This window comes from Psychrosphaera sp. B3R10, assembly GCF_018861025.1.
GTDB lineage: Bacteria > Pseudomonadota > Gammaproteobacteria > Enterobacterales > Alteromonadaceae > Psychrosphaera > Psychrosphaera algicola.
Genome location: NZ_JAHKQH010000024.1, coordinates 147,009 through 199,314 on the forward strand (window position 1 = coordinate 147,009; position 52,306 = coordinate 199,314).

Here is a 52,306-nt window from a genome sequence, read left to right on the forward strand (position 1 = left end):
TTATCAGGACACCCACCCAAGCAAGTTAGCAGGACACCCACCCAAGTTATCAGGACAAGTTAGCAAGACACCCACCCAAGTTAGCAAGACACCCACCCAAGTGTTTACTTTAAATATCGACCATCGGTATGACTTTTATTGAATTTTCATACATACGTATTCAGCAGAATCTAGCTTCAAATATTCATATAGTGTACGAAAGAAATTATAAAAATAAGCAGGGTTCAACAAATGAAGAGCAGGCATCAACTGACAAGGTCAGCAATATGTTTAGGCATTATAAGCGTTATTTCGGCATGCAGTGGGGGCAGCGATTCATCAGATCCTGAAGATTTGACTTGTCGCGCACCATTAGTTTTAAATTCAGATAAAACGGCTTGTATAAGTGAAGCGGTTAATACTGCGCCAACAATTAACTCGGCTTCGACGCTGACGTTGAACGAAGGAACCGTAAATGGAACTAGTGTTTACACTGCATCAGCTTCAGATGCCGAAGGTGATGCAATTTCCTGGGAGTTATCCGACAACGAAGGCATCTTCTCGATCGATGCAAGTACCGGTCAAATTACCGTTCAAAATGCCGCTAAACTTATCGCAGCAGACTTAACGGCGTATCAAATAACTATTACCGCAACAGACAGTGCGACTTCGCCACTTAGTTCGAGTTTAACTATAAGCGTTAATGTGAATTCTATCGTGCTAAACCAAGCGCCAGTGATAACTTCTAGTGCTGGTTTTTCTGTAATTGAAGCAACAAGTAATGGGACCACCGTTTACTCTGCAGTGGGTAATGATCCAGATGGGGATACTATCAATTGGAGCCTTGTCGATCCTCAAAGTATTTTCGCAATTGACCAGACAACGGGCGAAATTACCATCACGGATAGCACCAAACTGATATTTGAAAATCTTACTAATTACAAGATCACGCTTGTCGCTCAAGACGACGCATTAGTTACTGAGCAATCAGAGTTAGAAATTACAGTTACAGTTGTTAAAAATTCAAATTCTGTTGCACCAAGTATTGTTCCGACAGACAGCCAAGCTGTATTTTATTATAAACGTGACGATGGCGATTATTCCGCTTGGAAAATCCATGCATGGAATAACGAAACTTGTGATGGCTATTTCGATTTTGATGCTACTTCTGGAACTGAGTGGGATGCTGGGCTTTCTCATGACGGTGTAGATGATAATTATGGTGCTTATTGGATTGTTGATACAAAAGATGGTGCGACATGTTTAAATTACATTTTACACAGTGGCAATGATAAGGACCCAGATGATGTTGACCACAAATTAACGCTAGCAGATTCTCGTTGGGCATTTATCGTTTCAGGTAATGGAATTTTTCATGATCCTAATGACGTGACAACAGAAGTGCCATTTAAAATTGAGAATGCGTCAGCGCATTGGATTGACGAAAATACTGTACTTTGGAACGGAGAGGGCGATGACCTACGTATTGTGTTTGACGACGAAGGTAAACTCGATAATACGTTCTCAGCCGTTAATAGTTTTGCTCTAACATTAACTACATTAACGGATGCGCAGAAATTAAGAGTTCCACATTTAGTTGCAGGTTGGAAAGCATATAGTTTCGACGCTACTTTAGCTGAGCAAAAATCGATGCTAAAACAGCAATTGGTTTTAGCTTCTTTCAGTGGAGACGAACCTATTTCAGCGACTTACGTTCAAAGTGCAAAAGCGTTAGATGCGATTTATACATTTGGTGCAGATGATGCAGATGAAGTTACTGATTTAGGGGTAACTTATAACGGTGATGTGATTAGCGTTAAAGCATGGGCGCCTACAGCAAAAGTATTAAAACTCAAAGTTTATGCAGCCAACAAATCTTTAATTGCAACTCATGATATGAACTACGACGATAAGACAGGTGTTTGGTCGTATTCAACAACAGAGAACGAAAGTTACGACAGACATTTTTATCGATTTTCTGTTGAAGTTTATCACCCGGTTTCGAAAGCGGTTGTAACAACAGAAGCCACAGACCCATATTCAGTGAATACCTCTACAAATGGTCGCTATTCGCAGTTTGTAAACTTATCAGACGATGACTTAAAGCCTACAAATTGGGATAGCCATACAATACCTACTGTGAAAAACATTGAAGATGCAACGATATTAGAAACGCATATTCGTGATTTTAGTATATTTGACACAACGACTTCTGTGAGCAATCGCGGTAAATACATGGCGTTTACAGAAGCCGGTACGGATGCGACTACATACCTTTCAACATTAGCGTCATCGGGCTTAACACATTTTCATATGTTGCCAGCAAATGATATTGCAAGTATTGAAGAAGATGAAGCTAAGCGCATTGAATTAACTAGCACAGTTGGTGAATTATGTGCACGTAATGGCTCAGCACCAGTTTGTGGGGTGGCATCAAATTCAGCTCTTATTATTGACGTTTTAGACGGTTACGATCCGGCGACCAATGAAGCGAAAGATTTAGTTAACTCACTTCGTGGTATGGATGGTTTTAACTGGGGGTATGACCCGCATCACTTTAATGTTGTAGAAGGCAGCTACTCTTCTGACCCAGACGGTGTTGTTCGCGTAAAAGAATTTAGAGAAATGGTGCAAGCTCTGCATGAAAAAGGTTTAAGAGTTGTGTTAGATGTAGTCTATAACCACACTGCATCGTCGGGTCTATATGACAATTCTGTTTTTGACAAATTAGTCCCTGGTTATTATCACCGTTACAGTGAAGTTACAGGTGATATCGAGCGTTCAACATGTTGTGAAAACACGGCAACAGAGCATCGTATGATGGGTAAATTTGTTATCGATTCGTTGGTACATTGGGCCCAATATTATGGCTTAGATGGATTCCGATTTGATATTATGGGGCATATGCCGTTGGACGTTCTTTTAGATGGTCGCACAGCGGTTGCAGCAATTGATCCAGATACGTATTTCTACGGCGAAGGCTGGGACTGGGGCGAAGTTGCTGGTAATCGATTATTCAAGCAGGCGACTCAAGCAAACATTGCAAATACCGAGATAGGGTCATTTAATGACCGTCCTCGCGATACGATACGAAGTGCAGCACTAAGTAAATCGTCATCTAGTCTGTCAGATATTGATCATATTCGATTAGGTATGGCTGGAACATTGAAAAACTTTGAATTAGTAGACCAAAATGGCGCTAAGAAACTAGGTAAAAACTTTGCCCAATCATCATATGCTTTAGACCCTGCTGATATAATTAACTATGTGTCTAAGCATGATAACGAGTCATTATGGGATAATTTACAATATGAAGGCAATTTAGCGCCTGAAATAGATAGTGATACTCGTGTTCGTATACACAGCTTGTCTGCCGCAATTCCATTAGTTAGCCAAGGAATACCTTTCTTCCAGTTGGCTATTGATAAGTTACGATCTAAATCGATGGACCGCAATACCTATGATGCTGGTGATTGGTACAACCGTATTGACTACACTAATATGTCTAATAATTGGAATGTAGGCTTACCAATTGAGCTTGGTGGTGACTTTAAAGCTGCGATTTCTGCAAACGCAAACATAGCGGTTTCATCACAGCAAATAGAGCGAAGCAGTGCGGTATTTAATGAGTTTTTACAAATTCGTAAATCGAGCCCGCTATTTAGATTGACAGATGAAAGCCAAGTTATCCGCCGCGTTGGTTTCCACAATACCGGTCCTAATCAAACAAAAGGTTTGATTATGATGAGTATTGATGACGGAACAGGTTTAACTGATTTGGATGAAAATAATGATGCATTGGTTATCGCTGTCAATGGCACTGCAAATACTGTCAGTCACGCTATTTCATCAGCGTCTGGATTTACCTTACATCCTGTTCAACTGAGCAGCGCGGATACGATAGTTCAAACGGCATCTTTTGTTGAATCCGGCGGTGTGGGAACGTTTAGTATCCCAGCTCATACTATTGCTGTATTTGTTAAGGCACAGGGGAATGCGCAGTCTGTTGGATTAGCAGTTGACCCAGATTATGTTAATTCACCTTACGGCGACACGCCGATTTTTGGAAGCGGCTTTGCGTCTGATAAATTGGCATTTGAATATGACGGGCGTGGTGTTTATACAGCGGCGGCAACGCTTAGTGCGGCAAGTATTATTTTTGATATTGCCGACATGAATAGCACAGATGTGGACTTGTCATTTTCTGATGTAGTGGTCGCAGGTGATTCCAATGTTATTACCGATGGAGGCAACAATGACTTCGGCACTGACATTACTCAAGCCGGGACCTATGCAATCACCATAGATGTGTCGGGCGTTACGCCGATACTGTCTATAAAACTGCAAAATGCATTAGTGAGTTGTGAAGCACCTATATCAGCGGGTGATGCACCATTTGCAATTACAGGGGGCAAGTTGTTTGTTCGCGGCGAACACAGCGGGTGGGACCCAAAACCAGAATTTGAACTCGTTTATATTGGAAGTAATCAATATAAAGCGGTAGCGAACTTCAATGGTAGTTTCCCGTTTAAGCTAGCATCAAATGATGGTTCGTGGACTACACAGTTGTGGGCTCAAAATTCATCGGGCGAAATTGAGACTGGCGATCTAATTGTAGGTGTCAGCTATGATGTAGCCTATAAAGGCGCGGGAACGACTAATAACCAAACTACGTTAAGTGATGGTAAGTATAGTTTCTTATTAACTCTAAACGAAGAAAATCCTGCGCAAGGGAATAATGTTGGAACTCTATTGATTGAGCAATGCTCAAATTAAAGTTTGATACATTTAAAAAATCCGGCCTGAGTGCCGGATTTTTTATGCCTGCAATAGCTAAGACACCCATTTAAATTTTTGAGCGAACTTATCAATTTCAGGGCCGCTGTTATCAAGACACCCATCTAAGCTTTAGAGTGAACTTATTGATTCTTAAAATGTTGTTATTAAGTTATTTGCATTGAATTGTAGAGTCTGCGGCTATCATTGAATAATTGCTATCATAGTAAAAATGAGAATAGGACTAAATCGTCTGGCGGATATAATCTTAGGCACAATATATTGACTTACAATTTCCATCTATTATCGTTGCGGAGATATCCAAATTTGGTAGATTTTTGGATGCGGATCAGCTTTCGAAGTACAATTGGTATATAAAAACTGTGAATGAAGGTAAATAAATGACAACTAGTGAAAATGAAAAAACAGCACTCAAAGTATGCGTATTAACCGTATCAGACAGTCGCAACGAATCGAATGATACCAGTGGTCACTATTTAGTTACTGCTTTGCAAGACGATGGTCACGAATGTTATGCAAAAGAAATAGTTAAAGATGATGTTTATCAAATGAGAGCAACGGTTTCCAACTGGATAGCCGACAACAACGTTGATGTTATATTGACGACTGGCGGCACTGGTTTTACTAGTAGAGATTCTACTCCAGAGGCTTTGAAACTCCTTTTTGACAAGCAAATTGAAGGCTTTGGTGAAATATTCAGACATATTTCGTACACAGAAATTGGCACTTCAACAATTCAATCAAGAGCGTTGGCTGGCATTGCAAATAGAACGGTAATTTTTTGTATGCCAGGTTCAACAGGAGCATGTAAAACAGCCTGGAGTATTATTTCGTCACAACTTGATTCGACCTATAAACCATGTAATTTTGTTGGTCAGGTAACAAATTCGTTTTGCACTACAAGGGGGTAAAATGGCAAAGTTATCCCATGTTAATGAACAAGGCCAAGCATCGATGGTGGATGTTGGCGATAAAAAAATTACAAATAGGATCGCTACTGCTGAGGGTTTTATCTATATAAATGACGAAGCGATGAAGCAAGTCATTGAACATACCAATAAAAAAGGCGATGTGATTTCTACCGCCCGAATTGCAGGCATTATGGGAGCAAAAAGATGCGCCGATCTTATCCCTCTTTGCCATACTTTATTATTGACTAAAATTGATGTTGATTTTGAGGTAGAAGAAGATAAAGGCCGCATAAAAATAGTGTCATTATGTAAAGTAAAGGGCAATACTGGTGTAGAAATGGAAGCGTTGACGGCTATTAATGTTGCTGCATTGACCCTGTTTGATATGTGCAAAGCTGTTGACCAAAACATGAGAATTGACGGTATCCGAGTGACATCTAAATCAGGTGGGAAATCTCCAGATTGGTCTGTTAAATAAATAACATAAAATCAAAGTGTTACATAACCCTTCCCAATTTATTTCATTTTAAGCATAAAAACTGTACCTAGGTACAGGTGACTTCTTTACAAAATTAGGCCATCTTAATTGTGCAGGGAGCGAAAGCCATATGGAAATGGCAATTTTGTCTATCGAAGTTAGATTGTGAGGAAAAGCATGGCGTTAGCAAGGAAACGACAGATTAATATCGAGGCAACTCGATTTTATCACTGCGTATCCCGTTGTGTTCGTCGGGCGTATTTGTGTGGGCTTGATCCAGTTTCAGGACGAAACTACGAGCATCGCCGAAGTTGGGTTCAAAATAAACTATTAGAATTACCTAACTCATTCGCTATCGATGTGTACGCTTTTGCAGTCATGAATAATCACACGCATAGCGTGTTATATGTCAACCACCAAAAAGCGCAAAATTGGTGTGCACAGGAAGTGCTTAGTAGATGGCATCGATTATTTAAGGGAACAATTTTAACTCAACGGTATACAAAAAATGCAGGACGAGGCATGTCGGAGGCTGAACTAAGGATGGTTGAGGACACAGTGGAAGTGTACCGGTCTCGTTTAATGGATATTAGCTGGTTCATGCGAAGTTTAAATGAATTTGTGGCGCGTAAGGCGAATAAGGAAGACAATTGTACCGGTCGCTTTTGGGAAGGGCGATTTAAGTCACAAGCCCTTCTAGATGAGCAAGCCGTTTTATGCTGCATGGTTTATGTCGATTTAAACCCACATCGAGTCGGCATAGCGAGTTCAATTAAAACATCACATTACACAAGTATTAAATTGCGAGAAAACGCAAATCGAAGTGGTTCAATAATAACTAAACTACAGTACTTGACTGAAAAAAATATAAGCGGGCTAGCAATAAGTGAAAGTTCTTATATCCAACTTGTTAGTGACCGAATACACGATTTCAGCTCTGAAAAATCGAGTGAAACGTCTTCTATGGCAAACGTAATTAGAGATAAGTGGTATTCATCAACAACTTATTTTGAAGACTTATTTCATGGTGCTGTTGGAAATACCGAATCGTTAACCCGTTTTTGCAAATGCTTTGGCTCTAAACGCCGAAGTAACTTGTCAAATAATCGAAAATATTTTGGGGATGGCTCGACTAGTTTTAAGAATCCGCTTCATTTAGCTAGAACGGAGCTGGTTCTTCAAACTTAATTAAATCGTCGGTCAAAGGGTGGTGTACTGTCAACATTTGAGCATGTAAATTAAGTCGACTTGCAGCTGCTATTATAAGTGGAGGAGCATAAAGTCGGTCCCCCAAAATAGGATGTCCTAACTCTTTTAAATGTACTCTTAATTGATGACTTCTGCCTGTAATTGGTATCAATTTTACTCGAGTCCATTCAATATCACTTGTTTGTCCTCTTTCTAAAACGATATATTTTGTCAGAGAAGCCTTACCTGTGTCGTAACATACCTTCTGTTTTGGTCTATTAGGCCAGTCACAAATTAGTGGCAGATCAATTTCTCCAGAATCATTTTCAACATGACCACTAACATTCGCAATATATTCTTTCTGCGTTTGTCGTTCTTGGAACTGCCTATTTAAATTCCTCAATGCATCTTTATGCATTGCCATGATCATAATACCGGAAGTCATCATATCTAATCGATGTACAACACCAGAATTTGGCCAAACTGCCTGCACGCGCGACATCAAAGAATCGAAATGGGATAACTTGCGCCCTGGAACAGATAGCAACCCACTAGGCTTATTTAACGCGATAATGTGCTCATCCCGATAAAGTATCTGTAAATATGGATCCATCGGAGGAGAATAATTCAAGATTGCCATTTAAAGTTTCTATTTATTGGTGGGTGTCTTTGTTAGGTGGATTATAAATCACCAAACGAATTTGCCCAATGCTTAAGTGAGATGTTTTTATTTAATTAAACGAGTGCGTGAGGAATAAGCGGGTTTACAGCTAATTAGTGCTTATTATTCCGTCAGTTTAGTTAGTTTGAATGGGTGTCCTGATAACACGCTCTAGTTAAGTTTTAATGGGTGTCACAATAAGCTTTTGGACAGACTGTTAGAAAAATACAGATGGGTGTCTAAATAATTGAATGTAATCATTAGACACCCATTTTTTTACTTACCTTGAGTAGCGACGATTAGTCGAATTGAATCTAATTGGACACGAGCCGATTCGATTTCTGTTAATGAACTGTCAATTTGCGTTTGCAAAAAACTAATTTCTTCGTCGCGTATTGCCGGATTTACGGCTTGTAACGCTTCTAATCTTTCAAGTTCAGATTGTCTAGATCCGATTAGCTTCGCTTTAGCATTTTGTTTAATGGCTACGGCTGAGTTGTTAGCAATAACTTCACCCTGTGTTAGGAGAGAAGATACATCATCTTTTAATGCTTTAACCAGTTGTAAGGCAACTTGTTTTTTTGCATTTTTTAAAGTTTGATCAAGTGCTCCTTGTTTAACTTTATCAGCCAAGTCGTTGCCATTTTTATCTAGCAAAACACGGATCAACGTATTTGGTAAATATCTATGTAATTGCAATTTTTTTGGGGCTGTTGTCGTCAATAAATAGCCAACTTCTAATAAAACCGTACCCGGTGGTAATTGTTTGTGCGGTAAAAGGCAAATAGAGACATTACCTAAATCACTGGAGGTGAGCATCTCTAACGCACCAGTAACCATTGGATGTTCCCACGATAAAAAGTGTTGGTCCTCCTTTGATAATGCGGTATCACGGTCAAAACATACTGTCATACCATCTTCCATTAGTTCCGGGAAGTGGTCATTAAGCATATGCTCGCCAGGAGTCAAAATACTACTAAAAGTAGATATCTCTTCTTGTTGAACACCAAACTGATCCCAAACGGTATTCATAAAGTTCATAAGATCCGTCGAATCGTCTGCTTCTTCTAAATTGTCTGATATGTGCTTGGCAGCATCGCCGCCACCCGAATTGATCTCTAGTAATCTATCGCGACCTTGCTCGATATCTTTACGTAATTCAGAATTGCGTTTCTGACAAGTTGTTACCAATTGTTCAAAGTCTTCCGCATTTAATTTTCCGTTGATAAGTTGGTCAATTAGATCTGAGTTTTCTTCAAATACAATTCGAGCCGTTGATGATGTTTGCTCAAAGGCATTAAATGCATCGTGATAAAAATTGAACAAATTTTGCTGTGCACTATTGATTAAAAACGGTACATGAATTTGAATCGTTTCGGTTTGGCCTATGCGATCAAGTCGACCAATTCGTTGCTCTAATAAGTCTGGGTTGGCCGGTAAATCAAATAATACTAGCTGGTGAGCGAATTGAAAATTTCTCCCCTCTGAACCAATCTCTGAACAAACTAACGCTTGAGCGCTGTTTTCTTCATCGGCAAAGTAAGCCGCAGCTTTATCACGTTCGACAATCGTCATACCTTCATGGAATACAGTGGTACGTAAGCCTTCTTTTTCAAACATAGCTTCATCTAATGCAAGAGCTGTTTCAGCTCGGGCACAAATTATAAGCACTTTTTTGTCTTTGTTCTCTTTTAAGAAGTCACACAACCAGTCAACTCTAGCGTCGAGTTCCCACCAACGTTTCTCATGCAATGTTGAGTGGTGACATTCTGGTAATAATCCAATAAATTCAACGTCGTCTAAATAGCTTTCAGTGCGCTGTAGGCCATAAGAGGTTACTTGTCTTGATGGAAAACCTTTGACACCAACACGAGAGTTCCTAAACATGATTCGGCCAGTGCCGTGGCGGTCAAGTAAACTTGAAATAAGTTTTTCAGATGTTTCAACTCGATTTGGATTCGCGCAATACTCTGCAATTAATTCAATGCTTAATGGATCGGCAAGTAATTTTGATAGCTCAAGATTTGAAGCTTTGTCTAAATCCGCTTGATTTAGTAGGGTTGTGGCAATTTCTGCAACCTGTTTATATTGCTCTTCTTCTTTTAAGAAGGTTTCATAACTATGGAAGCGACTTGGATCTAAAAGTTGCAAACGCAGGAAATGCCCGTAATGACCGAGTTGATCAGGAGTCGCGGTCAATAAAACGAGCCCCTCAGTATTGCTACCGATATCGGTCACTGCAGCAAATAATTGATCCAAGTCATTATGCGTAGAATCTTCCGCGTGCGGTGTCACATGGTGAGCTTCGTCGACAACAACTAAATCCCAATTGGCAGCGCGTAAGGACTTTTGCCATTTTTCGTCACGTGCTAACCACTCTTGAGATACTAAAATCTGCTGTTCATTGTCGAACGGGTTAACCCCTTCATTTTGTCCAGATTCAGCTTCACAACGCTCGTCGTCAAAAATCGAAAATTTCAAATTGAAACGACGTAACATTTCGACCAACCATTGGTGTTGCAAACTTTCAGGTAAAACTAATAATACTCTTTGTGAACGGCCACTGATAAGTTGCTGGTGGATGATTAAGCCAGCTTCTATTGTTTTTCCTAAACCGACTTCATCGGCGAGTAAAACTCTAGGAGCGAAACGCTTGCCGACAGTATCAGCAATATATAGCTGATGAGGGATTAAACTTACTCGTGCGCCTTGTAGGCCTAATAAAGAGGAACGTTCCAAATTTGCTTTGTATTGGTGCGCTTTAAGTCGAAGGTTAAACCAATTTGGACGGTCAAAATTCGCGGTGAATAGTCGAGCTTCGGGGGTATTTAAACTCACATGGTGGTCAAGCATGATCTCTTTAACCAATACATCTTCATTGTTATCTGTTCGACTGCCAGCATAGACTAAAGTTTGACCTGTTTGCTGAACTTCGGTCACAACAAACTTAAATTCTTCAAGGCTAGTTAACGTATCGCCAATTGAAAATTCAACACGCATTAAAGGTGCTTGATCAATTGCGTACTGGCGAGATTCTTCTGCGGCCGGAAACATAACGTGGACAAATCGATTGTCGAGTTGAATGATAGTCCCTAGCCCTAATTCGTTTTCGGCTTGGCTAACCCATCGTTGTCCAACAGCAAAATTCATTCATGTACTCCTAAAAAGTCTGGATAGTAAAAAAGTCGCGTATTCTACTGGTCTCGGCCTGTTTTTCATATCGTTTTACTAAAAATAGGACAATTAATCCGGTTTGGAAATGCGGTGTCATCAATAAGGGTTAATGTTGGCCCTAAAATATTTTTCATCTATTCATCAAATTTTCATAAATTGTCCGGATTATTGGCTACAGTTATAATAGAACACAAGGGTTCTCATCCCCCTTTAAAGCAATAATATAAGGAAGTGCCTATGCCCAGAACATTAGAAAGCACACAAAAAAAATTATTTGTATTAGACACCAACATTCTACTCCATGATCCACACGCCTTTTTTAATTTTCAAGAACATGATGTTTTAGTGCCCATGACAGTTCTCGAAGAGCTAGACCATATCAAAGACCGAAATAAAGATGTTTCGCGGGATGCCCGAGTTGCCATTCGGTCGTTAGAAAATATCCTTCAAGATGTTACACCTGAACAGATGATTGAAGGGGTTCCACTAAATCGTAATGAACTCAAAGACAGTAGTGTCACGGGCCATCTGATTATTTTAAACGATCATGTAATTGCTACGGAGGTTTCGGGCTTACCTGGAGGGGTAAACGATAATAAAATAATTAATGCGGCGCTTCATCTCCAAAAAGAACGTTCAAATGTAACAGTTGTGCTAGTCACAAAAGACATTAACATGCGACTGAAAGCCAAAGGAGCGGGCTTAAAGTTTGTTGAAGATTATACAACAGACCAATTAATCGATGATGTAAACCTCTTAACTAAAGGATTTGAAGTTGTTGAAGGGGATTTTTGGCAACAAGTTGAAAATGTAGAAAGTGAAAAAGACGGTAGAGAAACGACTCATAAAGTAACGTTTAAAAAAACAATACCAACATTTATTAACGAATATATATTAGATGAAGGTGAAGAGTTTGCTGCGCGTGTAACAGGTCATTATGAAGATAAAGTGGAGTTGCTTGACTTAGGAAGGCAACGCTTATTATCTAGAAAAGCTTGGGGGATTACTCCGAAGAATATTTATCAGGGCATGGCGTTAAACGCATTAATGGACCCTAACATCGAATTGGTCATTTTAACTGGCCCAGCTGGGTGCGGGAAAACACTTTTAGCATTAGCATCAGCATTGGAAATGGTTATTGAACTTGGCATTTATGACAAAGTATTGGTTACCAGAAATACGCCTGAAATAGCAGAGTCAATCGGTTTCCTACCAGGTACAGAAGAGGAAAAAATGGCGCCATGGCTAGCCGCAATTACAGACTCCCTGGAAGTTCTCCACAAGAATGATGAAAACCCAAGCTCAAGTTTGAGTTACATAATGGAGAAAGCGAATGTGCAATTTAAATCTGTTAACTTTATGCGAGGGCGGAGCATTCAGAATGCAGTTGTAATATTACAACCCCGAATTGAAAATAATTTAAAATTTTTACTCCTTTATTTTTACTGGCCTGTAGCAAAAGTAAAAAGAATTTCCCAAAATATGGATTCTAGTAACGACTTTAAGCATTTCCACAACAGCCAACCTTTACAGAGTAGTTGTTATTTGAGAGGTGAGTACAACACAAAGCCTAGCAACGATTCAATCTTATGGGAGGCTGCGTAATGAAAAGCTCTATTGATAATCGAAATCCTCGTGTACTTGATACATCTGCATTGGTCCATGATCCTAAATCGCTTCTTTCCTATCGTGATGATGTATATATTTGTTTAACCGTGTTGGAAGAATTGGACAATCTTAAAGAGAGAACTAATAAATCTGTAAGTGCAGATGCACGGATGTGTATAAGAATGTTGGAAGACATCATAAATGGACATACAGCCGAGGAAATGGAAATAGGTATTCCTTTACCATCTACCGAAACAGCCCAGAGAGGAAAGCTTTTCATTGGAATTGACACTCAATTGGATATAACTAAGGAGTTAAAGCACGGGATAGGAAGTGATGCTGATAACAGAATAATTAATTATGCTTTATATCTTCAAAAAGAACTCAATAAAGACGTAACAATTGTTAGCCGTGATATTAATATGCGATTGAAAGCTCGAACAGTTGGGGTTAGGGCTGAGGACGTTGCCGAAGATAATCAAATATCAGATATTGATCTTTTATACACAGGGGTACAAGCCTTTAAAGGAGATCTTTTTGATCGAATTAAATCAGACAAAGACTTCAAGGTTTCAGGAGAAGTTTATACATTCCCAGTAAGTCTCTTTAATGATGAAGTTCAGCCCAACATGTATTGGTATGATGAGGCTGGACATATCGGGCGGATTTCAGAAGTAACTGATACTGAAGTTTACACAAAGTTATTGCCGCGTAAGCATGAAAAAGTATGGGGCATTTTGCCTAAAAACCAGCGTCAAGCAATAGCGTTAAATCAACTAACAGACCCTTACAATGATTTAAATATTATACTTGGCCCAGCAGGTTCTGGGAAAACTTTTTTAGCCGTTGCGGCAGCTTTACATCAAGTATTAGAGTTGAAAAAATATAAGAAAATAGTAGTTGTTAGGTCTCGGGACTTCATGGACGATGATCCCGGATTCCTTCCGGGTGATTTAACTGAGAAATCTATGCCTTTGCTTGCAGGTATTACGGATGCACTTATTTCGATGCACTCCAGTGATAATCATGAAGGAAATATTCACGCTACAGTTGAACATGTGATCGAAAGAGCTAATATAGAATTTACCAGTATGGCTTATTTTCGTGGCCGTTCAATAGACGATGCTGTTTTAATAATTGATGAAGCACAAAATATGACCCGTGCTCAAATTAAAGGAATGCTTAGTCGCGGTGGGAAAAATTGTCGGACAATCGTATTGGGCAACCTAGCCCAGATTGACGATAAGTTTGTAACACCGGCTTCTTCTGGTGCAAGTGCGGCTGTTAATGTGTATCGTCATTATGAAAAAGGATCAGTGCTGATTTTTGATGAAGTAGAGCGTAGTAGCTTGGCTGAATTCACTGAAAAGAATATGTAGGCATCAAACTACCATTCACATTTCCTTATAATATTGCAACAATAGCCACTGCTTTTTGCAGTGGCTTTTCAGAGAAGCCCGTTCCCACGAAAACAGGACGAAATGGATTTACTCTGAACTAAAAGATTAAATATTCACATAAAAACTGAGTGACATAGGTGCGTGGCCTAGCGTTGCCGTTTTTTGGTGTATTGATGTCTTTTAATAAAGAAGACCTGCTAGTAAATATAAAAAGGCAGGCAAAACGATTATCTAAATTATTAACTATTCCCCTTGGACAGGCCCAAGAAGGGGTATCTATTTGTCTTTACGGCTGTGACAGTTACAGCGATTTACTAGTAAAAATAAAAGCTGAATCCTTTGACAACCCATTGATAGCACTGTCTGCACTCTCACCAAACTCGGAAATATTTTTAGTAAAAATATTAGCTAGCCACCTAGATAGCATTATTGGAAATTTTGAAAAAAAATTTCCCGGCTCCAATATAAATGAAGAGATGGTCGTATCCTTGTTTGGGCTTAGCTTTTCAGAGTTCAAACTCAAAATATCTACCTAAAGTTGTACAAATACGTAAGTTGTCATTTTGTTTTTTGGCGATATTATAATAAGAAGGCTGAACGGACAGCCTACGCCTACACATGTTTTTCGCCTTGAAAAACGTGAACAGTGAAGCGGAGCATCCGTAAAAATTTGGTTATTTGAACAATAAATAAAGCAATGTGTTGGTAGGCCATTGTTTATTAGAAAGTTGTTTGGAGAACTAAATGATCTCACTTTATCAATTAAAGAATAAACTCAATAAACAAGCAAAAGAGTTTGCTGAGTTATTAGAGTTTCCTGATCTTTACGCCCAAGGCCTGTGGGCTAGAGGTGTTTATAACTGCCCTCATTTTTCTGATACCCATAATAGCCTCACTGAAGCATTTGAACAGAAAAAACTGGATTCAATTCTAAAGCACGATTCCCTGAAATACTTAATGATCAATGAATACGATGATCAAGAAATTATTGAATCGCTTCATAAAGAAATTGAGTCAATGGCAAACCGTATCGAAAGCCTAATGCTGGTAGACATCGAAACATTAGAGTTAGTTTCAGTGATATACCAAGTATTAGGGTTGCCAGAAGATGCCAAGTTTATTGTAAACACTGGTGCTGACTTTAGGCTGGACTGGCGACCATATTTCGATGCTTTTGATGATCCGTTGATAGTTCAATATGCAGATTTAAATGTTCATGGTTGTTATTTTAGGCTCATCGCTTCAAAGTTTCCGTTTGAAAAACTTTCCTTAGATAACATTAAAAAATACATGTACATCAATCATGTAAACCATAATGGTGAGTTCGAAGGCTGTATTTCTGAAGGAAATACATTTTCTAAGCATGTGCACTGGCTGGTGTTGACACTTGAATTATTCAGTAGGAGCAAAGTAAATAAGGCTCAGTTCAATCCAACAACCTTCAAAATCGAAGGTGTGCGCTATTTGGTATACGGCTTCCCTCTGATTCCATCCTTAGCATCTGATTGGCACAAACCTAATTTGTGTTTACATGTTAAAAATCTAGATGGTGATCAGAAGTTCATTGTTCGTATCGATCAGCAAGATCTTGTTTTTTATGCGAGGCGCGTTGATACCAATTTTTTTAACACCATCGATTATGAAAAATACATTTCGTTGTATCAATCTAGTGTTCTGTCACATTTTGATGCTGACAACAATTTACTTAAAGTTGATGGGGTTAAATATCTAAGTTTCTTTCGTCCTTTTTCTGTAGAAGATATGAAAGGAGTTCAAGAATGAGACCTAGAGTAAAACTAACTAACGCAACAGTTACCTCAATTAAATCTGACTTAGAAGACAAGGTTGAAAAGGTGCTTTACACCATATTTGCTGCTGACTTTTATATCTTAAATGCTGAACCTAAAGAGTTTGATGTAAATGCATTTGAGTTTAATTTAATGCATGAGTGTATGTATTCTCCTAATGAGTTATTAGAGCTGCGAGATATGCTCCCAGCTAGTTATTAGTAAGGGAATACGTTGAATAGAATATATTTAAAGGATGCCTACATAGTATCTGTTTACGACTATAAAGAATTTGAAAAAATATTTCTTGGCGAGTTTTTATCAGGGGTGGTTATTGAAGATGAAACATTCAGGTTTCGGCCATTTCAGCAAATCGTGACTTCAAAGGTTGTTAGCAAATCTGCTGATGAGGATAAGTTAGAAATATACACACATAGTGGGAGTTGTTATGTGATTGATGCTGACCATAAGTTAATTGATATTTCGTTTGTTGAACTGGTTGTTATGAGGGCAGGAGCTTATTCGGTAGATCGAGTTTTAGAAATGAGAGAGCAACTTAAGTCGCAACATAAAAGTCATTAAATAACGAAAATAAGGAGTCTAGAATGACTTCAACAAATTCAATATTCGATCAGATTAGTAATTTTACGAAATAGCTAGCTTTTTAGTGATAGCAATAAAGCGAAGCTTCCAATTCATATACCTTGACTTGGAAGCTTCACAATTGATGAAAATTGAATTAGCGGGATAACTCCTCAATTTTCTTTTTGGAGAACCAGCGATATAAAACAGGCAAAACAAACAATGTGAGTAATGTTGCTGTTATCAAACCACCAACTATAACACTTGCCAGTGGTCGTTGTATTTCAGCTCCTACACCATTTGACATTAACATCGGTATTAAACCTAATGCAGATGTTATTGCTGTCATAAGAACAGGTCTCAAACGAGAAGTTGCTCCTTCAAAAACAGCATCAGTGACTTCTAAGCCATCTCTAATTCGCTGGTTTATACTTTCAACCATAACCACACCATTTAACACTGCAACACCAAATAGTGTAATGAAGCCAACGGAGCTTGGCACGGACAAGTATTGCCCAGAGAAATATAAGGAGAAAACACCGCCGATAACAGCTAATGGGACATTAACTAAAATCAACATGGCTTGACCAACTGAGCCAAATGCGAAGTAAAGCAAAAGAGCAATTAGCGCCAAAGATAAAGGAACCACTATAGCTAACCGTTGTTGTGCTCGTTGTTGACTTTCAAATTGACCACCAATGGCAACAGAGTAGCCAGCAGGTAAATCGACTTTCTCGGCGATTACCTGTCTGATATCGGCAACAACACTGCCCATATCTCTATTTTGCACGTTGGCTTGGATAACAACACGTCGTTGCACATCATCTCTTCTCACTTGCGGAGGGCCTGACTCAAAAGAGATTGTTGCAACATCACCAAGACGAACCCAAGCCCCTGTTGGAGACTGAATGCGAATATCAGAAATAGCTTCTTTATTACTACGATATTCTTTTTCTAAACGCACATATATATCATAACGCTCATTCCCGTTGATGATTTGTCCTGCTTCAACTCCACCTATACCATCTCGTATCACTTCCATTATATCACCGACCGATAGGCCAAAACGTGAAAGCTCTTGTCTGTTTGGCTTTACAACTAATTGAGCTTCACCAGCTATTTGTTCAAGCGCAACATCTCTAGCGCCTTCAACTTCTTTAATTGCCGATTCTATTTCTTGCCCTTTAACTGCCAATTGATTGAGGTCTGGCCCAAACAGCTTTATCGCTAGTTGTGCTTTTACACCAGATAGTAACTCATCTACACGGGTGGCAATTGGTTGAGAAAAGTTCAGTAAAAGTCCCGGAAACTCTTCAAGCGATTGTTCCATTTTGTTTTGCAGTTCATAACGGTTTGAAGCACTGGTCCACTCGGACACGGGTTTTAGTCCGATATAAATTTCAATGTTATTAACTGGTTCAGGGTCGCCGCCTATTTCAGCACGTCCGATGCGGCTTAGCGCATAAGTAACTTCAGGAAATGCCATCAACTTTTCTTCTAATATAGGTGAAACCATCAATGCAGTATCTAAACTAGAAGAAGGAGCAAGAGTTGCTCTTAAGTTAATTGTTCCTTCTTCTAGCTCTGGAACGAATTCAGTACCTATGTAAGGTATAATTGAAAAAGCCGAAATAACCATAATTAGCGAGGTAACGACAATTAACTTGGTACGTTTAAGCGCAAACTTAAGCCCTTTTTTATATAGCTTATCTAAAGGTTTAACGACAAAGCTTTCTCTTTCTTTTATGCCTTTTTTGAACATGAAAGTGGCGAGTGCTGGTACGATAAACAAGGCAACAACAATAGCTGAAATGATGGCTAAAATAATACTAATTGCCATTGGCTGGAATAATTTTGCTTCGACGCCTTCAAAGCTAAACAAAGGCAAGAACACGACTAAAATGACAGAAGCAGCAAAAAATACAGGGCGAGCCACTTCTTTGCCTGCTTGTTTTAGCCGCAACTCGATACCATGATCATCTTTTTCTACTGCGAAAGGGTCAGTATCATCACAAGGAACAAGAGCTTCTACACTTTGTTGGTGTGTTGAATCAGGGTGGTTTAAATGTTTAAACATATTTTCAACCATAACCACTGAGCCGTCCACAAGCATACCAATTGCAACAGCAATACCTCCTAGTGACATAAGGTTAGCTGAGATACCCAACCAAGCCATGATCATTAGTGCAATACCTACCGATATTGGAATGGAAATAAGAACAAGAAACGTTGCTCTTAAATTCATTAAGAACAGGGCAAGCACGATACAAATAAAGATAAAGGCAAGTGCTAGTGCATTGACTACAGTACTGACAGCTTGTTCGATTAAATCAGCTTGATCATAGAAGGGTTCGAATCGAACACCTTTAGGTAATGCCTGATTGATTAGTGGAATTCGTGCATTAATACCATCAATGGTTGCTTTTGTATTGGAACCCATACGCTTGAGTACAATGCCTGATACAACTTCACCTAGGTTTTCAACTTTTCCTTCGGACGTTTTACGGGTCATAGTGACCGCACCTTGTCGAATTTCACTACCTAGTTCAACTTTGGCGACATCAGAAACCGTCACAACAGTACCATCTACGGTTTTTACAGGTACTTGCTTAATGTTGCTAATGCCTGCTTCACCACTTTCGAACCAACCCGTTCCTCGAATAACAAGCTGCTCTTGTCCTCGGTTCATATACCAACCGCCAACGTTGGCATTGTTACTATCAAGTGCATTAACGATATCTTCTTGCGACAATCCATATGCAAGGAGCTTAGAGGGAGCTATGTTCACTTGATATTGCCTAACATTACCTCCGAAAGATAAGACATCTGTGACACCATCAACTGGCATAATTAGCAATTTGATTATCCAATCATTGAGGCTTCTGAGCGCCATTGAGTCATATCCTGCGTCTTTATCTGACACGAGCAAGTATTGAAATACTTGACCTAACCCTGACGTATTTGGTCCCATTTCAGGCGTACCTACACCGTCAGGTATCAACTCTTTTGCAGCTTGAAGCCGTTCAAAGACGAGCTGCCGTGCAAAATAGATATCAGTCCCTTCTTTAAAAACGACAGTAACGCCAGACAGCCCCGTTTTGGAAATTGAACGTACTTGTTCAACATCAGGTAACGCATACATGACCGCTTCAATCGGATAAGTGATGAGTTGTTCTACTTCTTCTGCGGCAAGCCCCGGCGCTTCTGTATTAACCGCGACTTGAACATTAGTCACATCAGGGAAAGCATCCAAGTTCAGTTTTGGGATCACCATTATTGCGCCAACAATAGTGGCAAATAAGGCAATCAAAATAAGGAGTCGGTTGTTTACAGACCAATCTATAATTTTATTAAACATAGCGGCTCTCCTTAATGGTTATGCGGATCAAATCCGCCTTTAGCTATTTCAGAAGCAACAAAAAACGCTCCTTGAGTGACCACACGAGTACCACTTTCTAAACCAAATATTTCTCTGAAATTACCTAGAGAACGACCTAACTCAACCTCTGTCGCTTTGAATTCACCGGGATGATCCTCAACAAATACTGTCCAATCTCCGTCCGCACTTCTAATTAGCGCTTCTTCTGGAACGGCCATAACTTTTTGTTCAGTGGCAAATTGAAAATATACTTTAACAAACATGCCTGAATGGAGATTGTCATCTGCATTATTAACACTTAGGCGAATGATTCGAGTTCTAGTGATGGGATCAATCGTGTGGGCTTCCTGAATAACTTTTGCCTTATAATCCTCTCCTTCTAATTTAACTATTGCCGGAGAGTTGATTGATAGATTGAGCTTTTTGTTGGGTGATACTTTAGCTTCCACCCACAGCTTATTTTCATCTGCCAAAAGCATGATAGTATCACCCGCATCGACTCGTTGGCCTTGGGTGAAGTCATCTTGTAAAACTACTCCTTCTCGCTGAGCTACTAGCGAATATTGGCCAAACGAAGTTATGTCTTTATTTGATATGTCTTTTATCGCTTTTTCAGTTAACCCTAGTGCGATAAGTTTTCCGTATGTGGCGTTAAATGTGGTTTGAGCCTGAAGTAAACGACTTTCACTTACTGTTTTGTTGCCTAATTTCTTTACTCGCTGCCATTCAGTTGACGCAATCAAGTAGTCAGCTTGAGCTTGAGCCATTGCTTCACTAAATAGGGTGACCAGCTTTTGTCCTTTTTCTACGTGTTCACCGAGTGCAGTATGTCTGCTTATTATCACTGACTCGGTACGGGGAGAAACGACATAGCTGCTATAACCATCTACTTTGACCTCTCCGGGCGCATAGATTGTACTGAATTGATAATCAGGTCTTATGCTTTGAACTTTAATATTGGCTAGTGACATTTTTTGAGGGCTTAGAGTAATACCTTCTTCATGTTCCTCTTCAGTTTCTTTATTTTTGCTCTCTTGGTCGTGACCATGTTCGTCATGTTCTGTGTCTTTTTCAGAATGGTTGCCTTCATTTTCCTGATGGCCTTCTTCTACATGATTTTCTTCACTTTCCGAGTGTTCGTGTTTATGTTTTTTGGGATTTGCTGTTACAGGTTCAATTGTATTTACTTGTAGAGCATACACTTCACCGCTTAATGTCCCACCTAAAAAAAGTCCACTAATTACTATTGCTAATAATTTTTTGCTAAATAATGTATTCATTTTTTTACCTATATTCTTTTAACGTTTAAGATTTCTAATTGCCGTTTTAACTAATTAAATCTTAAACTTAGATAATTGACCCATGCTCCAAATGAAGGCTATTTCAGAGAGTCTAAATTGTTTTTCTAGTTGAATGCCTGAGTGCAATCCATCAGCTCTTTGGCTCAACGCTATTAGATAGTCTGAAGTATTGATGTCTCCAGCCTCCCAACGAGCGTTTAGTAACCTCGCGCTATTATCAATTCGGTTTTGCATAAGGTTTTGCCATCGCTGATAGTATTTTTTACTGATCATGAGGGATTCATAGTTGGCCTGAGCTTCAAAAGAGCGTTTTCGATAAATGGATTGGAAATAAGCTTCTGTAGTGGTCAACTGTTTTTGGCCACGGTTTTATAGTTTAGCCAGTATCTTCTCTCTGACTCATTTGGTGCCAAACCGCCATTATGCTGATGCGGCCTAACTTGACTGTAATAGCCAATAATATATTTCGTGATATCTATCTTAGCTTCATTAAAACTACGATAACCTACCGTCGGTATCCATTCTGTCTTTAGACTTCTGAAAAATCGCTCCATCGGTGCGTTGTCCCAGCAATTTCCGCGACGGCTCATGCTTTGTGTTATCTGGTAACGCCACAGCCTCTGTCTGAATTTTCGGCTCGTGTAGTGACTTCCTTGGTCACTGTGATACATCACGTTTTCAGGTCTGCCACGTAGCTCGTAAGCCATTGTTAGTGCTTTGACTGTTAAATCGCTATCAGGTGAGTGTGACATTGCCCACCCAACAGGTTTTCGAGCGAACAAATCAATCACGACCGCTAAATAGGCCCAACGATTTCCTGTCCATATGTACGTCACATCGCCGCACCAGACTTGATTGGGCGCAGTTACATCAAACTGACGTTCAAGCAAGTTAGGTATTGCCACATGCTCCTTTGAGCCTTTCTTATAAGCATGTTGTGGTATCTGACAACTCACTAAATTAAGCTTTTTCATTAACTTAGTAGCCCGGTATCGACTCAACGTTACGTCACTTTCATCTTGTGTAATGATTTCACTGATTGTTCTGGCACCTGCGGAGCCACCGCTTAACTCATGAGCATTCTCAACCTTCTTTAGTAATACTTGATGCTCGACTGACGGCGAATTATCTCGTTTCAGCCAATATTTAAAGCTGCTACGATTAACACCGAAGACATCACACAATATTTTTATTGGATACCTGGCTTTATGGCTCTGATTGAGTTTTTCGATTAATTCGAATTGTTCAGTGAGTCCGACATCAACAGAGCCGTAGCCTTTTTTAGAATTTCCTTTTCTAATTCAATGCGTTCAATTTTCTTTTCAAGCTCTCTTATCCTAAGCTGCTCGGGAGTCATGGGTGTTGCTTTAGGCGCTTTGCCTTGCCGTTCTTCTTTTAACTGTTTAACCCATTTACCAATCGTCGAATAACCCACATTCATGGCCTTAGCTGCTTCTTCATGGGTATAACCATGATCGAGTACCAATTGTGCCGTTTCTAATCTAAATTCTGGGCTGAAATTTTTACGTGACTTCTTAGCCATTATCTTCACCTAATACTGTTATGATTCAATCATAACATCCTCTAATTAGGTGGCCAAAATCACTATGCCACTACAGTTTTGATTATTTTAGATTTTGTTGTATTTCGTACTATCATGTTTATTCACCTCGGATTACAGCTTATTTGTAAAAGCTTTTTTATTCAAGCTTCTTTAGGGTATGATAGTATGATATCAGTTCGGGGGTGTTGTTAGACGAATGCCAAAATCTAACGGCTTCACAGTTGAAGACAATAATTACTCGTTGTGGTGAAGGGACCAAACTCGTCTGTTCTGGAAATTTGGCACAAATAGATAGTAACTATTTAACCGCAGTTACGTCAGGTTTAACGTATATTGTTGAACGGTTTAAAAACTTTGAAGGCAGCGCAACTGTTAATTTGAACGGAGTTGTTAGAAGTCGACTAGCGCAATTTGCTGAAGAAAATTTATAGCATAGACTATGCTAAAAAACCGAGCAGAGCACTAATACCAGTCGGTTAATAGCTGACTGGCGTTTTTTATAGGGACATTAGGCTACTTTCTTGCAATTATTGGTTATAGCTTATCTGGCATTCTATCCCGTAAAACAAACATTCTTAATGTGTGCAGAAACTCTGCATTATTTATGGGTAACTTACTGGCACTATGAATTGGCGTGCGCATGAAGAATGCAACAATATGTCGTATTCATAAACAATTGCTAAGTTGGGGGGCACCGTTGCGCAGAAACTTCTGTTATTTAATCGTATTGATAGCGCATTAAATCTGCGAGCGAACTTAGTATTCGATACCATTTCCCGTTCACTTGGTAGGACGTTAATCTCGCGGTAATTTGCTCTGGTAGCCCATTAAAATTTTTGCTCGCAGGAGCACCCAATGTTAAGGAATCATTGGGACTGAGGGTAATAACCTTTCTGCTAATGTCATCTCTCCAACGTAACGAGCATCGAACTGACTATCTAATAGTAAATGGTTTGAGAGTTTCATTAACTTACGTTCTAGACTGTGGGTAACTATTGCCGCCACGATAAGTTATGGTGGGTGTCCACGTTAAGTTCTGGGTGGGTGTCTACGATAAGTTTGGTGGGTGTCTACGTTAAGTTTAGGTGGGTGTCCAAGATAAGTTTAGGCGGGTGTCCAACTAACTGTCCTACTAACTGCAATTACCTGTACATAACAAGGTCAGTGGAATTGGTTTTGTGCGCTCTGGCCTCAAGGAGTATTGCGTTGCCTTTGGTGTATCGTTTTAGAAAGTCTACTGATAGACTAACCTTTCGTATTTTTATGCTTTTCTGCCTGCTTAACCTATAGCCACCGAGGTCGCTGAATTGAACTATTTTGTACTCAAAAAGTTAACTATGAGTTTTATACTTAGCATCCTAGTGTTAGGTATTATAGTTTTTAGCTTCAAAGAGGACTTTTATAACCAATACAAATCAAGGTTTCTAAAGCAGCAATTTGTAACACAAAGTAAAGCTGCTGATTCGCTTGCGACCAATCTTTACGTGGTCCAACAATTGATGGAGCAAGCGAAACTTGTATACAACAATTATTCGGCATCAGGCTTAGTTCGAGATCAATTTGATATAAAGTCAAATGAACTGGCCATTATGAATTTGGTTACTCCAACTGAAGTAGACGGGGTATCCACAGACTATGTCCAAAAATTGCCTAGTTCGAGTCGCTATCTCTTAGAAGTTGGGCAATTCATTAAACCTATGGTCCAGTCTCTACTCGATGAACGTGTGGTAGAACAGGCTTTTGTTATTAATTTCAAAGGGAAGGATTTTATTTTTCCGGCTAATCTCCCATACAGAAATGACCCTTCTTTAGAGCAACTATATAATTGGTTGTTCCATAAACAACAACAACTATCACAATTAATGACTCAAAGGCATACGATCTTTGTGCCACCATTTTTTAATGTCGAATTTGGTCATGCGAGTGAATACCTCATTTTACCAATAGAAAAAGTAGATGATGCCATGTCTATTTTGGTTGTTAAACTTGATGTTCAGCTCGACCAGGTTTTTGAAGGCAGCAACTCTTTTTATGTAATTTGGGATTCTATTACAGGGAAGACGATTACAACTAATGTAGTTAAGCCAGTAAACAAGGTTAAAGATTATGCTCAGGTGTACCTTGCGACTAGGTATTTACCTGAGAGTTTGCGGCATATCGTTAATAATGATCTAAATGTTAAACGTAAGTTACATAGTCCTTTGTTACTAGAACGAGCTGCACATGAACCTGTAATCTATCTACAAAAAGCAATTGATTCCACCCCATACCGAATGGCAATTTTCAAACCTGCAAGTGGCTTCATAGAAGAAATGAACGCAAGTGTCAGTTGGCTAACCGTCAAAATCTTGCTGTTTAGTCTGTTTGTCATAATCTTTATTTTTGCGCTTATTATTTGGAAAATCGCCTACCCTACGTCTAAATTGATTGCGCATATTGAGCGGCAAAGTTCTTTGTATGATATGGAAGATAGTTTGACCGTTAGTGGGTGGGAAAAGTGGTTCGATAAAATCGCTTTAGCTTACAAAGATAACCGTAAGTTATTACAATCGTTGATGACTAAAAACAAACATTTAGATCATATCGTAAAAAGTCGTACCCAAGAGTTACAGGCTCAAACCCACTCAAAAGATCGAAATATTGCTCTAAATAGATCAATCATGAACTCAATACCTGACATGATTTATTACAAAAACCTAGATGGCGGGTTTTTAGGGTGCAATAGTGCTTTTGAGTATCTTGCTGGTGTAAGTGAAACTGATATTGTTGCCCGACACGCTGAGGAAATTTTCCCACCTAAAATTGCCGAAGAAATAACTAAATTCGATTTCCAAGCTTTACGTTCTAAAAGACCTTTTAATGGTAAGTCAAAACATACGTTTCCAAATGGACGAGTGGCAATTATTCAATGGCTTGTTGCGCCAATCGTAGATTCAGATGGTGAAGTGCACGGGCTACTCGGTTTAGGGCGAGACATTTCTGAACAGGAAGCAAGCGTTAAAAAGCTAGATAAGGCTCGTAAACAGGCGGTTGATGCGAATGAGACAAAGAGCCATTTTATTGCCAATATGAGTCACGAAATTCGCACCCCAATGAATGCCGTTATGGGAATGTTGGAGTTACTCTTAAGTGCTAGGCCAACAATTGAACAGACCAATTATATTAATATTGCACAAAAATCGTCTCGACACTTAATCCAAATAATAAATGACATACTCGACTTTTCTAAAGTTTCCGCGAAGAAGATAGAACTGCACAATGAAGTCTTTGCTTTCTCAAGTATAATTGATATTGCATTTGCAAATGCTTTGCCAGAAGCATTGAGAAAAGGGTTATTATTAGATGTCAATTTGTCTCCAGATTTTCCAGAGTTGTTTATCGGTGATGAGGTACGTATTGACCAAATTTTTATAAATTTAATTGGTAATGCCATCAAGTTTACAGAAAAGGGATCAGTAATATTAGAAGCCAATTTATTGCGAGAAAAAAATGATATTCAGTTTGTTGAATTTAAAGTTATTGATACTGGCGTTGGTATTCCTCAAGAAAAACAAGAAGCCGTTTTCGAAGCCTTTACCCAAGCGGATAGTTCAATAACACGTGAGTTTGGTGGGACTGGTTTGGGGTTAACAATTGTTTACCAACTAGTTAAGTTGATGGGGGGGAAAACGGAACTCTGGTCGAAAGTGGGCCAAGGTACTGAATTTAAGGTGACATTGCCGCTGCGCAAAGTTGTAGAGCAAACTGATAATAAATTAATTAATAAACAATGGGTTATTTGCGAGCAAAAGAGTGACCTCGTTACGTCCTTAAAAAATAAACTAAGAACTACTCAGCAAAAATATCGAGTATTGTCTCCTAGTGAGATTTCGAAGGGGCGAATTCACCGTAATGAAGTATTGGTTTGCCGCCCTGAAATGTTGACTTTATTGCCCGCAAGCATTGTTGAAAAGATCAGCCAAGGTGATATCGAATTGCAACCCGTCACCTTTAAACTAAATGAACTTGCGACAAACTGCTTAAGTACCCTCCCGCATTTTCCTGTGTTGTCCATGCCGTTTTCTACCAACAAGTTGTTACTTAATCAGTTACAACCGAAAATTGTCGGTCAAAAATTAATTGAGCAACAGCCCATGTTGGCTGGATATTCAATTTTGGTTATTGAAGATAATGAAGTTAATCAGCAAGTTTTAAAGCTCATTTTAGCCAATGAAGGCGCTAGTGTTATTTGTGCTGACAACGGAAAAGAGGGGATTGCACTCTTAGAGAAAAAACAGTTTGATGTTGTTATTCTCGATCTCCAAATGCCGGTAATGGATGGTATAACCTGTACGAAAGCCATTCGTGCCGAAGATAAGTGGCGCGGATTACCTATAATTGCAATGACAGCTCACAATTCTGATACAGACAGACTAAATACAAAACGTGCTGGTGTTGATCTCCATTTAAATAAACCAATAGAAAAAGAAAAACTTATTGGCGCTATTTTAACTCTGTCATCTAACTATAATGCGCTTCTTGCATCTAACTCGATAATGCTGAATGTAGAACCAAAGATAACAACGAATATTACAATAGAATCGCTTAGTGCCCAGTTTGATGGTTTAGATTGGCGCTTTTTAGGTAAGCAATTTGGTGAAAACCACCAGACGATTATTAAGTTATTAACACGTTTTAAAACATCAAAGCAAAACGCGTTATTCTACCTTTCTCAAAATTATCGCAGCCTCAGCGCTGAAGAGTTAAAGTCGTCCTTGCATAACTTTAGGGGGATGTTTGGAAGTATTGGCGCATCTGGTTTAGCGGAATTAACAGCTGAGTTAGAAAAACAACTGAGCGAAGGCGCTAAACTAAACTCAGTTACGATAAATTCCTGGGAAACCGAAATTAAAGCACTCTTTGAGTTTATTGCTTATCTAGAACAATTCGGGCTCGAAAATTAATGGAGTATTTCAATTTTATAATTGTCTGATTCTATATATCGTTTTGACGTGTCTGATATTTCTGCCCATTTAATAATGGCGGGGCCAACGGGTTCTGACAAAATATAATCGAGTCCATCAACATCAATTTTATAGTCTTCTTGAACATGAGGTGTATTAATGCCAATTAGTGCATGTTGTGGCACGTAAACTATGGCCATACGTAAGTTACTAAACATTTGACCTAAAATACTCGCCATTAACGTTACTTTACTATCGCAGTCGCCTCGGTTTGAATCGATAAGTCTCAAAGGGGGCAAAAAGCCAGCTCCATTGTTAATTGCTCTAGATTCAATCGTGTCATAAGGAATGCTCTGGACCCAAGATAATAAAAATGTTGCTACAACTTTTGGTCTCGCGTTTGGAAACTTTTTGTGCAGTTGGTCAATTATCGGTTTTAGGGAGTCGCCACTTTCTGAAATAAACCTTTTATGATCGGGCTTATAGCTTATTGAGTTCTTGTCGTCTGCATACCCGAATGGCGAAAACCTTATGTAGTATTCCTTTTCGAGAAATTCAGAAATCGATTCATTTGACCTCTCATTTAACATTTGAATTGTATCATCAACCCATTGCTGCTCAGAACCAGAAACGCTATAACTAACGCCATTAGCTTGAGGAATTAAATCAACTTTTCCATGTCTTGGATTTAACGTATTAATGGCCATTAACAAGCTACGTTTTACGTATTTAGTCATGCGTGCAGGACTTAGCGCTTTAAAATGTCGAAACTTATTATTGCTAACGGTGCGGGCAATCGAAAAGGACAGCTGTTGTTTTTCGCCATTCACATCTAACCATTCATAGCGGTAATTATAGTGAGATTTACTTTCGGTTTTTCGAAAATCTAGTTGCTCAGCTAATATCGGACTAGAGACCAAAATTAAAATCATAAAGCAAAATTTACTAATTCGACTCAGCACAGTAGATCAGATCCCTATTTGTTTCGCTATTATTAAGGAGTGTAGCGGCAAAAGTATAAAAAGTTTTAAAAATAAGTAAGTTGATATTTCCATCTATGCTGAAGGGCAATGACTTAAATTGCATAGACGCGCATAGTCAAAAACTGGTCACGATTGAAACTCAGTCCATAAATGCCAGACGTTAATCCGTGAAATTCAGGTGTTTAAGCTAAAACCTGTTAATTAAAAGGTAACATGGATTCCGTTAGCTGGAATTGAACTTACCAGTACATCCGAGTAGTGAGTATTAACTATGTAAATAATGACGTGTCATAGCTATTTAACCGTATATAACCAACCCTAAGTTAACCTTATCCAGGCTAAAAGACTAAAAGACTAAAAGACTAAAAGACTAAAAGACTAAAAGACTAAGCTACTTGCGCCACATTTAACAACTCTTTTGCGTTTGCTCTGGTGTTTTTAGAGATTTGTTCACCGCCCAATAATCTAGCAAGTTCGTCTATTCGGCCTTTTGGCGTCAAGCTTTGCATTGATGTATGAGTCTGATTGTCGCTCGATGTTTTTTGGACAAACTGTTGTTGATGTCCAAAGCAAGCAACTTGGGGTAAATGGGTCACGCATATGACTTGCGTATTATCTGCAAGTTTGCGCATTAGTTTGCCAACAGCCGAAGCTGTTGGGCCTGAAACACCAACGTCAACTTCATCAAATAACAATGTTGGTGTTGTTACACGTTTCGCGATTATGACTTGAATAGCTAAACTGATCCTACTCAACTCACCACCAGAGGCAACTTTAGCTAAAGGCTGTAACGGTTGACCAGGATTCGTTGTGACCATAAATTCAATCCTGTCGTTGCCACTAGCAGAAGGGCCAGTTGTTAGGCCAGAGATAGCTATTGAAAACTGGGCTCCGGGCATGTTTAATGACGCCATGCTGTCACTTATAAGTTGGTCTAATTGAGCGGCATAATCAGTGCGTACTTTTGTTAAGTCTGCTGCAAGTTTTGAATATGTTTGCTCTGCTACTTGTATTTCCAACTCCAGCTCTTCGAGTCGGTCGCCTGAAACACTAAGCTGAGTTAATTCATCTTTTAGTTCTTGCTCTTTAACTGACAGGTTATGCGGCGAGACATTGTGTTTCCTTGCCAAATCCATGTAAGTTTCAATGCGTTGCTCTATTTCAAACAAACGCTCAGGATTTAATTCAAGTTGATCCAAATAACGACGTAATTCGCTAGCCCCTTCGTCAAGCTGAATAAGAGCCGATTCAACGAGTTCTACTGTCGCTGATAAATTTTCGTCTAATACAATTGATTTATGCAGTAGCGACAAGGCTTGTTGAGTTGCTGAATAGGCGTTCCCAGAGTCACCTTCATATAAACACGAAAGGGCGCCTTGGGAGTCAGCAAGTAAAGACTGTGCATGATGCAAACGTTTATGCTCTGCCTCAATTTGTTCAAACTCACCTTCTTGAACTTCCGCATCGGCGAGTTCATTTACTTGATATTGTAGTAGCTGTTGCTGAGCACTAAACTCATCCTGCTGCTCTTTTAATTGTTTAAACTCTTGGACGACACTCAACCAATTTTTATAGGCTGCTTTTACATCAGTCAGTAATGATGTGTTTGCCGCATATTCGTCTAATAAAATACGCTGGTGATCTGGTTTTGTTAATTGTTGGTGGGCGTGTTGTCCGTGAATACTTACTAACAAGTTGCCAATAGACTTTAGTGAGCTCGCAGGAACTTGGCTACCATTGATGTAACCTCTTGAGCGGCCTTCTTTTGAAATGACTCGACGCAATATACATTCATTGTCGGCCTGCAGATCATGTTGCTCCAACCAAGTTTGAGCTGCGGGAAGATTTGCTATGTCGAAACAGGCTATGACTTCTGCTTTGTCTTCATCAGCACGCACCATATTTGCGTCACTGCGTTCGCCTAAGGTTTGTGCAAGTGCGTCTATAGCGATGGATTTACCTGCGCCTGTTTCACCGGTAATGGTTGTCATTGCGCTATGCCATTGGACTTCTAAGTCTTTAACAATGGCGAAATTTTTAATAGCAAGAGAAACTAACATGGGCAACATTCAAGTTTAATATACTGTTGTCATATACAGTAGTTTAAACAGTGGTTAATGTCTAACCTTTTATTTATTCTATTTTGTTAGTAGTTTTGTCTTCCCCAATGCAATTTTTTTCTAAGCACGTCGTAGTAATCATATTCACTAGGATGGATAAGACGAAGACCTTGATGATGCTTTTTAATGACAATTTCATCACCTGGCATTACCGAAAGTCTGACATGGCTGTCACAACTAATTTGCAGCAAGGCATCATTTGATTTACTCACGACAATTTTTAGTTCACTGTCGGCATCAACAACTAAAGGCCGGCTTGTTAAAGAATGTGGAAACATAGGCACAAGAGTCATGGCATTTAAATTGGGGTGTACAATTGGACCACCGCCAGACAGTGAATAGGCTGTAGAGCCTGTAGGGGTTGATACAATTAGGCCATCTGACCTTTGATGAAAAACAAACGAACCGTCGATAAAGGCTTCAAATTCAATCATGTGAGCAACTTTGTCGGCGTGTAATACCACCTCATTCATTGCCGAGTTATTGGCTTTTGTTACCTCATGTCGGTTTATTGAAACGTCCAACAAATAGCGCATTTCAGTTGTGTATTCACCATTTAAAACATTTGTTAAAGCCTGGTCAAAGTTTTCTGGGTCAAGGTCAGTTAGAAATCCTAAGTTACCCCTATTAACACCAATTACAGCGACATCGTATCGACTTAATACGCGGGCGGTACCCAACATATTACCATCGCCACCAACGACAATAACCAAATCACATTGTTGGCCTAGGCTAACCAAGTCTGCCGTTTGCATGGTTTTGTCGTTAATGTAATTTGACACATTTTCTTCAACAATAGGCTTGTAGCCGAGTTCACAAAGGAACTTGTAAAGGCTAACAACTGTGCCTTTTGTCGCATTGTGGTTCGCTTTACCTATCAAGCCAATAGTTTTAAAGTGTTGTGTCATTGTATTTTTCCTAAATGCCCTAATAACAGGTTGTAGAAATAGATTATTATGCGTTATAGCGTTTTTAGCGAGTAATTAGAAGTATGAGAATAGGTTTGAATGTCAAAAACTTGTAAAAATCAACGATCTGGGGTCGTTCTAAAGCTAATAATAGAACATTATTTGCGTGAAGGAATTCCTATTGCGTCTAAGATGATCGCAGACAATCCTGTCGTTGGTGCTTCTCCTGCTACTGTGCGGAACGTAATGTGTACTCTGGAACATGAGGGATTCATCTATTCTCCTCATACAAGTGCCGGTCGAATTCCGACGCATAAAGGGTTACGTTGTTTTATTGACGGTATTTTAAATCGAACGCATATAATAGAAAACCATTTACAACAATTAACAACCAGCTTTAGTAAATCGGTCACGTCAGAAGACATGTGTCAAAAAGCCAGTCAGTTAATTGCCGACATGACAAGTATGACGGGTCTTGTTGTTATGCCTAAGCCACACGACATGATCATCCGCCAACTTGAATTAGTCCGGCTAGCAGACAGCCGAATTTTATGTGTGCTGATTGATGAGCATGACCATGTGCAAAATCGAGTGGTGGACATTCAACGCAGCGTGACTGACCAAACCTTACACCAGACCTTATTATTGCTTAACACGTCACTTGCAGGTTTTAATTTTGATGAAGGTGCAGAACGATTAACTTATGCTTTGAAGCAGGCAGATCCTGAAGTAGCCAGATTGGTGAAGTCGGCACTATTTGGCGAAACCGTCGAATTTAATGAACAAATTGTTTTTGCTTCCGGCGAAACGCGCTTATTAAATTCAGATATATCAAATGATATTAATACGTTAAGAAGACTGATACGTTTTTTTGAAGATGTATCGCCAATAAATCACTTATTTAATCAAGCACGACAAGAGAATAAAGTGCACGTATTTATAGGTGCAGAAACTGGGGTCGACGCTTTTGAACATTGCAGTATTGTAATGAAGCCGTTTTATAAACAAAATAAGGTGGTTGGCGTGATTGCGGTCGTAGGTCCGGTACGGATGGATTATCAAACTGTGATATCGTCTGTCGATATGACAGGGAATATTCTGTCTTCAGCCTTGAATCGGTGATAGCAATCCCCATAATAGCCTGCATATTTGACAATTTTGAATACACGAATCGATTGGAGTAGTAAAACTCATGTCTGAGCAAGAGACTAAAGTAAACCAAGAATCGGCAGAAAATGCCCAAGAGCAAACTGTTGAGAATGCTGAACAAACAGAACAAAACACAGCTGACAATGTCGAAGTGTTAAATAGTGAAGCAGATATCATTGCCAAACTAGAGGCTGAACTTGCTGAAGCCAAAGCAACTATTGAAGGTCAAAAAGATTCTGTGGTACGCGCTGCTGCAGAAGTTGACAACATGCGTCGCCGTGCGGCATTGGATGTTGATAAAGCCCATAAGTTTGCACTAGAAAAATTTGTAAATGAACTGTTACCTGTTATTGATAATATGGAACGAGCGATTGAATTTTCTGACAAAGAAAATGAATCATTAAAGCCAGTATTAGAAGGCGTTGAGCTTACTCAAAAGTCTTTTATCGACGCGGTTGCCAAATTTAACGTTGAAGTAGTGAACCCACAGGGTGAAAAATTTAACGCTGAGTTCCATCAAGCGATGGCTATGCAACCAAGTGCTGACGTAGAACCAAATACAGTAATTGCTGTAATGCAAAAAGGTTACACGTTAAATGGCCGATTACTGCGTCCTGCCATGGTTATGGTATCTAAAGCGCCAGAATAGAAATCGATATAAGTTATCGTATTAATTCTCTTAAAACCCGCTATCTGCGGGTTTTTTATTAAGCGGAGAACGGGTAATATCTTCGTTCATCTAATAAACCTTTTAGAGGTGTTTTAAAAATGACTAAAGTCGGAATATTTGGTGCGAATGGCCGTATGGGGCGCAACCTTATTCAAGCCACTGTCGAAGACGACAACGCATTGCTAAGTGCAGCAGCTGTACGCGAGAGTTCACCATTTTTGGGGATTGATGCTGGGCTAGTTGCTGGCATCCAAGAACAAAATATAAAGACGAGTGCAGACTTAGACCAATTAGCTAAAGATACAACCGTTTGGATTGACTTTACGTTACCAGAAGCACTTGAGTTGAATATCAAATACTGTGTTGCTAATAAACTTAATTTAGTTGTTGGTGTTACTGGCTTAACGGCAGAGCAAGAACAACAACTTGTTGATGCATCTCAGCATATTGCAATCGTATACGCAGCAAACTTTAGTACTGGTGTGAACTTGCTATACAAACTACTTGAAATTACTGCTAAAACCATCGGCAACGACTGTGATATTGAAATAATTGAAGGTCATCACAGATTTAAAAAAGATGCTCCATCTGGGACTGCATTAGCATTAGGTAAGGTTATTGCAAACACATTAGACCGTGATCTGGATAAGGTTGCTGTTTACGGCCGTGAAGGCGATACAGGAGAAAGAAAACGTGAAACTATTGGTTTTGCGACGGTAAGAGCGGGTGATATTGTCGGCGAACACACTGCTTTGTTTGCAGATATCGGTGAAAGGGTTGAAATTACTCATAAAGCATCTAGTAGATTGACCTTTGCTAAAGGTGCAGTAAGGGCTGCGAACTGGTTGACAGGAAAACAAAATGGACTGTTTGATATGCAAGATGTACTCGGTTTAAAAGAAGTTAACTTATAATTTTATAGCTTAAGATATAAAATTTGATTTAGTCGACTGTTTTCATGTTTTTTGTATTTTTTTCTAGCCTAAATATGATCTCTTAGCTACAATACTCGGAATTTGCCTAATGTTTGTGATACTCGAATTTTGAACAGCATCAAAATTCGAATTTCCGACTAAGATTAACCGGTTGCAGACCAACCATAAAAGTCTGCATATCATTGCTAGGAGGTTATCTTGACTCAACCCGCGCTATTGGTTCTGGAAGACGGAACAACGTTCCACGGTACTGCTATTGGTGCCGACGGATTGTCTGTTGGTGAAGTAGTTTTTAATACTTCAATGACAGGCTATCAGGAAATAATTACTGATCCCTCATACGCCGAACAAATTGTCACTTTGACATACCCACATATCGGTAACTACGGTACAAACTCTGAAGATGAAGAAAATGATACGATTTGGGCTAAAGGCCTAGTTATCCGTGATCTTCCTTTAGTTGCGAGTAACTTCCGTAGTGAACAGGATTTAAGTTCATATCTAAAAGCCAAAAATATTGTTGGCATCGCCGATATCGATACTCGAAAGTTAACTCGAATTCTACGAGATAAAGGCGCGCAAAACGGATGTATTATCGCGGGTGAAGTAGACGAGGAAAAGGCATTAGCAGCAGCTAAAGCATTTCCTGGCATCAAGGGAATGGATTTGGCTAAAGTTGTTACATGTGAATCAATTCACGAATGGACAATGGGTAGCTGGCAGTTAGGTAAGGGTTTTACAGCACTTGCAGACGAACGTTTCCATGTGGTTGCTTATGATTACGGCGTTAAACGTAACATTTTAAGAATGTTAGTGGACCGCGGTTGTCGCGTTACTGTCGTGCCAGCTCAAACACCAGCTGCAGATGTATTAGCATTAAATCCAGAAGGCATCTTTTTATCAAATGGCCCTGGTGATCCAGAACCATGTGACTATGCCGTTACTGCAATTAAATCTTTCCTAGAGACTGATATTCCAATTTTTGGTATTTGTTTAGGCCACCAATTGCTTGCAATTGCAAGTGGGGCACAAACAGCAAAAATGAAGTTTGGTCATCATGGCGGTAACCACCCTGTACAAGACTTAGCGACAGGTAAAGTGATGATTACTGCACAGAACCACGGTTTTGCTGCGGATGAAGCTACATTACCGGCAACGTTGCGCGCAACGCATAAGTCGTTGTTTGATGGCACATTGCAAGGTATTCACCGTACTGACAAACCAGCGTTTAGCTTCCAGGGACATCCAGAAGCGAGCCCGGGTCCACACGACGCGGCACCACTGTTCGATCATTTCATTGAGTTAATGACCGAATTTACAAGCGCAAATAAGTAATTGTACCGATAGAGACTAAGAGAAGAAAATCATGCCAAAACGTTCCGACATAAAAAGTATTCTGTTATTAGGTGCAGGTCCAATTGTTATCGGTCAAGCCTGTGAATTTGACTATTCAGGGGCACAAGCCTGTAAAGCATTAAGAGAAGAAGGGTACCGAGTCATTCTAGTTAACTCGAACCCAGCAACAATAATGACAGATCCAGAAATGGCCGATGCTACCTACATCGAACCAATTCACTGGGAAGTTGTTGAAAAGATAATTGAAAAAGAACGCCCGGATGCCGTTTTGCCAACAATGGGTGGCCAGACTGCACTTAACTGTGCACTTGATCTTGAAAAGTACGGTGTTCTTGAAAAATACAATGTTGAAATGATAGGCGCATCTGCTGATGCGATTGATAAAGCGGAAGACCGCTCTCGTTTTGACAAAGCAATGAAGTCGATTGGATTAGAATGTCCACGTGCTGAAACAGCTCATTCAATTGAAGAAGCATTTGACGTGTTATCACGCATCGGCTTCCCTTGTATTATCCGTCCGTCATTTACGATGGGTGGTTCAGGTGGCGGTATTGCTTACAATAAAGAAGAATTTGACGAAATTTGTCGTCGTGGTTTAGATCTTTCACCAACTAAAGAGTTGTTAATTGACGAGTCTTTAATCGGTTGGAAAGAATACGAAATGGAAGTGGTTCGTGACAAAAACGACAACTGCATAATCGTATGTTCTATCGAAAACTTCGACGCGATGGGTGTGCATACTGGTGACTCAATTACGGTTGCTCCTGCACAAACATTAACGGATAAAGAATATCAAATCATGCGTAACGCGTCAGTTGCGGTATTGCGTGAGATTGGTGTAGAAACTGGTGGTTCAAACGTACAGTTTGGTGTTAATCCTGTAGATGGCCGTATGGTGATTATCGAGATGAACCCACGAGTTTCCCGTTCATCAGCGCTAGCGTCTAAAGCAACAGGTTTCCCAATTGCTAAAATCGCCGCCAAGTTAGCGGTAGGTTACACGCTTGATGAACTGCAAAATGATATAACAGGTGGTGCAACTCCAGCATCATTTGAACCGACTATTGATTATGTTGTGACTAAAATTCCTCGTTTCAACTTTGAGAAATTTGCCGGTGCAGACGACCGACTAACCACTCAAATGAAATCAGTTGGTGAAGTTATGGCCATTGGCCGTAACCAACAAGAGTCATTGCAAAAAGCATTGCGCGGATTGGAAGTGGGTGTGTCAGGTTTTGATCCTATCATCGACCTATCCGCTGATGACGCACACGAAACCATCATCCATGAGTTAAAAGAGCCTGGCGCTGAGCGTATTTGGTATATCGGTGATGCGTTCCGTAGTGGTTTAGATCTTGAAGCAATCTTTAAATTGACAAACGTAGACCCTTGGTTTTTGGTTCAAATTGAAGATTTAATCAAGCTTGAAGCTGAAATTGAAGAGCGCGGTTTTGCTGGTTTAGACAAGGCGTTTTTACGCAAGTTAAAACGTAAAGGTTTTGCCGACAAACGCATCTGTGACATTTTGGGTATAAGCGAAAAAGAAGTTCGTAAAAAACGTCACTCACTTGGTATTTTACCAGTGTACAAGCGTGTTGATACCTGTGCCGCTGAATTTAGCTCAGACACAGCTTATATGTATTCAACTTACGACGAAGAGTGTGAAGCAAACCCAACAGACAAAGACAAAATCATGGTTATCGGTGGCGGTCCAAATCGCATCGGCCAAGGTATTGAATTTGACTACTGTTGTGTTCACGCCTCATTGGCACTTCGCGAAGATGGTTACGAAACTATAATGGTTAACTGTAATCCTGAAACGGTTTCAACAGACTACGATACTTCTGACCGTTTGTACTTCGAACCTATTACCCTTGAAGACGTCTTAGAAATCGCCCGCGTTGAAAAACCAAAAGGTGTTATCGTTCAATATGGTGGTCAAACGCCACTCAAATTGGCTCGTGCATTAGAAGCAAACGGTGTACCTATCATAGGTACTTCTCCAGATGCTATCGACCGTGCTGAAGACCGTGAACGTTTCCAACAGATGGTTGACCGTTTAGGGTTGTTACAACCTGAGAACGCGACAGTAACGTCGGTTGAACAAGCGATTCTTAAGAGTAAAGAAATTGGATTCCCATTGGTTGTTCGTCCATCTTATGTACTTGGTGGTCGTGCGATGGAAATCGTATATGACGAAGCTGATTTGCGTCGTTATATGACCGAAGCTGTTTCTGTTTCAAATGAAGCACCAGTACTACTTGACCGTTTCTTAGATGACGCGATTGAAGTTGACGTTGACTGTATCTGTGATGGTACCGACGTTGTTATCGGCGGCATTATGGAACATATCGAACAAGCGGGTGTTCACTCTGGCGACTCAGCATGTTCATTGCCGGCATACTCGTTACCGCAAGACATTCAAGATGTTATGCGTAAACAAGTTCGTGATATGGCTTTAGAACTCGGCGTTATTGGCTTGATGAATACACAGTTCGCGGTTAAAGATGGCGAAGTTTACTTAATTGAAGTAAATCCTCGTGCTGCTCGTACCGTACCATTTGTTTCGAAAGCGACAGCAATTCCACTTGCGAAAGTTGCAGCTCGAGTTATGGCTGGTCAATCGCTTGCTGATCAGGGAATCACCAAAGAAGTGATTCCTCCATATTTCTCTGTAAAAGAAGTTGTTATTCCATTTAACAAATTCCACGGCGTTGACCCAATTCGTGGTCCAGAAATGCGCTCTACAGGTGAAGTAATGGGGGTTGGCGATACATTTGAAGAGGCGTACGCTAAAGCACAACTTGGTGCGAGCATTGAATTACCTCGCGGTGGACGTGCATTAATTTCAGTACGTGATGCGGATAAAGTTCGTGTAATCGACTTAGCTAAAAAGCTAATCATTGCAGGCTTTGAATTAGACGCAACACGTGGCTGTGCAAAAGTACTTGAAGAAGCGGGAATTGAAGTTCGTAAAGTGAATAAAGTTTTCGAAGGTCGCCCACATATACTTGACCGCATTAAAAATGGTGAGTACAACTACATAGTGAATACTGTTGAAGGTCGTCAAGCAATTGAAGACTCAAAAGTATTGCGCCGTGGCGCTCTTCGTTATAAAGCCAACTATACAACGACATTAAACGCAGCATTTGCGACTTGTTTAGCAAATGAAGCCGATGACCGTGGTAGCGTAGAGTCTTTACAAAACTTACATAAGAGAATTGTGTAGTATGAGTACTCAAGTACCTATGACAGTGCAGGGCGCAGAAGCTTTGCGTGCTGAATTGACAGAATTAAAAACCGTAACTCGCCCAAGAATTGTCGCGGATATCGCAACAGCTCGTGAACACGGAGACCTGAAAGAAAACGCGGAATACCATGCGGCTCGTGAGCAACAGGGTTTTTGTGAAGGTCGTATTCAAGAAATTGAAGCGAAGTTGTCAAACGTCCAGATTATTGATGTCACAAAATTACCTAATACAGGTAAAGTGATATTCGGTACAACTGTGACCATATTAAATGTGGAAACGGATGACGAAACGACTTATCACATTGTGGGCGAAGATGAAGCTAATTTTAAAATTGGTAAAATCTCAATTGGTTCACCAATTGCGCGTGGTTTGATAGGTAAAAGCGTAGACGATATTGCAAAAATCCAAACACCTGCTGGTGTTGTCGAATATGAGATTTTGGAAGTGCTTTACCGTTAATCTATAAGATGACTTAACGTCTTTATAAAACAGCTGGCATTGCCGGCTGTTTTTGATCCTGACATATAGAAAATTTACCTAATTTGGTGCATCAATAGTGTTATTCATTGGGTGAATGACACCTATACATGGTATTTATATGTATAAGGCAAGTTGTTATTTCATTTATACGCAGTGACTACTATAATAGAAATCCAATTTACCTATGGTAATGACATTATCAATAGCATTTTAAGATCATAGAGAGTATCAAATGAGCCTGTATTTAGATTATTTAGCGGAAATTGAAAGTCGTAAAAATGACTTGGGATTGGCGCCTAAGCCAATTGATAGCGCAGAATTGTTGTCAGAAATTATTGCCCAAATCAAAGACACTGGAAACCAATATCGAGAAGATTCATTAAAATTCTTCATCTACAATACACTTCCAGGTACTACGAGTGCTGCTGGCGTAAAAGCTAAGTTCTTAAAAGAAATCATTTTAGGTGAATCTGAATTAGCCGAAATTACACCAGAATTTGCATTTGAATTACTTTCGCATATGAAAGGTGGTCCTTCTATTGAAGTGCTACTTGATCTTGCACTAAGTGACGAACCGTCACTATCAGCACCAGCTGCTGACGTGCTAAAAACTCAAGTATTCTTATATGATGCTGATACTGCTCGCTTAAAAGCCGCATTAGAAGCGGGCAATGCAGTTGCTAAAGATCTTTTAGAAAGCTATGCCAAAGCAGAGTTTTTCACAAAATTACCAGACGTTGAAGAAAAGATTGAAGTTGTTACATATATTGCCGGTGAAGGTGATATTTCAACGGACTTACTTTCTCCAGGTAACCAAGCGCACTCACGTGCAGACCGTGAATTACACGGCAAATGTATGATATCGCCTGAAGCTCAACAAGAGATCCAAGCTTTACAAGCCAAACATCCAAACGCTAAAGTGATGCTTATCGCTGAAAAAGGCACTATGGGTGTTGGTTCTTCTCGTATGTCAGGTGTTAACAACGTTGCGTTATGGGCCGGTAAACAAGCAAGTCCATATGTTCCATTTATTAATATTGCACCAGTTGTTGCTGGTACAAATGGCATTTCACCAATCTTTCTAACGACTGTTGATGTAACAGGTGGTATTGGTCTTGACCTTAAAAACTGGGTTAAGAAAGTCGATGCAAACGGTAATACCGTTGTAGACGAAAATGGCGATGCAGTTTTAGAAGAAGCATACTCAGTTGCGACTGGTACAGTGCTTACTATTGATACTAAAGCTAAAAAATTATTAAATGGCGACAAAGAGTTAGTTGATATTTCATCTGCTTTTACACCGCAAAAAGTCGAATTTATGAAAGCGGGTGGTTCTTACGCGGTAACATTCGGTAAAAAATTACAAACTTTTGCAGCTGAAACACTAGGTATTGAAACACCACAGGTTTTTGCTCCATCAAAAGAAATATCAGTGGCTGGCCAAGGCTTAACTGCGGTTGAAAAAATATTTAACAACAATGCCGTTGGCGTAGCTTCAGACACGCCTTTGCACGCGGGGTCAGACGTTCGTGTTCGAGTGAATATTGTTGGTTCTCAAGATACAACTGGGCCGATGACTTGCCAAGAGTTAGAAGCGATGGCTGCTTCTACTATTTCACCACTAGTTGATGGTGCATACCAATCTGGTTGTCATACAGCATCAGTTTGGGATAGCAAAGCTCAAGCAAACATTCCAAAGTTAATGAGCTTCATGAACAAATTCGGTCTAATCACGGCACGTGATCCGAAGGGCGTTTATCATGCGATGACGGACGTAATTCATAAAGTATTAAATGACATTACTGTAGATGACCGCGCTATCATCATTGGTGGTGACTCGCATACACGTATGTCTAAAGGTGTCGCATTTGGTGCCGATTCAGGAACGGTTGCAATCGCACTAGCTACTGGTGAGTCAGCAATGCCAATTCCTGAGTCAGTAAAAGTGACGTTTAAAGGTAAAATGCAAGGCCACATGGATTTCCGTGATGTGGTACATGCAACTCAAGCGCAAATGCTTAAGCAATTTGGTGGCGAAAATGTCTTCCAAGGTCGCATCATTGAAGTGCACATTGGTACATTATTAGCTGACCAAGCATTTACTTTCACAGACTGGTCTGCAGAAATGAAAGCCAAAGCTTCCATCTGTATTTCAAATGATGAAACATTAGTTAAATCTATCGAGCTTGCTAAGAGCCGTATCCAAATCATGATCGACAAGGGTATGGAAAACGAAGCTAAAACGCTTAACGGTTTACTTGCATTAGCAGACAAACGTATTGAAGAAGTAAAATCTGGCTCAAACCCAGCATTGTCTCCAGATGATAACGCTAAATACTATGCAGAAGTTGTTATTGACCTAGACGTTATCGATCAACCGATGATTGCTGACCCTGACGTAAATAATGACGATGCATCTAAGCGTTATACCCATGACGTTATTCGTCCTGTTTCTTTCTACGACGGTAAATCTGTAGATTTAGGTTTTGTTGGTTCATGTATGGTTCATAAGGGAGATATGCAAATTATCGCTCAAATGTTGCGTAACATTGAAAAGCAAAACGGCAAAGTAGAATTCAAAGCGCCATTAGTTGTTGCGCCACCAACTTATAACATTGTTGATGAGCTTAAAGCGGAAGGCGATTGGGATATTTTACGTAAGTACTCAGGATTTGAATTTGACGATGCACATCCAAAAGATGCTGCACGTACGAAATATGAAAACATCATGTACTTAGAACGCCCTGGTTGTAACTTATGTATGGGTAACCAAGAAAAAGCTGAACCTGGTGATACTGTTATTGCAACATCAACTCGCTTATTCCAAGGCCGTGTTGTAGCTGATACTGCTGAGAAAAAAGGTGAGTCGTTACTTGGTTCGACTCCGGTTGTTGTACTTTCAACTGTACTAGGTCGTTTCCCGACAATTGAAGAGTACAAATCTGCAGTAGTGGGTATCGATTTAACTCGATTTGCACCACCTACTGAAGAGATGACGACTAAATATGTTGACCTAGCGGTTCCTGTTAAACGGATCTAATTCGCATAACTTTGCGTCGTAATTAGCCGTTTAGTGCGGTACCGAAATGAAAAGCCAGTTCAATGAACTGGCTTTTTTGTATTTACCCGCCAGTTAAAATTTGAGGAGCGCCCGTTTATCTTGCTAGATAATTAATCAAACAAACAAACCTTTTCAACACAAATTCACACCTTTACATCCGCAGATAAATATTTAACTCAACCCGACTAGCCGTTCCGAGTCCTATATTCTAGACATCAAACACATAGAGACAATTGTTGTAGACTCGAGTTAACAGAAGTTATCAGGACACCCACTCAAGTTATCAGGACAGCCCCCTAAATTTAACAAAACTAACACGTTATCAGGACACCCATTCAAATTATCAGGACACCCACTCAAGTTATCAGGACACCCACTCAAGTTATCAGGACACCCACTCAAGTTATCAGGACAGCCACCTAAATTTAACAAAACTAAAACGATACTATTTGTCCGTCCCCCCTTGAAAATAACAGTTACAAGCAACAAATAGAGAGTATTGAATTAGAAATAGATCAGATCATGACAAATCCCATAGAAATCAATATAGAAAACGTACAACAAGAATTACTCGACGCATCGCAACAAAAATTCATATTGATTGATTTTTGGGCCGACTGGAGTGAGCCGAGTAAACAACTCTCACCATTGTTGGTAAAAATTGCCTCCGAATATGGCGAAAGCTTAAAGCTGGCCAGAATTAATTGTGACGAGCAGCAACAAATTGCCATGCAGTTTGGCATCAAAAATTTGCCAACGGTTGTTTTATTTAAAGAAGGTCAACCGCTTGATGGCTTTGCAGGTGTGCAAACAGAAGCCGAGATCAAAGCAATGTTAGATAAACATCTACCGAAGCAGCAAGACTTGTTATTTACGCAAGGTTGTCAGTTAGTAGAAGAAAGTAAGTGGCTCGAAGCATTTCCAATTTTAAAACAAGTATTGGAACTGGAACCAGAAAATAGTCAATTTAAACTAATGTATGCAAATGTTGCGATTGAACTTGGTAAAGTTGATGAAGTTGAAGCTATATTGCAGTCTACTAAAATGGCAGATCAAGATGCTCTCTATTTACAAGTACTCGCTAAGCTAGATTTAGCTAAACAGGCTGCAGAAAGCCCTGAGGTTCAAGCCTTACAACAACAGTTAGAAGCTGAACCTGATTCTTTGGAATTAAAACTTAAACTTGCAGTTGCCTTACATCAAGTCAATCGCAATGAAGAATCGCTTGATTTGTTATTTAGTGTACTTCAAAAGGATTTAGGTTTTGCCGACGCGAAAAAAACGTATCTTGATATCATTGCATCTTTGCCAGATGGCGATGTAACAGCAAGTAAATATCGTCGAAAAATTTACGCCTTATTGTACTAAGTTGGTAAGTCAGTAAGCGATTTTGTGTGTATTCAACAACGTATTTTGTTAAGCAATATAGGGCTATGGCGGTTTTGAAAAATTGACATTAAAACCGCTTTAACTTAACCAATAGCATCTTTCAAACGGCCAAGTTGATAGTAGGCTCGTTGTCCCAATCGCCTAAATGGGGCAAAAGGGAAATGCGGCAATTCTGTCGAAAGTGGCGAGTTTATATCTTTGCCTACAATTAAATCTGCAAGTTGCTTGCCCGCTAATGCGGTGAACGAAACCCCAGAGCCACAATACCCTGTAGCATAATAAACATTATTTTTTGTTTTATGAATATGTGGCATTTGGTCTAAAGATACAGAAATCCAACCATGCCAATTGTGATCGATGTTCAGCTTTTCTAATCCAGGAAAACTATTTTTCAATTCGTGTAAAAGTCTGTTCGCATACTTTGGATCTAGAGCGTGGGCGCCGGTTATAGCCCCGCGGCCCCCGAATAATATTCGGTTATCTGGTAATAAACGGTAGTAGTATTTTAGTTCCCGCGTATCCATCATAACTTGTCTAGTTTTGAAATTGGCTGCTTCGCGTTGTACGTTCGTTAGCGGTTCGGTGACAATGACACTTGTTAATACGGGGAGAATTTTATGCTGTAGTGCTGATGCCATTTTACTTGGAGTATAGCCATTGGTGGCCATCACTAACTTGTCAGCCGTTACACTACCACTATGCGTCGTAACTCTATGGTTAGAATCAGATTGAATTTGAGTCACCGAGCTGTTGGTGTAGATTTTTATCCCTAGTGATTGCGCTTTTTGAGCATACGCATGTACAAGTTTGAGAGGGTGGATCCCAAACCCATTGGAATATCGAATTGCGCCATGGATCTTTTGGTGACAAACATAATCGTTTTGAAACGCTTGTTTGTTAATGGTTTCAACATTGTAGTCAAAATTTTGATGTAAATAATCCGCCGATTTTTTCAATCGGTCGTACCATTTTTCGCTATGGGCAAGCTTTAAGTATCCAGATTCGCACTGGCCAATGTCGTATTCTTTGCCAATTTCTTCTACTAAGTTGATGCCCTGTAAAAAGTCGTTATGTAAGCGGCTTGTCGCTTGAGATCCAAAACGACCAACAAGTTGTTGATAAGACAATCTGCCAGAACCAGGCAAAACAAAACCGGCATTTCTGCCGCTGCAGCCCCAGCCAATTTCATTAGCATCAAGGATTACAATATTTTTAAAGCCCTGTTGAACAAGGTTAATGGCACAAGTTAGTCCAGTGTAGCCAGCCCCAATGATCACAACGTCAGCATTTATGTCGGCATTAAGTATCTTTGTGTCTGATTTAGCCCCAACGACATAATTTTTGTGCCAATAGCTTTGTGGTGATGATTGATTTGAAGCAAGCTGTTTACTCAGTAAAGGATCATAAACTGCCATATTTAGGTAAACTCCAACATCATTTCTGTTGCATCACAGTGACAGTCTTTTCCACAAATAATGCAAATATAGTCTGGAATCGTTGCGTCATTATGCCAACGTCGAGGATGGGTTTTTATTAACTGGCCACCCGCTTTCGTAAAATATTTATAAGAAGCGTTACCCGGACTTTGCATCCAAATGTGGCTGAGGCCAGCTTTTGCCCCCATTTGCTTTAACGTGGCAACTGACTCTTTGAGAAGCAACCCGCCAAGTCCTTTACCTTGATAGTCTGGATGGATAGTATTGCACTTAAAATAGGCTACCAAATTCGCTTCAACAGGCCAATGACTTGGTGTACACCATTTATCCAATGGCCACGAATTTGGTGCGTAAGTGAGTCTAAATCCAACCAATTTTTTTGGCGTAACTGACGTGTCGTAAAGAACGTAGCTACAGTTTAAATCGTTATAAACACTGCGCTCTAACATCTTTTTTAGGGATTTATTGTCTAAGTAGCCTTCACCATGGACTCGATTTCCCAATGCGATCACATCGTTGAAGTCAGTTAGTGATAAGGGTTTTAGTGACAGTAGGTCTCGATTCATGATTATGCTCTTTTGCTATGAGTGGCGTTAATTCTGCGATCATTTGGTCTGTTACCCCTTGGTTTTGGCTAACAAATCGTTTCGCTTTTTTTGCCATTCCGGCGCGTTTAATAGGGTCATTGAACAACATCTGCATTGTGCTAAGCAACTCTTTTTGTGAATCTAGTTGAATGCAAAATTTCTTTTTTTGGCACTGTTTAAATACAGTCTTAAAGTTAAATGTATAGGGACCGGTAATGATAGGCAAACCGACAGCGGCAGGCTCAATGGGATTGTGCCCACCGGTTTTGACTAAACTTCCACCAATAAAACAAATGTCAGCTAATGTAAGATACCAGAACATTTCACCAATAGTATCGCCAATTAAGACCTGAGTCTGAGAATGAATAGGCACAAAATGTTCATTTTTAACGTTTAATGAGTTCTGGGATCTGACCATTTCGGAGTTAACACCAGACAGCGTTGAGCGATGTTGTATTGCAAATTGCTCCGAAGCTAACAATGCCACTTCTTTAAATCGTTCTTTGTGGCGAGGCACAACAATTAAAAGTAAATTTGGTTGAGTTTTTAACAGTTGTTTATGCGTGGCAAAAATGATCTTTTCTTCTTTATCATGAGTACTCGCCGCTACCCAAATCGGCCTAGCAAGGCCTTTTTTTATCTTTTCGGCGTCCGCTATTTGTTCGGTAGGTAAAGATAGGTCGAATTTAATATTGCCAATTGCTTTGATTTTTTGTTCATTACATCCCAAACGGATAAGGCGTTTCTTGTCAGGTTTATATTGCGCTAAAACTAAATCTAAAGTGGTGATCATTTCTTTCGTGGTTTTGGGGAGCTTCAAATACCCTTTCAACGACTTTTTAGAGAGGCGAGCATTAACGAGTACCACTGGTATCCCTTTACGTTTAGCAAAAAGTAAAAAGTAAGGCCACAATTCTGTTTCTAACATAATAGATATCTGTGGTGATACTTTTGATAAAAAACGTTCCATTAATACCGGTATATCAAATGGTAAATAGCGAATAGTGACCTGCGGTAAACTCGAAAACAGCGATGTAGCTCTAGAACGTCCTGTTGGTGTTGTTACCGTTATTAAAATGGGTTTTTCAGGGTAAGTTATTGCCAACTTACATATTAATATTTGAGAGGCATTAGCCTCACCAACCGACACTAAGTGGATATGAATTGGACGAACGTTCTGACCAAATTGGGGTAAGCCAAAACAAAAACGTTCTTTTAGGTGTTTTTTGTAATCTGGATTTTTAAAAGACCGGAATGCATATTTGCACATAATAAAGGGTAAAAGCAGGAAAAAAATAAATGAATAGATAATTCGAGGCATAGGTCATGTTAACGAAAAATGAAGGTTACCTGATTAAACGAGTAAATTGTTTCAATTTAATTAACAAATCGCACGGTTGTTTCGTTTTAACAAAACCTTAATGTTTCAGACTCAAATTTGTCGCTTTTTATTATTAATATTGTCGCAATCAAATTGACTAAAATTTAAGTAACAGTGGCAATACACTCAACTATTCCAAAACGAATACTCATTATTCGCACCAGCGCAATTGGTGATGTGATAATGGCGTCTCCAATGGTCGCTGCATTAGCCGACCGCTACCCAAATGCCGAACTCTTTTGGCTATTGGAGCCTCATCTAGAGGCACTAGTGAGTTCCAATCCAAATATTCATGGTGTTGTTGCATTTCCTAAAGCTGAATGGAAGCGACTATTTAAAGAAAGGCGTTATCGTGACTTATTTTACGCCATTAAATCTATGCGTGACAAGTTACGAGATCTAAAAATTGATTTAGCAATTGATGTCCAAGGGTTGGCTAAGAGTGGCATTTGGGCTTGGTTAAGTAATGCCAAGAGGCGAGTTGGATTTATAAGTAAAGAACCGACAAAAATTTTTATGACTGAACGGATCAATAAACCTAAAAATGACCCTGAAATTAGCTCTGAATACAAAGCGATGGCTAAATATTTGGGCTGTAACACAGAGTCTTTTTATATGGACATCCATATCAGCAGTAGTGATAAAACTCACGTTGCTACTAAATTACAGGAATGGCTACCATTTCCTGGTGGCATAGATCAATTTGCAAAAGTCGGCAGCCAAATACGGATCAATGAAGATAAGATTAACCAAGACACCCACCGATATAACAGCCGAGTAAAGCAAGCAGCAAAAGCCGAAAACTCAGGAGCGAACTTGCCCTATCTGGTGATATGTCCTTTTACTACGCGGCCGCAGAAGCATTGGGTCAATAGTTATTGGCGAGACTTAATTAAACAAATTTCAATTCATTTTGGGCTGCCTGTACTAGTTATTGGTGGTCCAGACGACCATTCGAACGCCACTAAAATAGTAGCTGAATTAGCGAATGCAAAATCTTTATGTGGTGAGCTCAGTTTAATTCAAAACATCGAAGTGATAAGTAAGGCAAAAGCATTAATAGGTGTTGATACTGGTATGACACACGCGGGTATTGCAAAGTCGGTGCCCACAGTGGCCTTGTTTGGATCAACTCGTCCTTATCTCGTTACCCGTGTTGAACAAACTGAAGTCCTTTACCTTAATAAAAGTTGTGCGCCTTGCAAGAGAAATCCTAGTTGCAACGGCACGTTCGATTGTATGGCAGATATTAGTGTGCCATCCGTCATGATGACGTTGAGTCGTATTCTTAATTCAAGTTCAAATACAAATAACGTGAGAAGTGCATCATGAGAATATTACATGTTGAAGCCGGTAAACATTTATATGGTGGCGCATTACAGGTGCACTATTTAACCTCTGGGTTATCAAAATATGGGATTAAATCATTTTTAGCAGCACCAAGAGGCGCTGAAATTTATGACGTAATGCACGGTGATGTTGTGCCGCTTCCCATGAAAATGGCAGGGGATCTTGATGTCTCGTTAATATTTAAATTAGTCAAAGCTATCCGCATTCATAAGATTCAATTGGTACATCTGCATAGCAGAAGAGGAGCTGATCTATTTGGACTAATTGCTGCAAAGTTAACAAATACACCGGTGGTCATTTCGCGACGAGTCGACAATATCGAACCCAATTGGTTTTCAAAATGGAAATACCATCAATGTAATAAAGTGATCACTATTTCAGACGGGATACGAAACGTACTTTTAGATGCTGGCGTAGATTCTAATCAAGTCACTACGGTATTGAGTGCCGTTGATACTGATGAATATAAGCCAATAGATCACAAATCAACGCTCAAACGGCCAAACAATAATTGGTTTATTAAAGAATTTAAGCTCGATAGAAGTGACGTTTTTATTGGTGTTCTAGCGCAATTTATCCCAAGAAAAGGCCATTCGGTTTTATTTTCTGCGTTTAAATCACTCATTGCAAAAGAGCCTAATGTTCAACTATTGGTCTTTGGTAAAGGGCCACTAGAGGAAGAATTAAAACAAGAAATTATTCAACTGGGCTTATCTAACAAGGTTCAGTTTTGCGGTTTTCGAACGGATTTGGCGCGCATTTTACCATACTTAAACCTTGTTGTTCACCCAGCATTCGCCGAAGGTTTAGGGGTGTCACTTTTACAAGCGAACGCCTGCGGAGTTCCTATAATCGCCAGTCGTGTTGGCGGTATTCCTGAAATAGTAACTGATGGGCTCAATGGTCTGTTGGTTGACCCAGGTAATGTACAAGAATTGTTTAATAGCCTTGAGGACTTAGTTAGCGATACCAACCGAATTGAGCAAATGGCTGCTGCAGGACGGGAAAAGGTACTCAAAACGTTTTCTATTAAAGCAATGGTTGAGGGGAATGTAAGTGTTTACAAACACTGCATAAAAAAGTGTTAAGTCAAGTTTGACCCCATTACAAAGTTGAGGCGATTTCACTTTTCCTGTGCCAATTGCGCTCTTTATATTAATCAGAAATACAATCGATGAAAGATAAAATGATTACCAATCAAGACAGTGAAATGGGTTGTACCCCGCAAGATAGTGACATTAAGCTATCACTAAAAAAATCAGAGAATTTAGAAACATTGACAGTTGTTTCCTGTGCTAATGAAAAGTTTTCGTGTGGTTTAGTAATGTCTATGGTTTCTGCGCTAGCGCACTCAAGTGGTGAATTTTTTTATGAACTTATTGTACTCGATGGTGGTTTGTCGGAAGCCACAAGAATGTCACTAAACTTAAAGCTTCAAGATGTATCTAACAGAATAGGCACACCATTTTCACTAAAGTTTATATCCCCAAGCAAAGAGTCGATTGATAAGTTACCAAAAAGGGTTGGTTCATGGATGACATACGCCCGTTTTTTATTGGCGGAAATTTTGCCGCAAAAAGCCGTGATCTATTTAGACTCCGATATCTTGTGCTTTCGTGGCATCGAAGAGTTTTATACCAGCTGGGACAACGTCGCCCCCATTGTTGCATCTCGAGATCCTAAGCAGACGATTGATAAAGATTGGCCAGATGAAGCGAATGCGGCGCCAAAAGGCGTCATGTATTTTAATGCGGGACTCATTTTACTGAATTTGGATTGGATGCGCTGCAATTTGCCTTTGGCTAAAGTTGAAGAGCTGGTGGCTAAGTTTGGGATGGATCGACTTAAGTTTCATGACCAAACCATTCTTAATTACATGTCACATGGCAAAGTGATCGAAGTGGCACGGGAGAATAACTGGGTTTTAGCAACGGAATATGCAATGCAAGTTATCGACAACTGGCAAAGTGTAAATATTCATTACGTTGGCAGAGTAAAACCTTGGTTAAGGCAAAAAACTGAAGCGCGACGCTTTATTCCTGAAGTTCTGTATTTTCAAGCGAGTAAAGTCTATTGCATCGATGGAGTAAAAGAACGCGTACTCGATGAACAAGACCTAAAAGTTGTTAGAAACAAGGCTCGGTTTTATAAGTGGTTTAAACCTACGAGAGCTAGGACATATCAATCAGTGTTGAAATCACTTAGTCGACAAGTTGAACTGGAGTCAAAATTAACTAGTGATGTTTTCTATCGCCGCTAAATCAGCATTCTATTGAAACTTCTAACTGTTTAGTTGAACGAATGGCAGATCAAAAGCTGGGTGTCCATGTAATTTATGAATGGGTGTCCATGTAACTAATGAATGGGTGTCCATGTAACTTATGAATGGGTGTCCATGTAATTTATCCATGTAATTTATTTATGAAGCACTTAATTAAACTCAATAAACAAAGAAAGAAGAGTAAATGATTTCACATCTCAACCTCCTAGATACCAGTATTAGTACAGATAATTTAGGGGATATCATTATTGTTGATTCTATTAGAAATCAACTTGCGGACATTTTATCTCAGCGATATGTCACTAACGTATCTACTCATGATTCGATGGGGGCAGTTGGTCGACGGTTATGTCGTGAGGCAGATATCAATATGTTGTTAGGTACAAATGCGCTTACGTCTAAAAATCGAGTTGGCAAAAAGGACATGTGGCGATTACGTCTTTGGGATATCTCTTCATTAGCTAATAAAGTGGTTTTATGTGGTGTAGGTTGGCGAAATTATCAAACCGAAGTTAAAACCAGACAGGCAAAATTCTATCGCAACATTTTAAACGGCGAATATATCCATTCCGTTCGTGATAGTCATGCGGAGTCTATGTTGAAATCAATTGGTATCAACAATGTACTAAATACAACTTGTCCTACTACGTGGAGCTTAAATCAAAATCATTGTGCAACAATACCACAAGGGCAGGCGCCAAATGTGGTGTTTACATTAACGCGTCATAAAAAGGCCGACGAAGATAAGCAAATGATCAGGTATCTATTGTCACTATATAACAACGTCTACTTTTGGCCTCAGCAAATTGAAGACACTGACTATTTAAAAACATTAGTTGATGCGTCTACTTTTACCGACATTCACTTATTAGCACCTTCACTTTTAGCATTCGATTTGTTTTTGCAAACGACAGATACCGATTTTATTGGTACCAGGCTCCATGGTGGTATCCGAGCTCTGCAATTGAAAAGGCGAAGTTTTATTATCGGAATAGATAATAGAGCAAGAGAAATAGCAAAAGATATCAATTTACCCGTTCTTTTAAGACAAGAAATTGAAAATCTTCCTCAATTAATCAGTTCAAATTATGAAACAGCGATAAAACTGCCTATAGAAAACATCACAAAATGGCGCAATCAAGATAAGTTTTTGTACAAAAAAACAGCGTAACTCAGGTTTTTGATTGATATTTAAGCGAACAAACAAAAAAAGTGAA

General features: G+C 39.6%; 35 protein-coding genes and 1 pseudogene. 24 read left to right on the top strand and 12 right to left on the bottom strand.

Annotated elements, in window-relative coordinates; all coding sequences use genetic code 11:
• Nucleotides 1-231: 231 nt before the first annotated feature.
• From KO525_RS09455 to KO525_RS09470, 4 genes are all read left to right on the top strand, one after another.
• Nucleotides 232-4,755 carry an alpha-1,6-glucosidase domain-containing protein gene (locus KO525_RS09455; protein ID WP_215963558.1) on the top strand — a complete coding sequence of 1,508 codons (4,524 nt, stop codon included), beginning with the start codon at nt 232-234 and terminating at the stop codon, nt 4,753-4,755.
• Between the two features lie 401 nt (nt 4,756-5,156).
• A complete protein-coding gene (gene moaB, locus KO525_RS09460) occupies nt 5,157-5,687 on the top strand; it encodes a molybdenum cofactor biosynthesis protein B (RefSeq protein WP_215963559.1) in 531 nt (176 codons plus the stop codon).
• Nucleotide 5,688: 1 nt separating this feature from the next.
• Nucleotides 5,689-6,165 (top strand): cyclic pyranopterin monophosphate synthase MoaC, encoded by a 477-nt coding sequence (gene moaC, locus KO525_RS09465; RefSeq protein ID WP_215963560.1) that lies wholly within the window; start codon nt 5,689-5,691, stop codon nt 6,163-6,165.
• A 177-nt stretch (nt 6,166-6,342) separates the two neighbouring features.
• Nucleotides 6,343-7,353, top strand: coding sequence for a transposase (locus tag KO525_RS09470; protein ID WP_215963561.1), 1,011 nt, complete (start codon nt 6,343-6,345; stop codon nt 7,351-7,353).
• Here the strand turns inward: KO525_RS09470 and rluA are convergent.
• Together rluA and rapA are read right to left on the bottom strand one after the other, a co-directional pair.
• Nucleotides 7,325-7,993 (bottom strand): bifunctional tRNA pseudouridine(32) synthase/23S rRNA pseudouridine(746) synthase RluA, encoded by a 669-nt coding sequence (rluA, locus tag KO525_RS09475; protein ID WP_215963562.1) that lies wholly within the window; start codon nt 7,991-7,993, stop codon nt 7,325-7,327. The two genes, KO525_RS09470 and rluA, sit on opposite strands and share 29 nt — an antisense overlap.
• Nucleotides 7,994-8,290: 297 nt before the next feature.
• On the bottom strand, nt 8,291-11,164 hold the full coding sequence (gene rapA / locus KO525_RS09480; RefSeq protein WP_215963563.1) for an RNA polymerase-associated protein RapA: 2,874 nt from the start codon (nt 11,162-11,164) through the stop codon (nt 8,291-8,293).
• A 261-nt stretch (nt 11,165-11,425) separates the two neighbouring features.
• Here rapA and KO525_RS09485 point away from each other — a divergent pair, with 261 nt between their 5' ends.
• The 6 genes from KO525_RS09485 to KO525_RS09510 all read left to right on the top strand — a co-directional run bounded on the left by KO525_RS09485 (nt 11,426) and on the right by KO525_RS09510 (nt 16,565).
• Complete coding sequence (locus KO525_RS09485) at nt 11,426-12,793, top strand: PhoH family protein (protein ID WP_215963564.1); 1,368 nt, start codon at nt 11,426-11,428, stop codon at nt 12,791-12,793.
• Nucleotides 12,793-14,175 (top strand): PhoH family protein, encoded by a 1,383-nt coding sequence (locus tag KO525_RS09490; protein WP_215963565.1) that lies wholly within the window; start codon nt 12,793-12,795, stop codon nt 14,173-14,175. The genes KO525_RS09485 and KO525_RS09490 overlap by 1 nt, the downstream gene beginning before the upstream one ends.
• A gap of 194 nt (nt 14,176-14,369) precedes the next feature.
• Nucleotides 14,370-14,732 (top strand): hypothetical protein, encoded by a 363-nt coding sequence (locus KO525_RS09495; protein WP_215963566.1) that lies wholly within the window; start codon nt 14,370-14,372, stop codon nt 14,730-14,732.
• 208 nt (nt 14,733-14,940) lie between these two features.
• Nucleotides 14,941-15,978, top strand: a complete 1,038-nt coding sequence (locus KO525_RS09500) for a hypothetical protein (protein WP_215963567.1) — start codon at nt 14,941-14,943, stop codon at nt 15,976-15,978.
• Nucleotides 15,975-16,205 carry a hypothetical protein gene (locus KO525_RS09505; RefSeq protein WP_215963568.1) on the top strand — a complete coding sequence of 77 codons (231 nt, stop codon included), beginning with the start codon at nt 15,975-15,977 and terminating at the stop codon, nt 16,203-16,205. Before KO525_RS09500 ends, KO525_RS09505 begins: the two co-directional genes overlap by 4 nt.
• 12 nt (nt 16,206-16,217) lie before the next feature.
• On the top strand, nt 16,218-16,565 hold the full coding sequence (locus tag KO525_RS09510) for a hypothetical protein (RefSeq protein WP_215963569.1): 348 nt from the start codon (nt 16,218-16,220) through the stop codon (nt 16,563-16,565).
• A gap of 157 nt (nt 16,566-16,722) precedes the next feature.
• Here the strand turns inward: KO525_RS09510 and KO525_RS09515 are convergent, their stop codons facing one another.
• From KO525_RS09515 to KO525_RS09530, 4 genes are all read right to left on the bottom strand, one after another.
• A complete protein-coding gene (locus KO525_RS09515; RefSeq protein WP_215963570.1) occupies nt 16,723-19,923 on the bottom strand; it encodes an efflux RND transporter permease subunit in 3,201 nt (1,066 codons plus the stop codon).
• Nucleotides 19,924-19,934: 11 nt separating this feature from the next.
• Entirely contained in the window at nt 19,935-21,224 is a 1,290-nt protein-coding gene (locus tag KO525_RS09520) for an efflux RND transporter periplasmic adaptor subunit (protein ID WP_064435651.1), read from the bottom strand.
• A gap of 54 nt (nt 21,225-21,278) precedes the next feature.
• Nucleotides 21,279-21,596: a TolC family protein gene (locus KO525_RS09525; protein ID WP_215963571.1), complete on the bottom strand. Its 318-nt coding sequence runs from the start codon at nt 21,594-21,596 to the stop codon at nt 21,279-21,281.
• Nucleotides 21,593-22,788 (bottom strand): IS3 family transposase gene (locus KO525_RS09530; RefSeq protein WP_371744398.1). Its coding sequence is split into 2 segments (ribosomal slippage): nt 21,593-22,521 and nt 22,521-22,788, totalling 1,197 coding nucleotides; the frame shifts between segments, so codons are not numbered across the junction. The genes KO525_RS09525 and KO525_RS09530 overlap by 4 nt, the downstream gene beginning before the upstream one ends.
• Before the next feature lie 203 nt (nt 22,789-22,991).
• On the opposite strand from KO525_RS09530, the pseudogene KO525_RS09535 reads away from it, so the two are divergent.
• Nucleotides 22,992-23,240 (top strand): annotated as a pseudogene (locus tag KO525_RS09535) (PhoH family protein); the annotation flags it as partial.
• A 906-nt stretch (nt 23,241-24,146) separates the two neighbouring features.
• Nucleotides 24,147-27,752, top strand: coding sequence for a response regulator (locus tag KO525_RS09540; protein ID WP_215963574.1), 3,606 nt, complete (start codon nt 24,147-24,149; stop codon nt 27,750-27,752).
• On the opposite strand, the gene KO525_RS09545 is transcribed toward KO525_RS09540, so the two are convergent.
• The 3 genes from KO525_RS09545 to nadK form a co-directional block, all read right to left on the bottom strand.
• The gene (locus tag KO525_RS09545; RefSeq protein ID WP_215963575.1) at nt 27,749-28,684 is read right to left on the bottom strand and encodes a hypothetical protein; all 936 of its coding nucleotides are present in this window, start codon (nt 28,682-28,684) and stop codon (nt 27,749-27,751) included. The two genes, KO525_RS09540 and KO525_RS09545, sit on opposite strands and share 4 nt — an antisense overlap.
• A gap of 437 nt (nt 28,685-29,121) precedes the next feature.
• Nucleotides 29,122-30,795, bottom strand: a complete 1,674-nt coding sequence (gene recN / locus KO525_RS09550) for a DNA repair protein RecN (RefSeq protein ID WP_215963576.1) — start codon at nt 30,793-30,795, stop codon at nt 29,122-29,124.
• 86 nt (nt 30,796-30,881) lie between these two features.
• Complete coding sequence (nadK, locus tag KO525_RS09555; protein WP_215963577.1) at nt 30,882-31,763, bottom strand: NAD(+) kinase; 882 nt, start codon at nt 31,761-31,763, stop codon at nt 30,882-30,884.
• A gap of 99 nt (nt 31,764-31,862) precedes the next feature.
• Between nadK and hrcA the strand changes: the two genes are divergently transcribed.
• The 8 genes from hrcA to KO525_RS09595 all read left to right on the top strand — a co-directional run bounded on the left by hrcA (nt 31,863) and on the right by KO525_RS09595 (nt 44,033).
• Complete coding sequence (hrcA, locus tag KO525_RS09560; protein WP_215963578.1) at nt 31,863-32,885, top strand: heat-inducible transcriptional repressor HrcA; 1,023 nt, start codon at nt 31,863-31,865, stop codon at nt 32,883-32,885.
• Nucleotides 32,886-32,955: 70 nt separating this feature from the next.
• Nucleotides 32,956-33,561 carry a nucleotide exchange factor GrpE gene (grpE, locus tag KO525_RS09565; RefSeq protein ID WP_215963579.1) on the top strand — a complete coding sequence of 202 codons (606 nt, stop codon included), beginning with the start codon at nt 32,956-32,958 and terminating at the stop codon, nt 33,559-33,561.
• 119 nt (nt 33,562-33,680) lie between these two features.
• Nucleotides 33,681-34,496 (top strand): 4-hydroxy-tetrahydrodipicolinate reductase, encoded by an 816-nt coding sequence (dapB, locus tag KO525_RS09570; protein ID WP_215963580.1) that lies wholly within the window; start codon nt 33,681-33,683, stop codon nt 34,494-34,496.
• A 219-nt stretch (nt 34,497-34,715) separates the two neighbouring features.
• Complete coding sequence (gene carA / locus KO525_RS09575; protein ID WP_215963581.1) at nt 34,716-35,852, top strand: glutamine-hydrolyzing carbamoyl-phosphate synthase small subunit; 1,137 nt, start codon at nt 34,716-34,718, stop codon at nt 35,850-35,852.
• 31 nt (nt 35,853-35,883) lie between these two features.
• Nucleotides 35,884-39,102, top strand: coding sequence for a carbamoyl-phosphate synthase large subunit (gene carB / locus KO525_RS09580; RefSeq protein ID WP_215963582.1), 3,219 nt, complete (start codon nt 35,884-35,886; stop codon nt 39,100-39,102).
• Between the two features lies 1 nt (nt 39,103).
• Nucleotides 39,104-39,583 carry a transcription elongation factor GreA gene (greA, locus tag KO525_RS09585; RefSeq protein WP_215963583.1) on the top strand — a complete coding sequence of 160 codons (480 nt, stop codon included), beginning with the start codon at nt 39,104-39,106 and terminating at the stop codon, nt 39,581-39,583.
• A gap of 253 nt (nt 39,584-39,836) precedes the next feature.
• Entirely contained in the window at nt 39,837-42,644 is a 2,808-nt protein-coding gene (locus tag KO525_RS09590; RefSeq protein WP_215963584.1) for a bifunctional aconitate hydratase 2/2-methylisocitrate dehydratase, read from the top strand.
• Nucleotides 42,645-43,187: 543 nt separating this feature from the next.
• Nucleotides 43,188-44,033, top strand: a complete 846-nt coding sequence (locus tag KO525_RS09595) for a co-chaperone YbbN (protein ID WP_215963585.1) — start codon at nt 43,188-43,190, stop codon at nt 44,031-44,033.
• Nucleotides 44,034-44,137: 104 nt separating this feature from the next.
• On the opposite strand, the gene KO525_RS09600 is transcribed toward KO525_RS09595, so the two are convergent.
• Genes KO525_RS09600 through KO525_RS09610 form a run of 3 tightly spaced genes read right to left on the bottom strand, consistent with a single transcriptional unit; the run spans nt 44,138 to nt 47,347 of the window.
• Nucleotides 44,138-45,469, bottom strand: a complete 1,332-nt coding sequence (locus KO525_RS09600) for an FAD-binding oxidoreductase (RefSeq protein ID WP_215963586.1) — start codon at nt 45,467-45,469, stop codon at nt 44,138-44,140.
• 2 nt (nt 45,470-45,471) lie between these two features.
• Nucleotides 45,472-46,056 (bottom strand): GNAT family N-acetyltransferase, encoded by a 585-nt coding sequence (locus KO525_RS09605; protein WP_215963587.1) that lies wholly within the window; start codon nt 46,054-46,056, stop codon nt 45,472-45,474.
• A complete protein-coding gene (locus KO525_RS09610; protein ID WP_215963588.1) occupies nt 46,013-47,347 on the bottom strand; it encodes a 3-deoxy-D-manno-octulosonic acid transferase in 1,335 nt (444 codons plus the stop codon). The genes KO525_RS09605 and KO525_RS09610 overlap by 44 nt, the downstream gene beginning before the upstream one ends.
• 225 nt (nt 47,348-47,572) lie before the next feature.
• Here KO525_RS09610 and KO525_RS09615 point away from each other — a divergent pair, with 225 nt between their 5' ends.
• The 4 genes from KO525_RS09615 to KO525_RS09630 all read left to right on the top strand — a co-directional run bounded on the left by KO525_RS09615 (nt 47,573) and on the right by KO525_RS09630 (nt 52,260).
• Entirely contained in the window at nt 47,573-48,790 is a 1,218-nt protein-coding gene (locus KO525_RS09615; RefSeq protein WP_215963589.1) for a glycosyltransferase family 9 protein, read from the top strand.
• Nucleotides 48,787-49,896 (top strand): glycosyltransferase family 4 protein, encoded by a 1,110-nt coding sequence (locus KO525_RS09620; RefSeq protein ID WP_215963590.1) that lies wholly within the window; start codon nt 48,787-48,789, stop codon nt 49,894-49,896. Before KO525_RS09615 ends, KO525_RS09620 begins: the two co-directional genes overlap by 4 nt.
• Before the next feature lie 86 nt (nt 49,897-49,982).
• Nucleotides 49,983-51,068 carry a glycosyltransferase gene (locus tag KO525_RS09625; RefSeq protein WP_215963591.1) on the top strand — a complete coding sequence of 362 codons (1,086 nt, stop codon included), beginning with the start codon at nt 49,983-49,985 and terminating at the stop codon, nt 51,066-51,068.
• Nucleotides 51,069-51,273: 205 nt separating this feature from the next.
• The gene (locus tag KO525_RS09630) at nt 51,274-52,260 is read left to right on the top strand and encodes a polysaccharide pyruvyl transferase family protein (RefSeq protein WP_215963592.1); all 987 of its coding nucleotides are present in this window, start codon (nt 51,274-51,276) and stop codon (nt 52,258-52,260) included.
• The last annotated feature ends 46 nt before the right edge of the window (nt 52,261-52,306 follow it).

What these genes read in the sequence shown, in the direction of transcription:
- KO525_RS09610 (WP_215963588.1), bottom strand. Translation starts at nt 47,347, where the DNA reads ATGTGCAAATATGCATTCCGGTCTTTTAAAAATCCAGATTACAAAAAA.
- KO525_RS09505 (WP_215963568.1), top strand. Translation starts at nt 15,975, where the DNA reads ATGAGACCTAGAGTAAAACTAACTAACGCAACAGTTACCTCAATTAAA.
- hrcA (WP_215963578.1), top strand. Translation starts at nt 31,863, where the DNA reads ATGTCAAAAACTTGTAAAAATCAACGATCTGGGGTCGTTCTAAAGCTA.
- KO525_RS09540 (WP_215963574.1), top strand. Translation starts at nt 24,147, where the DNA reads ATGAGTTTTATACTTAGCATCCTAGTGTTAGGTATTATAGTTTTTAGC.
- KO525_RS09590 (WP_215963584.1), top strand. Translation starts at nt 39,837, where the DNA reads ATGAGCCTGTATTTAGATTATTTAGCGGAAATTGAAAGTCGTAAAAAT.
- KO525_RS09500 (WP_215963567.1), top strand. Translation starts at nt 14,941, where the DNA reads ATGATCTCACTTTATCAATTAAAGAATAAACTCAATAAACAAGCAAAA.
- rapA (WP_215963563.1), bottom strand. Translation starts at nt 11,164, where the DNA reads ATGAATTTTGCTGTTGGACAACGATGGGTTAGCCAAGCCGAAAACGAA.
- moaC (WP_215963560.1), top strand. Translation starts at nt 5,689, where the DNA reads ATGGCAAAGTTATCCCATGTTAATGAACAAGGCCAAGCATCGATGGTG.
- nadK (WP_215963577.1), bottom strand. Translation starts at nt 31,763, where the DNA reads ATGACACAACACTTTAAAACTATTGGCTTGATAGGTAAAGCGAACCAC.
- carB (WP_215963582.1), top strand. Translation starts at nt 35,884, where the DNA reads ATGCCAAAACGTTCCGACATAAAAAGTATTCTGTTATTAGGTGCAGGT.
- KO525_RS09485 (WP_215963564.1), top strand. Translation starts at nt 11,426, where the DNA reads ATGCCCAGAACATTAGAAAGCACACAAAAAAAATTATTTGTATTAGAC.
- KO525_RS09600 (WP_215963586.1), bottom strand. Translation starts at nt 45,469, where the DNA reads ATGGCAGTTTATGATCCTTTACTGAGTAAACAGCTTGCTTCAAATCAA.
- recN (WP_215963576.1), bottom strand. Translation starts at nt 30,795, where the DNA reads ATGTTAGTTTCTCTTGCTATTAAAAATTTCGCCATTGTTAAAGACTTA.
- greA (WP_215963583.1), top strand. Translation starts at nt 39,104, where the DNA reads ATGAGTACTCAAGTACCTATGACAGTGCAGGGCGCAGAAGCTTTGCGT.
- moaB (WP_215963559.1), top strand. Translation starts at nt 5,157, where the DNA reads ATGACAACTAGTGAAAATGAAAAAACAGCACTCAAAGTATGCGTATTA.
- grpE (WP_215963579.1), top strand. Translation starts at nt 32,956, where the DNA reads ATGTCTGAGCAAGAGACTAAAGTAAACCAAGAATCGGCAGAAAATGCC.
- rluA (WP_215963562.1), bottom strand. Translation starts at nt 7,993, where the DNA reads ATGGCAATCTTGAATTATTCTCCTCCGATGGATCCATATTTACAGATA.
- KO525_RS09545 (WP_215963575.1), bottom strand. Translation starts at nt 28,684, where the DNA reads ATGATTTTAATTTTGGTCTCTAGTCCGATATTAGCTGAGCAACTAGAT.
- KO525_RS09595 (WP_215963585.1), top strand. Translation starts at nt 43,188, where the DNA reads ATGACAAATCCCATAGAAATCAATATAGAAAACGTACAACAAGAATTA.
- KO525_RS09625 (WP_215963591.1), top strand. Translation starts at nt 49,983, where the DNA reads ATGAAAGATAAAATGATTACCAATCAAGACAGTGAAATGGGTTGTACC.
- KO525_RS09470 (WP_215963561.1), top strand. Translation starts at nt 6,343, where the DNA reads ATGGCGTTAGCAAGGAAACGACAGATTAATATCGAGGCAACTCGATTT.
- KO525_RS09630 (WP_215963592.1), top strand. Translation starts at nt 51,274, where the DNA reads ATGATTTCACATCTCAACCTCCTAGATACCAGTATTAGTACAGATAAT.
- KO525_RS09455 (WP_215963558.1), top strand. Translation starts at nt 232, where the DNA reads ATGAAGAGCAGGCATCAACTGACAAGGTCAGCAATATGTTTAGGCATT.
- KO525_RS09605 (WP_215963587.1), bottom strand. Translation starts at nt 46,056, where the DNA reads ATGAATCGAGACCTACTGTCACTAAAACCCTTATCACTAACTGACTTC.
- KO525_RS09515 (WP_215963570.1), bottom strand. Translation starts at nt 19,923, where the DNA reads ATGTTTAATAAAATTATAGATTGGTCTGTAAACAACCGACTCCTTATT.
- dapB (WP_215963580.1), top strand. Translation starts at nt 33,681, where the DNA reads ATGACTAAAGTCGGAATATTTGGTGCGAATGGCCGTATGGGGCGCAAC.
- KO525_RS09620 (WP_215963590.1), top strand. Translation starts at nt 48,787, where the DNA reads ATGAGAATATTACATGTTGAAGCCGGTAAACATTTATATGGTGGCGCA.
- KO525_RS09490 (WP_215963565.1), top strand. Translation starts at nt 12,793, where the DNA reads ATGAAAAGCTCTATTGATAATCGAAATCCTCGTGTACTTGATACATCT.
- KO525_RS09495 (WP_215963566.1), top strand. Translation starts at nt 14,370, where the DNA reads ATGTCTTTTAATAAAGAAGACCTGCTAGTAAATATAAAAAGGCAGGCA.
- KO525_RS09520 (WP_064435651.1), bottom strand. Translation starts at nt 21,224, where the DNA reads ATGAATACATTATTTAGCAAAAAATTATTAGCAATAGTAATTAGTGGA.